Source organism: Limnothrix sp. FACHB-881 (genome assembly GCF_014698135.1).
GTDB lineage: Bacteria > Cyanobacteriota > Cyanobacteriia > CACIAM-69d > CACIAM-69d > CACIAM-69d.
The window spans coordinates 173,015-216,248 of sequence record NZ_JACJSN010000007.1 but is presented as its reverse complement, the minus strand read 5'-3'; the positions used below and the strand labels follow the sequence as shown (position 1 = coordinate 216,248).

The following is a 43,234-nucleotide window of genomic DNA, read 5'->3' as shown; positions in this document are numbered from 1 at the left end:
ACGAGCCAAGCTCCAAGGCTTGAGGGTGCGTCCAGAGTCTCTACCGGATGGGAGATGGTCGATTATGCCTGAGCTTAACCTTCCTTCTCCACCGCCTTCCACATACAAGGGTGTGTGGGAGCGCGCCATCCTCGTCACGACCATTGCCCGGTCATCTCCCACGCACCGCAACCGCCACGCCATTCACGACGATTCCCGATCGGTTGGGTTGCCCCATTGCGGCGGTGCGTAGGGCACAAACCCAATCTCCGTAAACCGCCAACCGTTGCCCTACGCACCCTACAGCTACTTTTATATGCGTGGAAAAGCGCTCAGGATTCGTAGATGTCGCGGCGGTGACCGATGCGATCGATTGTGATCACTCGAATGATGCGATCGACTTCATAAATAATCCGATAATCGCCGACTCGGAGTTTATAGAAACCCGCTAGGTTTGCGGAGAGGGGCAGGGGTTGAATTTGGGCAAAGTTATCAGCTAGCCATTGAATTTTGCTGACCACTCGTTTCTGAATTGTTTTGGGCAACTGTTCAAGGTCGATGACGGCTTGTGGGTCGTATTCAACCGAATAACTCATGGTTAGTCGAGTCCTAAGCGGGCCATGACTTGTTCGGCGCTGAGGGGTGTTGTTTGACTCGTTTGCCGCCGATCGCGCTGTTGCAAGAGTGCTTCGGCCAGGCCGGGCTTGAGCGGTAAATCGGCTTCGGAGTCCGTGAGCATTTCTGCGAGAACTTCTTGGATGGTTTCCCGCAGCAAGCTTTTAAATAAGTTTGTGAATTCTTCGATTGTTAAGTCTTTAATTTGCATGATTTTGCCTCCTCTATGGTGATTGTAGCGGTTACACCATGCACCGAGGATTGTGGCCACCCAATCGATCGGGGATTGTTGTTTTTTCGCGATCGGTTGCGGTGCATGGGAGGGATGGGGAAATGGTCGTTAATGGCCAAGCGTTCTCCCATGCACCCTACTGCTGGGATGGTTCCTCAGGGGCGATCGCGCCAGGGTTGGGCGGTGGTGAGGTGGTGGTGATAGAGCGGAACCCAGAGCCGGTAGCCGCTGGGATCAGGATGGATAAAATTTCGCTATCGAGGTCACAAGGTAAATAACAGTTGCAAGGACTAGCTTTTGCCCATCCGCTAGTGGCTCTACAGCGGTAACATAGGTCAAGACTGTAAGAAGGTTACCCATGAAAATTGAAGAATATATCGAAATAGCTGAAACAAATACAGAAATTGGTGGAGTGTCTCTAGTCAACACCGAAATACTAGAGCACAAGCAGACAAGCCAACCAGGAGGGTATAAAGAAGTTATTCGATGGTCATTTTCCGATGGAACAGTTATCCGCTTCGAGAATCAGACTGATACTGAGGTTGGATGGAAAGGCCATGATAGATGTTGGCGATTTGAGCTAACTGGAGAAAAAGTGTCTGAGGACTCTTCTAGTGAAGTTATTAGTAAACGTGGATGGGCAGGAACTTAAAGGCACGGCGAGCGAGTAGGGTGGGCAATGCCCACCACATATTTTGCCAAAACGGTATCCATCCTCAAAACAATAATCGCCGCTTCTTGCAGTGCGCTCCAATTACTTTAGCAATGGGCTATAAGCGGAGGTGGGCATTGCCCACCCTACAGGCTACTTTTATTAGAAGAATCGGGGTTTCATTTGGTTGTTTTTGATGCAAAAACGGAGAAAGTTGCAGAATGGAAGCCTTAGAAGTCAAGACAGCTCCTAACCTCGATCAATGGCGATCGCTCCTAGAAAAAATCCTTAGCGATTATGCCAAGTTGCCCTATCGCTATGGAGATGTGGCAACCTATTTGGTGGTTGACCAAGATCGCAATCATTTCCTGCTCATGCAAGAAGGCTGGGAAGAGAATCGACGAGTGCATGGCTGCCTAGTTCATGCCGAAATTCGGAACCAAAAAATCTGGATTCACTACGATGGCATTGAAGGCGGGATTGCTAATGAGCTAACAGATTTGGGAGTTCCGAAAGATCACATCGTCTTAGCGTTCCATGCTCCCACCGTTCGGCAATATACAGGCTACGCGATCGATTAACTCCAGCAAGAATTAGCGGTGGCCGCGTTGGGTTTCGTACTGCTCAACCTAACCTACTCGACTTAATCAGGTGGATGACGATTGATAGACTTGAGTAGTTTTCGTAAGTTCACAACACCTGATCGATTTAGCTTCAATGCTTCGACAGTTGCTCGCCCGATCGGTGTTAAGCCAATTGCCAAGCTACAGTCTTCATTCCAAGCAAAGTGCTCGTTCCACACCTGCTGCCGAGGATTGAATAAACCGGTCATCTGTCCAGTCAAAGGATCGATCGCAGAGATTTTATTATATTTATGATTGTTGTAACCCTGACAAGCCAAGGCTAGGTTCTCTAGAGCTGTTTCACCTCCTTGACTGACAGGAATAATGTGCTCAATGGAAAATGCCTGTAGTGCAAACTGAACTTGGCTACGACAGTACTCACAGCAGTTAGCAGCGCGTATTTCAACGGCTGTACGAATTGCAGATGAAATTCGACGACTCATTCAATAACTGTCGGTAATTGAAGTAGACCTAGATCAATCATGAGTTGATCTAAGGAAATTTTTCGGGGTTGCGCGAGTTGCAGCAATTTCCCTAAACGCTCGGCTTCTAGATTTTCGATGCGATCGCCTAGCGTAATTAACTCTGAATATTCTTCTGATGTCAGAGCATTTGCATCGCGCTGCATCAAGAGATAGTGATAATGTTCTTGCAGCTCTACAGGAATCGCCTGATTAATCGCCAATAGCAATCGAGATTCATCAGCGTTCAGGATGACTGGGCGTTGCTTTGTTGCATTGTGTCTAGGCGACCATGATAGGAACAGCGATCGAATTAATTCGCCGATTAAGATCAATCGATCGCGCACTGGCCAAGTGGCAGCCTGTGATCGTAAATCCTGAAGGTTCATAGTGCTTGGTCAATCTCCTGACTTGAAAAATTTGTCTTCCTGGAATCAATAATTACTTATGAAATCTGGATATCAGTTGTAGTGGGCTGAGTGCCGATCAATCTAACTTGCTCAACTCATTGATGGCAGCGATATCACCTCTTGTTGGATGCGATCGCGCCATTCTTCGCGAATATTTTTGAGGGTGACAACATCAACCGGGCAATTCAATAAGTCTGATAGATCCTGAATGCAGCCAATTCGATCGAGCAAACTGCGATCGGGTTCCATCTCCACCAAGAAATCGATATCACTTTCGGCAGTTGCTTCGCCTCGGGCCACGGAACCAAAAATGCGAATGTGGCTGATGCCATGTTCCGCCGCGATCGCCTGGATTTGCTCACGGTAATGAATCAGGCGCGATCGCAACAGCAGAGTTGCTGGGGTAACTGAGGGAGCGATCGCTGGCATGAATCGGGTGGGATGTCGGGGCAATGGGTCGATCGTAGCAAAGGTCGTGGGGGCGATCGTGGCGGGCCGTGGAATCATAGACAGTAGTGTTTAGCCCCTGCCCGATCGCATGAGTCTGCTGTCTCTGAAGAATGCCCACAAGGATTTTGGAATCAAAGAAATTCTGCGGGATGGAACCTTTAGCATCGAGCCAACGGACAAAATTGGCTTGATTGGCACCAATGGTTCGGGCAAGTCCACGCTGCTGAAGATGCTGGCGGGGCTGGAGCCGATCGACCGGGGCGATCGGCTGGTGAACCCCAACTATCGGCTGGTCTATTTGCCTCAAGATCCGCCCCTCGATCCCGATCGCACGGTGCTGGAGCAGGTATTTGCCGACAGTGGCGAGCAAATGGCGCTGGTGCGGGAATACGAGGACTTATCCCACCGGCTGGGCCACACCACGGGGCCGGAGTTGGATTTGGTGATGGCGCAGTTGGCCAGCCTGGGCGACAAGATGGCGGCGGCGGGCGCTTGGGAATTAGAAACCCAGGCGAAAATTGTGCTGTCTAAGTTGGGAATCGAGGATTTTGAAGCGAAGGTGGGGACGCTTTCTGGGGGCTATCGCAAGCGAATTGCGCTGGCGGCGGCGCTGTTGGCCCAGCCGGATTTGTTGTTAATGGATGAGCCAACGAACCATCTGGATGCGGATTCGGTGAACTGGTTGCAAGATTATTTGCGCCAACAGTTTCGTGGGGCGTTGTTGTTGGTGACACACGATCGCTATTTTCTCGATCGGGTGACGAATCGGATCTTGGAACTCGATCGCGGCGATCTGTTCAGCTATGCCGGGAATTATGGCTATTACCTGGAGAAAAAGGCAGAAGTGGAAACGGCAGAAAACAGCCGCCAGCGCAAATTTCAAGGGGTATTGCGGCGGGAATTGGAGTGGCTGAAGAAGGGGCCAAAGGCTCGCAGCACCAAGCAAAAAGCCCGGATCGATCGCATCCAAGATATGCGCGAAACGGAATTTAAAGCCAGTTCGGGCAAGGTGGAAATTGCTACGGCGGGTCGGCGGATCGGCAAGAAGGTGATCGAGCTGGAGAATTTGACCTATGAAGTGGGCGATCGGGTCTTGATTCGTGATTTCACCTATCAATTTTTGCCGGACGATCGGGTGGGAATTATCGGCGGTAATGGGGTGGGTAAATCAACGCTGATGAACCTGATTATGGGTAAGTTGGAACCCACGGCAGGCGAGGTTGATCGGGGCAGCACGATCCAAATTGGCTATTTTGATCAGCACTCGGATGATTTGTCTGATAAGGGCGATATGCGAGTGCTGAATTACCTGAAGGAAACGGCGGAACTGGTGAAAACCGCCGACGGGCAAATCATCACCGCCTCGCAAATGTTGGAGCGGTTTCTGTTTCCGCCCGATCAACAATATGCGCCGATCAGCAAACTTTCGGGCGGCGAACGGCGGCGATTATTCCTGTTGAAGGTGTTGCTGGAAGCGCCGAATGTGCTGATTTTGGACGAACCGACCAACGATGTGGATGTGCAGACCTTGGCGGTGTTGGAAGAATATTTGGAGGAGTTTAATGGCTGCGTGATTGTGGTGTCGCATGATCGCTATTTTCTTGATCGCACCGTTGAGAAAATCTTCGCCTTTGAGCAAGCCGGCCAGATTCGCCAATATCCCGGTAACTATTCGGTGTATTTGGATTTGCGATCGCCCGATGTGTCTAGCGATGCCCCCGAGAAAAACGGGCGATCGGCTGAGAAGAAGGCTAGTGCTGCAAACACGCCAGAGCTGGATCAAAGTAGTGCGCCTAAGGGGCGATCGCGCAAATTGTCCTACAAAGAAAAGCGCGAACTGGAACATCTGGAAACCCATTTACCCCAGTGGGAAGAGGAAAAAGCGACTATTGAAAAGCGCCTCTATGAAAATCCTCCCAGTGGCTACAGCGAGGTCGAGAAGTTATCGCAAAAGCTGGCGGATCTCAGTCACCAAATTGATCAAGGAACGGAACGCTGGCTTGAATTGTCTGAGCTAGCGGAATCCTAGGATTCAGAATTCGATCACAACTGCCCAAGACAAGATGCTCAAGCCCCTTGCCCCCGACGATTCGGCTAATAGCTCTATCGAGATCTTCTATAGTAGTGATTGAAGGTTTGTCGCCGTTTTCCCTCGCTGTTTTCTGTGTCACTCACCATGGTTTTTGCACCGTCGCTATCGGCTACTCGCCCCGATTGGGAAGCGATCGCCCGGGAATTTGTGAACGCCTTGGGCGATCGGGCTGTGATTCGCCGCAAAGATGAACTGCTGACCTACGAATGCGACGGGTTAACCAGCTATCGCCATCGGCCGGCACTGGTGGTGTTGCCGCGTACCACGGAGCAGGTGGCGGCAGCGGTCAAGCTCTGCAATCGGTTTCGCGTGCCCTTTGTGGCGCGGGGGGCGGGCACGGGCCTCTCCGGCGGCGCACTCCCGATCGAGGATTCGGTGCTGATTGTCACGGCGCTGATGAAACAAATCCTGAAGGTGGATTTGGACAATCAACGGGTGGTGGTGCAACCGGGGGTGATTAACAATTGGGTGACGCAGGCGGTGAGCGGTGTGGGGTTTTATTATGCGCCCGATCCATCGAGTCAAATTATTTGCTCGATCGGGGGGAATGTGGCAGAAAATTCCGGCGGGGTTCATTGCCTCAAATATGGCGTAACCACCAACCATGTTTTGGGTTTGAAATTGGTGTTACCCGATGGGGAAATTGTGGAGGTTGGCAGCGCTGTGCCGGAAATGCCCGGTTACGATTTGACAGGAATTTTTGTGGGTTCTGAAGGCACATTGGGCATTGCCACGGAAGTCACCTTGCGAATTCTGAAAACTGCTGATGAAATTGCTGTTTTGCTAGCGGATTTCACCAGCATGGATGCGGCGGCTAAGAGTGTGGCTGACATCATTGCCGCCAAGATTATTCCTGGTGGCATGGAAATCATGGATAACCTCAGCATCAATGCGGTGGAGGACGTGGCCAAAACCAATTGCTATCCCCGAGATGCGGAGGCGATTCTATTGGTTGAATTGGATGGCTTGGCAGTCGAAGTGGAAGCCAATGCCGATCGGGTGGCGCAAATTTGTCGAGAGAATGGGGCGCGGAATATTGCGATCGCCACGGATCCCCAAGAACGCTTAAAACTTTGGAAAGGTCGTAAGTCTGCCTTTGCTGCTGCTGGCCATGTCAGCCCCGATTACTATGTGCAGGATGGCGTAGTACCGCGCGGCAAATTGGTTTGGATTTTGCAAGAAATTGCCAAGCTGAGTGAGGAATATGGCTATAAAGTCGCCAACGTGTTCCATGCAGGCGATGGCAATTTGCACCCGTTGGTTTTGTACGATAAGTCCGTGCCGGGCCAACTGGAGGCCGTGGAGGAAATGGGCGGCGAAATCCTCAAGCGCTGTGTGCAAGCGGGCGGCACAATCTCCGGCGAGCATGGCATTGGTGCTGAGAAGCGCTGTTATATGCCCGATATGTTTTCGGCGGCGGATCTGGAGACCATGCAATGGTTGCGATCGGCCTTTGATCCCTTGCGCTTAGCCAATCCCGACAAGGTATTTCCCACACCAAAAACCTGTGGGGAAGCGGCGAATGCTCAGGCTCCAGCGCAGCGATTGGTTGAGGGAGTCGATCGCTTCTAAATACCCATCTCTAAAGACCCATCCGGCCGGGAATCAATGAGCAGGGCAGAGATGGGGCGATCGAGCAATCTTGAATCAAGAACTCGATCGCCCGTTATCCCACCGCTTGCTCATCACTCATTGGCGCGATCGGGACTCATGACCTGGGGTTTCACCTGCAATGACAGGTTTTGACCGTTGCGATTGATGGCAAAGGTGAGAGGACGGGTTATGCCCGTGGCTTCCACCATTTGCTGCACTTCGCTGGGATCTTCCACCACCTTGCCATCAATCTGAAACACCGTGTCTCCGGGGCGCAAACCCGCTTCCGCAGCGGGCGATCGGGGCATCACTTGCACAATCAGCACCCCCGCATCCAGCTCGATTTTGGCGTTGCTGTTCGGGTCTTCGTTGATCTGCTGCTTCAGTTCGGGCGTGAGCTTCACCATCCGCACCCCCACGAAGGCGTGATCTGCCCGGCCCTTGGCCACCAGTTGCTCGGCAATTTGGCGGGCCCGATTGATCGGAATCGCAAAGCCAATCCCCTGGGCCCCTCGGATGATAGCCGTGTTCATGCCAATCACGGCTCCTCGCTCATCGATCAGCGGGCCGCCGGAGTTACCGGGGTTAATGGCTGCGTCGGTTTGGATGAAGTTCACCCGCTTGTCCGGTACGCCGACCTGATTGCTCGATCGCCCGGTGGCGCTAATAATTCCGGTGGTGACTGTGTTGTCCAGCCCCAGGGGGTTCCCGATCGCGATCGCCCATTGTCCCGGTTGCAACTGGTCAGAGTTGCCCAAGTTGACCGTCGGTAAATCCTTCGCGTTGATTTGCACCACCGCCACATCCGTCAGGGAATCCGCCCCAACCACCTTGCCATCAAACTTGCGCCCATCCTTCAGGGTCACGGTCACTGAAGTGGCTCCCTCCACCACGTGGGCATTGGTGAAAATTTTGCCGTCATTGGTCACCAGAAAGCCCGAACCGGAGCCACGGGTTTCTCGTTCCTGGGGGGCGGGCCCTTCTTCTCCAAAGAAGCGACGGAAAAAGGGATTGCTAAATTCACCGGGAATTTCGTTCCGAACGGTGCGGGCGGAGTCAATGCGCACCACGGCTGGCCCCACGCGATTGACCACGGTGGTGACGAAGTTGCCAGGGTTGTTGGCATTGGCGGCAGATCCCAACGGCAGCGACACCGGCACGGAACTGGTGTTGGGTAGGGAGGCCAGCTCGCCCCCATTGGCTAAAATTCCCCAGGCATTGGGTGACACCATCCGCACCCCTGCCAAAGCTGCCCCCGCCCCAAACAGGATCAGGGAAACGTAGAGCAGGGCCTTCGATCCGCCGCCGGAACGATTGGGGGGATTTTGAAATTGCACCCGATCGGGGCGATCGTTGGGAGATGTCATGGCAGCTTTCGGCAGTCGAAACGTCATCGGGCTGTGTCCTTATCCATTCTGGCCTGTTTGACCCCAATCTAGTCAGCTTGTTTGACGGGGTTATGGTACAGACATGACGCGGTGATGACGCTTGCGCGGCAAACGGTTCATGCTGGGCCAGCGGAGAGCCACGTTTAGGCCATGATAACGAGGGGATTGCTGGATCTTGATTGCTGGATCTTGCTGTCCAGATCTCCTACTTTGGGTTCTTATCCGCTGACGCTATGGCTCCTTTGGTATCTCCCCCGCAACCTGAACCATCCGCCCATTCCCGATCGCCCCGCTTGAGTCCACCCCAGGCTCCCGCTTCCCCCAAGCTGCCTGCTAGTGGGCCCGATTGGTGGCTGTTGGCCCGCCAGCGCTCCGTGGTGCAGCGGGCCCTGCGTACCTCGCTGTTGGTGGGCACGATCTTGGTGGGCATTAATCACGGTGATGCTCTGCTGCGGCGCGACTGTCCGCCCGATCGCCTCGCCAAAATTGGGCTAACTTACATGGTTCCCTATTTGGTGGCCACCTTTGCTTCCGTTTCCACCCTGCGGGAATTGGGGCGATCGCCCATGGCCGATCGCGAGGAAAACGGTAACTAGGATCCCGCCTGATCCCGCAGCCGTCGCAATTCCGCCTGGAGCCGTTCCACTTCTTGGCGCATGGCATCCAGATTGGCCCCACCATTGGCCGGATCTGCGCTCACTTCCGCGTCCAAAATTTCAATGCGGCGCGGCTCTTGGCCTGCGGATGGTTCGCGGCTGGGGGCGCTGTCTTGGGATTGTTGAATCAGGGCTTCCACGGCGCGGCGAGCTTCTTCGGTGGACATCTCGCCTCTTGCCACCATCTCATCGGCCAGTTGTTGCAGTTTGCTGGGCAAGTCGGTGAAGGTTTCACTGGCCTTTTCACCGGCATAGCTGGCAAGGCCAACACCCAAATACAGGGCTTTTTGCACCAAGTTACCGAAGTCAGGCATGTTGCTTGCTCCTGAGAAAACGGGTCGATCGAACGGATGGGCAAAATCGAGCGGCGGCCGGAGCCAAAGCCCAAGGGCCCAGCACCGGGGCAAACCCGCCAAGGATTCGCATCCAGCCTAGCGCGGGAGTTCCCCGATCGCGCCGTTCTTTCCAGCGAATTTCGGGTAAATTCAGGGCCAATCAACGGCTATGGTGTTGTCGAGATTGGGCAAGCGGCAACGGTTGGCTGGCTTGCTGTCTGGCTTGTTGTCTGGATCATTACTGGATCATCGATAGATCACGATCAATCACCTATAGGATCATCTTCATCCATAAATCATCCATCGATACTGGTATCGATACGGGTAGAGAGATACTTGTAGAGCGTTGTTGAACACGATCGATTCCTGGTCAAAATTGCCAGGGATGGCCAAAACGCTTGTTCGCCCGGCGGTTTTGCGGCTGAATGGGTGATCGTCTGCCCTGTTTGCTCTGGTCACTGGCTCCGCTTGCTGGCCCGGTCTGCTTGAGCAGTTTGCTGGCGAAATGGCTTGTTTTTGCTGCTTGTTTTCGCTGTTTTCTTCTGTTGCTCTTTCTTGTTGTTTTTTGAGGAAATTCCTGTGGTTGCCGTTGCGATCCTTGCGGCCGGTAAAGGCACGCGCATGAAATCTGATTTACCCAAGGTGTTACATGAATTGGGGAGCAAAAGCGCGATCGCCCGAGTCTTGGATAGCCTGTCTCAATTATCGGTCGATCGATGCCTGACCATTGTTGGCCATCGAGCAGACTTAGTGCGATCGCACTTGGCCGCCTGGCCGCAAATGGAATTTGTGGAACAACGAGAGCAACGAGGAACCGGCCACGCCGTTCAACAATTACTCGCTCCTTTAGCGGACTATGAAGGTGATTTGCTGGTGCTGAATGGGGATGTGCCGCTCTTGCGCCCAGAAACCCTAGCCAACCTTCTGAAAGTTCATCAAACTCACCAAAATGCTGCCACCATCCTGACAGCGCAACTGGCGAATCCCCAGGGCTACGGTCGCGTTTTTTGTGATCAAAATTTGATTGTCCAAGAAATTATCGAAGACCGAGATTGCAGCCCCGAGCAACGCCAAAATTGCCGAATTAATGCTGGAATTTATTGTTTTCGTTGGTCGGCATTGGCGGCTTTTTTGCCCCAGCTCAAAAATGACAATAGTCAAGGGGAATATTATTTAACCGACGCGATCGGGGCCTTGGATCCGGTCATGGCTTTGGATGTGGCCGATCCGGAGGAAATTTGGGGATTTAACGATCGGGTGCAACTGGCGGCGGCGGCCCAGGTGTTGCAACGACGCACCAAGGAGCAATGGATGCGATCGGGTGTGACCCTGATTGATCCCAGCAGCATCACGATCGACGATACGGTCACCATCGGCCCCGACGCAATCATTGAACCCCAAACCCATCTGCGCGGCCACAGCTCGATCGGAGCCGGAGCCAGAATCGGCCCCGGCTCACTGATTGAAAACGCCACGATCGGGGCCGGCTGCCAAGTGCTCTATTCCGTGGTCACCGACAGCGAAATTGGCCCTAATAACCAAGTGGGGCCCTTTGCCCATGTGCGCGGCCATGCCAGCACGGGCCCCGATTGTCGCCTGGGGAACTTTGTGGAACTGAAAAATGCGCAATTGGGCAGCAACACCAAAGCCTCCCATCTGTCCTATTTGGGTGATGCCACCTTGGGCGATCGGGTCAACATCGGCGCAGGAACGATCACGGCGAACTACGACGGCGTGAACAAACACCGCACCGCGATCGGCGATCGCAGCAAAACCGGTGCCAACACAGTGCTGGTGGCTCCCGTCACCATTGGTCAAGACGTGACGATCGCCGCCGGTTCCACGGTCACCGAAGATGTGAGCGACGATGCCTTGGTGATTGCCCGATCGCGCCAAGTCGTCAAACCCGGTTGGCGCTTGCCCAGTGCCGACTAGGCTCGTACTCCAAATAACTGCTGATGAACCTCTTCCCATCGGGCGCTATTGGACTGTTGCAGTTCCTAGCGCCCGATATTTTTTCAGAGTGATTTTCAGAGTGATTTAAGGAAAATTTTAGAAAAATCTGCCAAATTACCGACTCAGAATGGCTTTTTCTCTAAAAAATACCTGGAGCATCGCCATTTCGAGAGCAGCTTGGCGCAAGCCCCGTCGCTGACGGACTTGAAGAAGCTCAGTGACACAATGCACGCCTGATGACGATCTCGATCGCAGCGAGTAAAGATTTGTATCACAGAATACGGTCTATTGCGATCGCCTTGATCTTCCGCAATGATCACGCTTTCTTACTGGGGTGAATCACCTGGCCAGCGCACCCAAAGCGTCATATTAGAAACGTAGATTCGACTGCGAATGTCGATGCAGGGGTGAATTATGCAACCGCCCGTTCGACTATTGCCCTTTGCATTGTCCGAGTTATTTGCCCAAGTGACGGCGACCGGTCGCCTCACCCTCGCCGATCGCTACGGCTTGCTCGCAGCGCTCCTGGACGACTCGATCACGGAAGAGGAACGAGCCTCTATTGATCGTCTTTTGCGATCGATTCGTCGTGGGCGGGTGGAGATAGTGAACGATTTGTCCACGCTGGTGTAGTGGGGTCAGTGGATCCCAGGATTCAATCCTGAAGGCTGCCTTGATCTCCTCAAACTCAGTCACAGCAATCGTTTCGGGTCGGCGGTCAACCCCTTTGGCCGCCATCCACCCAAGGGCAACAACTCCAACAATCGGGCTGAAGCATCACAATTCCCTCGCGATCGCGCCAGTCAAATCCACACCGCTTTTGCATCTCAGTGCGGTTTCTAGGCAACCCCTGAGATGCCTAAAGCCCTTAAAGCACACTCAGCACAGCTAAAGCGCCGTCCGACAGAGCCGGCGCTTTTTTCGTGTTTTTTCCGGTTTTTCCTGGCTCAGAACCAGATCTCGATCGGCCAGCGGTCAATTGTGGTGGACAGGCGGCGATCGTTGCAGCCCCAAAAGGGCGGGGCTGGAACCCCTGTTTTCTGATAAAATTTTCGGCAGCTTTTAATAAAATTCGTGTTGGAGAGGATACCCACAATGGAAGCCGCCTTGCTGTTGGCCAAGTTGCCCGAAGCTTACTCCGCCTTCTCGCCGTTGGTTGACGTTCTGCCGATTATCCCTTTGCTGTTCCTGGCGCTGGCCTTTGTGTGGCAAGCTGCTGTTGGTTTCCGCTAAAGCACGACACCTTTCGGCTAGGCCTAGGCTGAAAACCAGCCTGTTGAACCCCGTCCTCATCCAAAATTGTCCAAAAGCGTCCAATTCTGTCCCAGCCTCGCTGAGTTTCTCTAAGTTGCTCTGAGCTTAATGACCTGAGATTTCCTGTCTAGGTTTTGGCTCAACGACTGGACATTTGAGCGCGCGATCGGGAGCGATCGCCCACTGATTCAGCTCAGTTCAACGCAGCTTTCCTGAATTAGATCAACTCAGATTTTCATTATCTTCTGACCAAAAAGGCGTACGATCGTGCGCTTTTTTTGTGTCTGCCAAGATCCAAGTTAATTGCTCTGGAATTGCTCTGGAATCACTTTGGAATTGCGCTGGCAGGCTGAAGCTCTCACCACGAAAGTATCAAGCGGTGGTTTCTGATCCCTAGAGTCCGGTAGCCACAGGATTAAGCTAGGGCAAATTTCCAGGAAATCTTGCTAGGGAAAATAACTAGGAGAAACTTGCCCCCAAATCTTATCCTTCTCGGCTCTTATCCTTCTCGGCGCAGGTTGCGATATTGATAAAACACAAACGCATCAAATAAAACGCAAACAAAGCTACAGGCCAACCCAATGACCAACGTGCCTTGAATGGGGGAGCCATTACCAAAAACAGTTAAAAATAAAATGATGTGCTGCAATGTTGTGGCCGCAATCATATTCAAAACTGGCACGTAAACCCAAACCCCGATCGCCAGCAGCAAGATGCCCAAACCCGCCACGGGAATCAGAAAGCCCAAGCTGGCGGCCAAAATTAAGGACTGCAATAGATCAATCAGCATTGTGTTTACGGAACTCAGGCGATCGCGCACCATTTGGCTATCAATGACCAATCCGGGACAACGCCCCGATCGCCCCCCGATCGCCCCCAAAACCTGTGCAATTTGTTGATACATTTCCACCCATCCTTGCATCGCCCCAATCCTCCCCGCTAAAACTTTCCCTGAGGCGATCGCTCCATAGTCTCAGCATTCACCCTGAAGCCGCATCACTGGTCTTGGCACACTTTCCAATCCAACACCAACTCCACTCAGCGATTGAAATCGGGGTTATTTGGCTGTTTGTTCCCTGATGATTGAGCTATGGCCGTGGGGCCGATCGCGTTTGTTGATTTTGTTGATGTTGATCCAGTTGATGTTGATCCATCGGAGCGCTGGCTAAGGGTCTCCTGGGGTTGGAGCAGAATTTTCAGTCCGGTTTAAAAATGCACCCGATCGGGCAGTGAGTGATGAGGATGATTGCCTCGCTAGCTATGCCCCGTTGCTCTGCCCATCAATATACTTCCAGAATACGAATTGATTTTAGGGCTTTCCGTTGAAACACCGGTTTTGTCAAAAATCTTCAATATCAGACCTAATTAGACTCAAAAGGATGACGAATTATCAAATAACGATGTGAAAATACGATAAAAAATCATTACGCTTTTCCTGCTTTTGCATCATAGTTGACAATTGCCTTGTTTCCGTTTGCCTTGATTTGTTTCTAATCATGTTTCTAATCGTGTTTTGAGTCACGACTGTTGAGTCGCAACCATTGATCAGTGACGATTAATGAATGACTTTGTATGAATCATGCAGGGATTTTCTGTAGATTCTTTATGGATTTTTAAATTTTTATGAACAACTAATTTGGCAAACATCAGAAATCGCCCAGACCTGCAACGAGGTCATGGGCGATCCGAGGAACTAGAACGAGTTAATGGACGCGAGCAAGAACTCCAGCACCAAGTAACAACTGTTTAGAAACTGGTTGAATCAAAGAATGCAAACCAGCTCAAAACGGACATGAGATTGGCGCAAGATTAGCTTGCCCTTAAGACAGCCACTCTAACTTGGCTTCTTCCTTGCTGTTGGTGTTGCGGGCGGGCGTTTGGCGCTCGAACTTCATGTGAATCGATCGCGTCTGTTCGCCATCGGCCGCCACTGCCATGATCGGATAATCGATCATGCCGTCTTGGAAGGACATCTGGAAGCGGAATGTCCCATCGGGATTCAGTTTGATCGGTTGTCCGCCGATCGTCACCGTGGCATCGGGTTCCGTGGCTCCGTAAACAATCAGTTCCGCATCGGCCACCAGCCAGAATTGACGCGGGCGGATGGGCGGCATCGAAGCCCCAAACCCAATCCCGGACATCATCATGCCCACACCGGACATGCCCATCCCCGAGGCTGACAGCGCCCCCGGCAGACCCGGCGCACCCACTGCACCAGCCCACATGCCCACGCCCGAGGGGAAGACATAGGAGCTGATGGCTTGCTCGCCCAGGTGCTGGATCGAGCCTGCGGGAACGGAACCGGGCACATGCTGCATGGAACCAAAGAGGGAACCGGCCACACGCATGGCTTCGACTCCGGCGGCCATTCCAAACACCTGTTGGTAAATGGCGTTTTCGGCGGCTTGGGCGGCTTTTTGGGCGGGAGGAATCAGGGTGGCCACGGTGGTGCCGCGCAGATCCTGTTCCCAATCAACGGTTACAAATACGTCTTCGATCCAGTCGGAGGGATACACGGGCGGAATCCGAACCGGGGCTGATCGTGCCAGCACGAGCCACCGGCCGTCACCGCAGCGGTAACCAATTTCGATCGCGTAGTCCCGATCGCTGATCGGAATGGGCAAGTACCATTCCCGAGCCAATTCATCGCAGGGGAACTCTTGAACCGTGTGGGCCCGTTGGACACTCAAGTCCAAATCGGTCACGTCATAAACCCGTAACGCAAGCTGAAGACCCCCTTGGGCCCGCAACTCAGCTTTGTGCTCGTTGGGAATGTCCCAATAGGTGTAGGCCCATTGGGGATCGCGAGGCAACAGAAGAATCCGACTTTCGCCATAGCCACCGGGCAGGTCGGGCAATCCTTCATCAACACCGGAGAGAGTTTCCGGATCCAAAATCAGCTCTTCGGAGAGGTCGGCGAGGTTGTTCGGTTGTCCGAGGTCGAATTTTGCAGCTTCCACAGCTTCTTGGGCCTCAATGGTACGAACGGGAATAACTTGGGCGATGGCTGGCGGGGCGGTGGGTGGCGTAGGGCTAGATGCCGGCAGACCAGCCGATTTGGTCTGAATGGAGGCCAAAAGCTGATCTTTCCGCATTCGGCTATAGCGCGAGATACCTAACTCGCTGGCAACACGACGCAGTTGGCGCAGTGTCATTTCCTCTAGGGGTGGACGTTCTTTGGGCGCGCTCATCAACTCGAAAGCTCCTCAGCGTATAGGGCAGGCCATCAAAGGGCGATCGCACGTCAATAGCAGCAATGATGCCTTGGGCACGGTTTGGGATGGGCGATCCCAATCTCAGCTCTTGATGGCCGTTATCCTACTGAACTCGATCCCCACCCGTCGAGGGCGATCAAGCTTAATATCAAGATTTCATGACATATTGATCCGGATGTGCAAAACCCGCTTCAGAAAATGTCAGGTTTTCCTGACTTATCCGAATTGAGAAGGGGACCTACGCGATCGGGTCAGCGGCTGGCTGCCCCACCGGCAACCGCAGCCGAAACGTGGTTCCCTGCCCCAGGGTCGATTCACAGTTGATTTGGCCCCCGTGGCGATCGACCACGATTTGATAGGCGATCGCTAGCCCTAGGCCGGTTCCCTTGCCCACCGGCTTGGTGGTGAAGAAGGGATCAAACAACCGATGGCGAATGGTTTCGGAAATGCCGATGCCATTGTCTTGGATGACCAATTCCGCTTGGGGGCCCTGGTCGGTTTTCAGGGCTACCGTTTGCAGGGTGATGGTGGGTGTCCACCGGGCAGTTTCTCCTGAGCTTTGTTGAGCCATCTGCTGCTGCCAGGCCTGATCGAGGGCCTCGATCGCGTTGCTGAGGAGATTGATGAATACCTGGTTGAGCTGCCCGGGATAGCACCAAACGGGCTGTAGGTCGCCATATTGCTTAACGATGCGAATTTCTGGGCGATCGCTATACCGCTTTAGGCGATGGGACAACATTAGCAACGTGCTGTCGAGGCCATCGTGCAAACTCACGGGTTTGAGATCTACCTGATCTAAACGTGAGAAATTACGCAAGCCCTGCACGATTTCCTGAATCCGTCGAGTGCCTTCCTCCATGGATTGGATCAGGTTCGGCAAGTCATCCAGCACAAAGGTTAATTCCTCGGTGTCGATGGTGGCATTGGCTGCCGGGTCGATCGCCCCTGATCCCGCCCCAGATTGCGTGAGTCCCAACAGGGTTAAACAATCCGTGAGTTCCTCAATGTATTGCCGCAATACCCCCAAGTTGCCATGGATAAATGCAACGGGATTATTGATTTCGTGGGCAATGCCCGCCACCATTTGCCCCAAGCTGGACATCTTTTCAGTTTGAATCAGTTGGGCTTGGGCACTTTTGAGATCCTCAAGGGCCTGGGCTAAATCGGCCGTTCTTGTGGTCACCCGACTTTCTAGGGTTTGATTGGCGGATTCCAGAGCAATCAGGGAATTGCGGAGGTGGTCGGCCATGCGGTTAAAGGCCTGGGCCAGCTCATCCAATTCGCGAATATCAAAGGTTTCCGCTCGGTGGTTAAGCTGACCGGCCGCCAACTGGCCAGCCGCTCCGGCCAGAGACTGCACGGGCCGCCCCAAACGACGCGCCATCACCAGGCCCAGAAACACAGCCAGGACGATCACCAAACCGCAGAGCAGGGTTGTGACGCGGCGATTTGCCTCAATTTGCCCCATGAAGGCCGATCGAGGCACAGTGGCCACAATCACCCAATCGAGGCCATCGGAATCCCGCCAAGGGGAAGTCCAGAGGAGATAGGTTTGGTGATCGACCTGGAAGGTTTCTGATAGGGGACTAACCACGGCCCCCAAACCGCCTTTTTGATTCAAATGATCGAAAGCGGCGACCAATCGCAGATCATTGCTGGTGCGGGCAGTGATCCGCTCCAGGGTTGATCCCTGTTCGGACGTTTTGAGCACAAACAGGGGTTGCTCGTTGCTGCTGGCCACCAAGTTTCCGTTCCGCTCCAGAATGGTGATGGTTAATTCTGGGTGAACGTTCAACTCCTTGAGCATGGCGCTGATGCGGGCCAACAACAGGTCAACCCCGATCGCCCCGATCGGTTGGCCACGGCGATCGCGAAAGGGAACGGCGTAGTTAATTGACACAAACTCTGGGGTGCTATCCCAAGCGTAAATGGCACTCCAGCCAGGACGGTTGCGCCGAATGGCCGCCTGATACCAGGGTTCTTTGCGGTGGTCATAGGAATACACCCCCAGCCGTTGCTGGCGACGACCCAGCCGATCGGCCCGATATTCCTCATAGCGCCAACCCAAGGCGGCCGATCGCTCCCCCACAATCAGCCCATCCCGCCCCACACCGGAGCCTGCAAACTCCCCCGTGGCTAAGCCGAAGTTGATGTAGCTGGCATCGAAGGCCTGGCGTAATTGCCAGCTATATTGCCCCACCTGTTGCAAATTCTGGGGAGAGACCAACTCCGAGTTGAGGGCCATCAGAAACAGCCGGGTGGCCCGCTTGGGTTGCTCAAAGTATTGGGCTAGGCCACCGCGAATCCGTTCCCGGAGTTGCAGGTGAAGGCGATCGGACAGCTCTTGGACTGATTGCTCTCCTGCCCACAGGGACAGGGCCCCGGCCACCACCACCGCCGCACAGGAAAGGCTCACAAACGGAAACGTTAACACCCAAGCCAGCGATCGCCGCTTGGCCCGGGCAGAAATATCGGGAGGGCGAAAATAAGGCTCCATGGAATTGGGGGTTGTGGGGACTTTCGCAATCATTGGCTCAAAGTTGGGTCTAGACGGCGATGCTTCCCCGGCGACAGCGGTTAAATCAAGGGGCAATTTTGCAATTGCTTGAAACGCCTAACGCCAAGCGATCAACAAGCAATCAACAAGCGATCAGCAAGTGATCAACAAGCGATCAGAGGCGTGGCGCTAGACCCCGCTGCCCCGTGGGCCATGCGGGGAGTTGAACTCACGCGCCCATCGATGGAGGTCAGACGGGTGGGTGAATTCTCTTCGTTATGATTGCCAGAATTACCGATCTATTCAGCGATCGCCCTCCCCTTCGGTCGTGATTCCTTGGTTTTGCGGGGGCGATCGGCTCAAGGTCTTTGGGTGACTGCTTTCTAGCCCCCGCGTGACTGATCTAGATCCCCAAGGCGATCCAGATCACAGTGAGCGAATCGCGGTGGGCAAATCACGGTAGGCAAATTACGGGGGGCGATCGGGTCAACGGTCACGAACCGATCGCCAACCCGAGGCCATCAACAGGCAGCGCCATCAACAGGCAGACACCAAAACCTAGCCCGGCCAACGTTGGGGCGGTAAAACTGCATCGCGAAATTTCACCGCGAAATTTGATCGCAAAATTTGATCGCGAAATTTCATGATTTGGCAGCAAAATCGGCCGAATACCTGGCTCCTTGGCTGCCGATTGTACTCAGCCGCCCATCCACACCGCTACAACCAGCGAGCTTGGTTCACGCGCCACTGTGCCAAAAGCTGCTGCTCTCGTTCCGGCGAAAGACCCGCCTTTAAATCCGCTTGGCGCGATCGATCCCAAGACCACAGATCGCGCACCGTGCCCGCCAGGGGGCGACATTTCAGACCAGCGGCCGCCGCCCGGCGAGTATCCATGCTGGTGAATCCGCGCATGGGAGCTTCCTTGCTGGGGATCCAAAGGGGCAGCTCTGTCCAGGGCGCAACCCCCGCCTCTAGTAAAAAGTCCTCATGCACCCAATCGATTAGCGCATCGCTGCGGGTGACTCGGGCGCATTCATCCAACACTTTGTCTAGGGTGAGGGATTTTTCGGCAGTGCCAACGTTGTAAACCCCCGATCGCTGGGTTTCGCAGGTTTTGATTAGCCAAGCAGCCAAATCACGGGCATCGATCAGTTGTACCCACTGTTCCGGTGGCGATGGGGCTAACACGTCACCCCCTTGGGCCAGGCGACGCACCCAGTAAGTGAAGCGATCGGTGGGATCATAGGGCCCCACGATCAAGCTGGGGCGAGCAATCAACAATCGATCGCCAAAGGTCTCGGCCAACAGTTGCTCGCAACCCGCTTTCAGGGATCCGTAATCATCGCCGGTTTCGATCGAGGCTTGGTCATCCAAGAGAGGCGATCTCAGGGGATCGTTTTCCGTGATCCCCGGCAACCCAAAATCTTCGTAAACGGAAATGCTGGATAGGTAGACGTAGTGACCCACCGCATTCTGGAGCCGGGCGGCCGTGTAGCGAGCGGCTCGGGGGACGATCGCGCTGGTGTCGATCGCGCTGTCCCAGGTGCGATCGCTCAGGGCGGCCAGGTCATCCGTGAGTCGATCGCCCACCAGCCGCTCCACTGCGGGGAAGGGTTCCGGGTTGCGCCGCCCCCGAGTCAGGATGGTGACCTCATGGCCGCGAGCCACGGCCGCATCCACCAGATGCCGCCCCAGAAAGGTTGTTCCGCCCAAGATCAAAATTCGCATAGCCGTTGATTGTACTAGACCAACGGCCTGCGTCGCCTGTGGAGGGTCATCAACAGCTCTCGGGTCGATCGAGCCGGTTGCTCCCGGGCGATCGCTGGGCCGTAGCCCTCAACGGTGTTTTAGATCTCAACAGCCTTTTAGGCCGCCATTTCCTGGGGTTCCGGCTCGGCCTGCGGCTCAATGGCTAAGGTTTGGGGGGGTGGGTTGATGCCGTAGCAGTCTTGGCGAATCGTCCCCGTCAGTTGGCGCACATCGTCGCTGTCTTCCCCCAAGGTGAGCAGCAGATGAGAAGTCAGTTCCAGAGCCGCTTCAAACTCCGGTTGCACCACCTCTTTGGCTCCCAAATTGGTCAGCCGCTCAATTTCCGCGCCATCGCGGGCCCGGGCGATCGCATCCAAATCCGGGGCAATCTTCAGGGCATGTTGCAACACCAAGCGGGTACTGGCGGGATCGGGTAACGCAATCGCCAGGGCCTTGGCACGATCGATCCTGGCTTTTTCTAACACCAACTCCGAATCCGCATCCCCAAATAGGTAAGGAATTTTCGCTTCCCGCAGTTTGTTAATGACTGCTTCGCTATTGTCAATCACCAAAACTGGATAGCCTTGATCGCGCAAAACTTTGACGATGGTTTGACCAATTCGCCCATAGCCCGCCACCACCACTTGCCCAGCCAGTTCGTCCGGCATGGAGGTTAATTTTGGCTCCCCCAGACCCGAAAAATACTTGTTAACCCAAGACCAACGCCCCGCCACTTCCACGATCCAAGGCGCGGTGGCCAAAGACAGCGGAGTGAGCATTAGGGCGATCGCGGTGGTTCCTAGTAGCAGCAAATACAGCTTTTTATCAATTAAGCCCATGGCCAAACCTTGGGCCGCCAAAATGAAGGAAAATTCTCCAATTTGGTTAATGCCAAATCCGGCAAAAACTGCCGTTTTAAAGGAATAGCCAAATCGCAAAACCACTGGAGTGACGATCGCCGCTTTGCCGATCATTACTAACACCACCAGTCCCAAAATGGGAAAAATTTCTTCGATCAAAAGGTGGGGATCAATTAACATCCCGATCGAGGCAAAAAAGAGGCTAGCGAAGGTGTCCCGCAACGGCAAAATTTTCGAGAGGGCTTGATCGGCCTGGTCGAGTTCGGCAATCGTCACACCCGCCACAAAGGCTCCCATTTCGATCGACAGCCCCAGTTCCGCCGTCACGAAAGCTACGCCCAAACACCAGGCGATCGTGGTCAGCAAGAAAATTTCATTACTTTCCGTGGCCGCCACTGCGCTCATTAAGCGCGGCACAACCCACTTACCCGCCAGGATGGCCGCCCCCAAAAAAGCCGAGGCCTTCAGCAAGGCGATCGCCAACGCCTGCCCCAAGTCTTCCGGTTGGGTCAAGGCGGGCAGCACCGCCAACATGAGTCCCAAGGCGATGTCCTGGGCAATCAGAATCGCCAGCATCACTTGACCATGGGGGGTGTTGGTTTCGCCCCGATCGCTCAAGGTTTTTAGCACCACCGCCGTTGACGACAGGGCCAACACCACCCCCAAAAACACCCCCTCTGGCAAATCCTTCGCCCAGCCGGTGAGCGTGGTGGCCGCCGCCACGATCGCGGTGGTTAAGCCCAGTTGCAGCAGGCTGCCCTCGATCGCAATTTTGCGAACGCGCCCCAATTCTGAGAGAGAAAATTCCATCCCCAACGCAAACAGCAGAAACGCCACCCCAATTTCCGCGAGGGCTTCAGTTTGGGCTGCATCGCTGAGTAATTGCAAGCCGAAGGGACCAATAATGAGACCCGTCACCAAATAGCCCAAAATAACCGGCTGTCGGAGCTTATTGGCGATATATCCGCCAATAGCGGAGGTTCCAAGGACGGTTGCAAAGTCAAGAACAATGCCGTGTTCAATAGCCATCCTGAGCGCGATCCCGGGCTAATTGCGTAAGGTACTGCTCTTACATTAACGGAATTTACGAAAAATGTAAGATTCCTTAACGAAACGGTGAAGTGCTTCAGTGATCGCCCATTCAGCACAGAGAGCGATCAGGAATTTCCTCCCGATCGCCCTCATTTGGGTCGCTAGTTTGGGATGGGTTTGGGGGCAAAGGTTAACTAATGTTTTAACCAATGTTCACCCGATCGCCCCTACGTTCTTGCGGTCAGTACAGCTACAGCAAACACAGCTACAGCAAATACAACAGCGCAAACAACACAATCCACACCACATCCACAAAGTGCCAGTAGAGTTCGGCTGCTTCGATCCCAAACTTACTTTGGTTGCTGTAATGACCTTCACGGCGCGATCGCCACAACACCGCCAAAATCAAAAACAGCCCAAAGCAAACGTGCAGTCCATGGAAACCCGTTAGCACATAAAAAGTGCTCGCAAACAGATTGGTGGTCAGGCTAAATTCCAAGTGGAAATATTCATAGAGCTGCCCTACCAAAAAGATGGCCCCCATGGCGGCTGTGATCCCAAACCATAGGCGCATTCCCTTCACATCATTGGCCCGAATGGCATCATCACCCTTGTGGATCACGAAGCTACTGGAAATCAGAATTAGGGTGTTAATGCCTGGCAATAATAGTTCCAGCTTTGGCGTGCCTTCCGGGGGCCAACTGGGCGCAACCGATCGAAAGGTTAAATAGGCCGCAAACAGGCCCAAAAAGATCATCGCCTCCGCCACCAAAAACAGAGCAATGCCAAACAGCCGCAAATCGGGATGATGTTCCTCGCTGCCATGGCTAGTGCTTTCGAGGGCGATCGACTGTTGAGAATCAACTGCGGAACCTTGCATAGAAACCCAAAAGAAAGAAGGACAATGGAACGGCTATCTTGAAATCCAGATGAAAATCCAAATTCCTAGCGTGTTGAGCCACTCAAAATATCAGAAGCCTTCAGTTGCGAAATTGGCTTGCGGCTCTCACCCCGTTTTGTCACCCCGTAATCATAGGGGCCCGTTTTCAAAACCGGTTGACCCACAAAATTGTGCTCAGGCGGCGGCGAAGAAACCGTCCACTCCAATGTCAAAGCATTCCAAGGATTAGCCGAAGCCTTTTCGCCAGCCACCCAGGAATAAACCGCATTCACCAGGAACGGAATGGTAGATACAGCCAAAATATAGGAACCGATGCTGCAAATTGCATTCACCGTTGAAAATTGCGGATCATATTCCGCCACCCGTCGGGGCATTCCCATCAAGCCCAAGTAATGCATGGGCAAAAAGCAAAGATTGAAACCCACCAGGGTCAAAACAAAATGTACTTTTCCCCAGGGTTCATTTAACATTCGCCCGGTCATTTTGGGGAACCAGTGGTAAAGGGCCGCGTAGAGACCAAACACACTGCCGCCAAACAACACGTAGTGCAGGTGGGCAACGATGAAATAGGTGTCGTGAACGTGGATGTCAAAGGGCACGGAGGCAATCATCACACCGCTGAGACCACCCACCACAAACATCGACACAAACCCGATCGCAAACAGCATGGCGGAATTCAGCCGCAATTTGCCACCCCAAATGGTGGCCACCCAACCAAACACTTTGATTCCGGTGGGCACGGCGATGATCATGGTGGCAATCATGAAAAACATCCGCAACCATGCCGGTGTGCCACTGGTGAACATGTGGTGTGCCCAAACAATCAAGCCCAACAAACTGATGGCAATGCTGGAGTAGGCGATCGCCTTGTAACCAAAAATCGGTTTGCGAGCATGGACGGGCAAAATTTCGGAAATGGCTCCAAACAGCGGCAGGATCATGATGTAAACCGCTGGGTGGGAATAGAACCAAAACATGTGCTGATAGACGATCGGGTCGCCGCCCCCAGTGGGGTTAAAAAAGGCCGTTCCCGCCATCAAATCAAAGGACAACAGCACCAATGCGCCAGCCAGCACCGGGGTGGACATCAAAATCAAAATGGAAGCGGCCAACATGGCCCAACAAAACAGCGGCATGTCATTTAACGTCATGCCGGGGATGCGCATTTTGAGGATGGTGGCTGCAAAGTTGATCCCACCCAAAATGGAGGAGGTTCCCAACAGCAAAATGCTGAGGATCCAAATTAGTTCACCCCATTGGCCACTGACCAGGCTGAGGGGAGGATAGGAAGTCCAGCCGGCGGCGGCGGCTCCGGTGGGCACAAAAAAGCTAGCAATCAGCAGCAGCCCGGCTGGCGGAATCATCCAAAAGGCGATCGCGTTGAGCCGAGGAAAGGCCATATCCTTGGCCCCAATCATCAGGGGAATGAGATAGTTGCCAAAGCCTGCTCCGGCCGGCACAATCCACAAAAAAATCATCACCGTTGCATGGATGGTGAAGAGTTGGTTGTAGAGTTCGCGGCTCACGAAATCCACTTCCGGAGTGGCCAACTCCACGCGCACGGCGGTGGCCAAGGCTCCACCAATTAGGAAGAAGAAAAAGCTGGTGACAAGGTATTGAATGCCGATGACTTTGTGATCGACGCTGAAGCTAAAAAACCGTTGCCAGGGTTCGGGATCGGGTTCGATCGCGCCGGGCGTTCTGAGTTCTGCTGGAGCCATAGCAACGACAAGAGACAACAAGAAACAACAAAAACCGAAAAGTTGGATGTCAATTCAGCCCAGCCCGGATGCTGAGGCCAAGGGTGACCGCTGGTTACAGCGCAGCGGGGGCTAATTGGGCGATCGAACGGGTCTCGATCCCCAGCCGATCGCTGTAAACCTGTAAATATTCCGAATCCGTCAAATTTTGAGGATTTTGCGCCAGGGTCACCGCTGATCCTTGGCCCGTTTCCGTGGTTTCCGCCTCGGGCATTACGCTTGCCACCCAGGCTTCATACTCTTCCGGTGTTTGCACCAGTACTTCGGTGCGCATTGCCCCATGGAAGGAACCGCAAAGCTCGGCGCAAACGATCGGGTAGCGGCCTGGCTGGGTTGCCCGGAAGCGTAATTGTGTGGGGCGACCGGGGATCGCATCCTGCTTAATCCGAAACTGCGGAATCCAGAAGGCGTGCAACACATCCATGGCGGAAATGTTGAGCTGCACATCCTGACCCACGGGCACATGCAGTTCCCCCGCCATCACGTTCAAGTCAGGGTAGTTAAAGATCCAGGCGTATTGCAGCCCCTGCACATTGACTTGCAAGTCGGGGGCTTGGCCTTGGGAGCCGGGAGCTGCCCCCAGCCCTAGAGCCACTTCCGTACCATTCATGGCCGGGGCCTCATCCAACGTGGCGGCGATCGCGGTGTGGTGGCCGTGGTGGTGGGCCATGCCCATCCCGGCTCCACTGGCCATCGGATCCAAGCCTCCCATGGAGTTATACACATCAAAGCTAAAGACCGAGATGCCCAAACAGATCACGGCGGGGATCGCAGTCCAAAGGATCTCTAGGGGAATGTTGCCCCGGATGGGCGGGCCGTCGGTGTCATCGCCGGGCTTGCGCCGAAAGCGCAGGATCGCATAAATCAAGCATCCTTGCACCAGCAGAAAAAGGCCCGTGGCAATGGTCAACATGGCCCCAAACAGGCGATCGACCTCGGGCGACACGTCCGTAGCCGACACCGGCAGCAGGAAATGATAGTTTTGCCCAACCCAAAGGCTGATTAGCGTCAAGCCAATGCCCATCAGCAGGGTCAGGATCGTACTAGGAACATTCATGGTGGTGCGTCACGCAAGACTGCAAAGGCAAAGGGCAACAGGCGATCGGGACAGGTCTGCTCCTCCGTTGGGGGCCAACGGCCAAGCGAGGGCGGCGGCCAACGAAGGGGAAAGGAGCGGGGGCAGCGGCCCATTGCGCTTGCCACTGCGTTACTGCCTTCAAAGGTAGACGTTTTTTTCAGGGAGCTGATTTGGTTTGTCAATATTTTTAAATATCTTTAGGATTCTCTTTGCCGTTAACAACCTTTAGGAAATCTTTGGGTTTCCTGGAGTCTGGCGATGGTGATTTTCAGCGATTCTGGCCGTGATTTGTCATCAACAATTAACATGCTCTAGATTGTGCGAACTCATCGGTTGCCAAAAATCTTGAAATCTTGGGGCGATCGCCCATTGATACATCAATATCTAGGGATTATTTGAGGATTGGGCTGAAAATCACCCTAGGGGGACGAAGGGTGACAGTCCTGGAAAAGCTGTTATTTACAATACAAACTAAATCAAAAATCGTTTGATATGTAACGCTTTCTTGGGGACAAATTTTGATCAAATGGTCAGTTCTTGATGAGCTTACCGTTAGTTGGCAGCGAATTTTAGGTCGAATCGGCTAATTGTTGTACATTGCAACGTGTTGCAATCTTTGACATGACATTTCCGCAATTTTCGGAACTGAGTTATGGTGGCGATGCACCTCATTGCTGCTTTTTAGACTCAAGATTTTCTTAAGAATTCCTATGGCGGAAACCGTGTTTCATCAGGCGGGGCATTCTCCCGAATCGGTGAAGACCTCGATCGCGATCGCCGAGGTCAATTCATCTTTGGGAAGCGATCGAGTGCGGTGGTTGGCCAAGCGGCTGGCGGTGGCGGCCTGGTTGCTGATGGCGATCGGCTCGGCCACCCGCGTGGCTAATGCGGGTCTCGCCTGTCCCGATTGGCCCCTCTGCTACGGCCAGGCGGTTCCCTGGGCCCAGATGAATTGGCAGGTGTTTTTGGAATGGTTCCACCGACTGGATGCAGCAGTGGTGGCCTTTGGAGCCCTGGGCTTGGCGGGCACGGCAGTTCGGTTTCGGCGAGAACTGCCCGGTTGGGTGGTTCCGGCAACGGTGGCGGCCCTGGCCCTGGTGGTGTTGCAAGCGGGGCTGGGGGCCCTGACGGTGACGGAGTTGCTGCGGTTTGACGTGGTGACGGCGCACTTGGGGACGGCGTTGGCATTTTTGGCCCTGTTGGTCGCGATCGCGGCGGGCCTGACTCCCCAACAGGCTTCGGGCACGGCGGCCGGCTTGGCGGGTTGGGCCCTGCTGGCGGCGATCGCGATCGATGTCCAAAGCCTGATCGGTGGCATTGTCGGATCGCGCTGGGCGGTACACCAATGCCTGGAGGGCGATCAGCTCTGCGGCGTTCTCCACACCCACTTTTGGGGCATTGTGCCCGCCGTCTTGACCATTGGCATTTTGCTGATCATGGCTTGGCGCACCCCGGCTTTGAATCCGCGCCTCCGTTCCCTCCGGAGCCTGATCGCCCTGTTGTTGGTGGCGCAATTGGCCATTGGTTACAGCACCTATCACTTTCAATTGCGGGTGGCAGGGCTAACGGTGCTGCATGAGGCGATCGCGGCGGCCCTGTTGGCTTCGCTGGTGGCCTTCACGGTTTGGGCCGGGCGCGATCGGTTGCGGGAGTCGCCCGATGGTCTGACAGCCTAAACAGCTCAGGCCTCGCCCAGAATTCCCCAAGAATTCCCCAAGAATTCCCCAAGAATTTCCAAGAACTCCCAAGAACTCGCTGGTTGTTGATGTTGCCGGAATAGCTGCTATGCAAGAAATTGTGCAAAACCTGTCGAACATGACCGAGGAAGCGGCTGCGTCGCCCTGGCAGCGAGCCGGGTCGATCGTTCGGAGCTATATTCAGCTCACCAAGCCCCGGATCATTGTGTTGCTGCTGATTTCCACCGCAGCGGCCATGGCCCTGGCTGGCGGGGGTGATGTGGATCCGGTGCTGTTTTTGGCAACCCTGGCTGGTGGGGCCTTGGCTGCCGGTTCCGCTAATGCGATCAACTGTTTTTATGATCGCGACATTGATTCGATCATGGTGCGCACCCAAAAGCGCCCAATTCCCTCCGGGCAAATTCGCCCCCGCGATGCTCTGATATTCGCGATCGTCCTGGGCGTTGCGTCCTTTGGGCTGCTGACCTGGATGGCCAATCTGCTGGCGGCTTTGTTGGCGATGGCGGGAATTGGCTGCTATGTGGTGGTCTATACCCACTGGCTGAAACGCCACAGTCCCCACAACATCGTGATTGGCGGCGCGGCGGGGGCCATTCCGCCCCTGGTGGGTTGGGCCGCCGTGACGGGCACGCTGGATTGGCCCGCCTGGGCGCTGTTTTGGATTATTTTCCTCTGGACTCCGCCGCACTTCTGGGCGCTGGCTTTGATGATTCGGGATGACTACGCCAGCGTGGGTGTGCCCATGCTGCCGGTGGTGAGTGGCGACGAGGCCACGGCTAAGCAAATTCTGGGTTACTCGATCGCCCTGGTTCCTTTGACCTTGGCGTTGGCTTGGCCCTTGGGCGAAACCGGTTGGCTCTACGGGGTGATCGCCCTGATTTTAGGGAGCATTTTGGTGCAAAAGTCCTGGCAACTGCTGGCCCTACCGAGCGATCGCGCCGTGGCACGGGATCTGTTCAAATACTCGATCGGCTACCTGATGCTGCTCTGTGCCGGAGCCGTTTTGGCTGGGTTACCGGTCACCCACAGCCTGCAACTGGCTTTGTTTGACCAAGTGCAATCTCTCTGGCTGGCGATCGCGGCCTAGTGACCCAAGGCCCCAAGGGTCTCGCAAGGGCTAGCGAGGCCCAACGAGACCTAGAAGTTAGTCCCAGAAGTTAGGCCTAGAAGTCAAAGTAAATAAACGGTACGCCCTCGGGCCCCAGAATCCAGACCAGATAAAGGCAGATGGGGACGAGGGCGATTTTTACCGGCTGTGTGAGCTGCAACCGCAGGCCCCGTTGACCAAACCAAGCCACCACCATCAGCAGCGCGATCGCCCCCAAGGCCGCGCCCAACCGCCAAGGATCCAACCCCAACGCTTCGTCATAAACCTTTTCTAGAAAAGCCCCATCGCTCGATCGGCCCCAAAGGTGTTGAAACACCAAGCTTGACTGGCTCCAGTCCGGCAACCGAATCAGCACCCAGCTCAAAAACACCATCAGTTGCGTCAGGCCCCAAGCCAGAGCCACCCCCGCTGGATGGGCCCACAGGGCCGCCAGGGGACTGAAACGGTGGGAAGCCGCATCCACCAACCGATGCACCGCCAAAGCCAGCCCATGGGCCCCACCCCACAGCACATAGCCCCAGTTGTCCCCATGCCACAGGCCACCCAATAACATCACGATCATTAGGTTGATGCAGGTGCGAACCAGGCCTTGGCGAGACCCCCCCAAAGGAATGTAGAGATAATTTCGGAGCCAGTCGCCAAGGGTGATGTGCCAGCGTCGCCAAAAGTCCGCAATGCTGGTGCTGAGGTAGGGAAAATCAAAATTTTGGGGCAGTTGAATCCCGAGCAACATCGCGCTTCCTCGGGCGATGTCCACATAGCCGCTGAAGTCCAGATAGAGCTGGAAACCATAGGCCCCGATCGCCAACCACAAGTCCCCGCTGCCCGCCCGCTCCAGGGTTCCGGGGCTGAAGATTGTGCGAACCCACAGGCCCAAGGAATCGGCAATCAGTCCCTTTTTGATGGCACCACAGGCAATCAGCCACAGACCTTCGGTGATTTGTTCAGCCCGGGGATTGCGCGGCTGGTCTAACTCTTCCAGTTGGCTCGCCAAGCCGTGATAGCGGACAATCGGCCCGGAAATGAGCTTTGGGAAAAAGAGCTTATAGGTACAAAATTTCAGCCAATTGCGGGCCGGAGGCGCACCGCGATAGACATCCACAAGATAAGCAATACATTCAAAGCAAAAAAAGCTAATGCCGAGGGGCGCTTCGATTCGATCGACCCAATTAGCCGCATCCAACAGGGGCGGATTCTGGAACGCCCAGCCCAGGGAGTTGAGGGCAAAGGGCACATATTTAAACCCAAACAACAACAGCAAATTGAGGCCAATGCCCACCCATAGCAGGCGTTTTCGCTGTCGCTGTCGGGCTTCCGGGTTGGGCCCGCCCACGTAATGTCGAATCGATCGCCGATCGGTCCGCAACATCCAGCCCAAGCTGTAGTTCAGGGCCACGCCCACCAACAACAGAGGAACGTAGAGGGGTTGCCGCAGCCCATAAAAAATCAGACTGGCAACCAACAGCAGGCCCCATCGCCCCGATCGCCAGGGCAGCAGCCAAAACAGGCCCACCGTTGAAATCAGCAGCCAACCATAGACTTGCGACAGAAATGTCATGGAATGCCCCCCGTTGCTTCCCCCGAATGATAGGGCTGGCCGTTGCCCAGAAATCCAAATCGACGACTCAGGGCTGATCGCCCCTAACGGATGGATTGCACCGTCAGCACTTGGGGCGGTGTGGCATCGGGCGGATAGAGAAAATTCACCTGCACCACCCGCTTGGAACCGGGTCGTAGGTTCAAGGTGGCGAGGGGTTGCCCCTGTTCACCCCGATGTTGCACCACATGGATGAAACGATCGATCGGATTGCCCAAATCATCTTGGTACTGCAACCGAATGGGCCCCCGGAAAAAGACCCGCTCTTCGGGCGGCTCCAAAAATCGTAGTTGATCGCTCGGCCCGTCTTCCTTCAAAGGAGTTTGAAACAAAATTGCCACCTGTTGCGGGCTGCCGGTGCGATTGGTTAAGGGCAAGGTCAAGCTATATTGCACCCCGTAATTACCGTGGGCCAGATAGGCCGTGTCGGGATAGCGGGCCACCATGGGCGCACTTTGAACCTGGCGCGTGCCCAACGTTCCTCGGGGCAAGGTGGCGATCGGGTAGGAAATGGCTCCGCCATCAGTAGGCACTCGCAGTTCATTCACCCCCGGATCCGTGAGGGTGGCCTCCCAGCGCGACCCTTTGGCCACGCCGGCCACTCGGCCATAGAAGAATCGAGCACTGGTTTCCGCTAAGCTCAAGGAAGTGGGAGCCACATCACGCGGGCCCGAAAGACCGCTGCGCACCAGCAGGTATTGCCACTCCCGCAGGCTGGGAATTTGTTCGCGGCCGTCGGGGGTCTTGGGCGAGAACATGGCCAAACTGGCCAGATAGACCGGCCCATTGGACTCGGCCCGAATCAGGGTCGATCGGGTATTGGAGGAGGGGGTGATTTTGCCCACTGGAATCGGGGAATTCACCACCATTTCTGCTTCCCGAGGCCCTAGCCGCAGATTCGATCGCAGCAGGCCCCGCCGCCGACCGCGCAACACATCCCCCACCACGCGGCTGCCAGAGCCAGAATAGATTGCCCCGATCGGGTCTTCCAGATAGGCCGGCAAGGGTTTAAAGGGCGCTTCAAACCGGCTGATATAGCTCGCGGATTCGCGAATGTTCACCTCAACGGTGCGCGGCCCCGGGTTATAGACCATCACGCCCTGAAACAGCGTGCGCCCTTCCTGATAGGCCGCCGCCCGGGAAATGTGATGCGAAAAAATATCAAACCGCCCCTGAAAGGCATAGTTTAGGTGCGCAGAAGGCACGGCCATGCCGTTGGCCGGAAAAGTGGACAGCAAAATCCCTTCCGTCAGCACCACTTCAGGGCTGTTGCTGTTAAAAACCGGCACGTTGTCCAGCCGCCCGGGGAGCGATCGCACCTGATGGCGCTGGGTAATCTCTCGCCGCCGCACGGGCTGCGGAGCCAAAATTTCATCTTCTGCGGCCTCCCGGTTCCCTGGGGAATCGGGTTCGGCCTGTTCGATCGGGGGCAGTTGAGCGACGGGCCCCACCTGGAGCGGAAACAAGCCAAGGAGCAGAGAGAGCATGGACTCGAAGGCAAATACTAGGAATGGAGTGGTGCGGGCATGGCCTGAGGCACAGACGGCCATTAGCCGCTGTTTCGGCCCAGAAAAACAGAGCAAAACGCTGATGGATCCAATTCCATGCACCGGCCGGCCGACGGAGGCTGAACTGGAAAAGGGCTATTTTTAAGCCGTTGACCAGTATGCCTGGATCGGGGGTGTTTGAGGGGGTCAGCGATCGAAAAACCCGGGGTGAAAGGGGCTGAAACCTCAGTGAACCACAGAAGACGGCGGAGACCGTTGGAGAATTGTGGACTACCGGCGTTTTCTGTTGATCGAAATCCTGAGAGAAACGCCCCAAACTTTAACATTTTCTATTGGGGGGTGAATGCCCCCGGACGGATCTCCAGAAACCTGATCCCGCGCCCGGGATGCCAACAACCGCCTGTTTGCAAGTTTTGAGCCTGTTGGCCACCGCCAGCCAACGGCGTGATTGGGCCCCTTGAACCGCTTGTTTCCCAGAGACCTTCCGTAATCCATCTGTTAGCCTTACGGTATCGCAACGGCCAAGGCGGCTCAACCCGTTACTAGCTGTGCTTTGAAGCCTGATGGAATGGTGCTGGTGGCCCCAATTGGCCCCCAGTGGGTTTCGCCCATGGGGGCCCAGCGATCGCCGCGATCGGCCAACTGTCCCCCAATCCCCAAACTTGGGGCGGGGCCAAGGGTAACAGCCCGATCGTGGTGGCCCTTCCATCCCTTCAGGTGCATTCCACTGGAGCATCACAATCCATGACAATCGCAATTTGGCAAATCGTTTCTATGCCCCCAGCCCTTGCTTTGCCCGGGGCTGCGGCCCTGTATTCGGCCCAAGTGCCCCCAATTCCGGGCACGAGTCCGGATGTGGCCCCCTTCTTGAATGGCCTGGTGCGGGGGCTGGTGGCCCTGTTGGTGGGCTGGCTGTTGGCTATTTTGGTGGCCAGCGTGGTGCGCCACCTCCTCAGCCGACTGGATGTGGGGCGGCGGCTGTCGGGTTGGCTGTCGGGTCAGTCGGCTAACGATGCCACCCTTGTCCCGATCGAAAACTGGGCCGGGGCGATCGCCTTTTGGACGATCATGCTCTTTGCCATTTTGGTTTTCCTGGATGCGGTCGGTCTGCAGGCGGCTTCAACCCCCCTTCAGCGCTTTTTAGGGGAGATTCTGGGCTATGCCCCGCGCATCTTTAGCGCCCTGATTCTCACGGCGTTGGCTTGGCTTGTGGCCACGGTGGTGAAACTGCTGCTCACCCGAGGGCTACAGCGCTTTTCCCTAGACGATCGCTTGGCGAGTCAAATGGGCGGCAGCAGTCCGATTCTGCTGAACGAAACCCTCGGCAATATCCTCTACTGGCTGATTCTGCTGCTGTTCCTGCCTTTTGTGCTGGATGCCTTGGCCTTGCAAGGGCCGCTGGAGCCAATTCAAGGGGCCGTGGCGCAGGTGCTAGAAGCGCTGCCACGAATCTTTAAGGCGGTGCTGGTGGGGGCGATCGGTTGGTTCATTGCTCGACTGGTGCGGGTGGTGTTGACCAACTTCCTTGGATCGGCAGGGGTCGATCGCCTCGGTTACCGCATTGGCCTCAGCGGATTGGCAGGAACCCAAAGTCTGTCTTGGATTGCGGGAACCATTGCCTACACGGTGATTTTGATCGTTACGGCCATTTCGGTTTTGCAAGAGCTGCAAATCCAGGCCATTTCGGAACCCGCCGTGGCCATGCTGAATGAAATTCTGCTGGCAATTCCGTATATTCTGCGGGCCGTGATTATTCTGGCGATCGCCTATGCGATCGGGCGGTTTGTGGCCAATTTGGTCAGCAATTTCCTGAGTGGTGTGGGCTTCAATAACATGCCCCTCGCCTTAGGGCTGCCCATGACCGTGGGGGCCAAGTCTCCTTCGGATATTGCCGGGATCATCACCCTGGTGGGCATCATGCTGTTTGCCGCGATCGCCGCGATCGACAGCCTGAAAGTGCCGGAACTGACAGCCCTCGTTGCGGGGCTAACCACCATCCTCGGTCAAGTGCTCGTTGGGGCCTTGATTTTTGCCGTGGGCCTGTACCTGGCTAACTTGGCTTACCGAGTGATTGCCATGCCCGGTTCTCGCCAAGCCACCCTGCTGGCTCAAGTGGCCCGCTTGGCGATCATTGTGTTGGTGGGGGCCATGGCGCTGCAACAGATGGGAATTGCCCCGGATATTGTGAACCTGGCCTTTGGTTTGATCTTGGGCGCAGTGGCCGTGGCCAGCGCGATCGCCTTCGGTTTGGGCGGCCGTGATGTGGCCAGCGAGCAACTCCGCGAATGGATCAATAACCTCAAGCGCTAACCTCAAGCGCTAACCTTTGGTGTGATTAGTGCGATTTCCAGCGCGATCGTCAGCGCCAAAGGTTGTTAGCCAATTCCCAATGTGCTGATCCTGGCGTTGGGAAATGACCAAAAACAAAGACAAGGGGTTTAAACCCCTTGTCCCACCCGGCAAAACTAGGACAGAAATGCTTGGTGCATTCTTGCGGTTAGTCTTCAGAAACCCGAAACCCTAGCCTAAAAACCTAAAGATAAAAACCCTAAAGATAAAAACCCTAAAGATAAAAGTCAGGCTTCGGTAAGCGCTCATTCAAAACCCAATCGCCAAGGGCTTTGATCTTGTAATCAATCGGATCATGAAGCGTGAAGGTTCGGAGGTTACGCCAGAACTGATCAAACCCGTAGCATCGACTGCTCGATCGCGCACCCATCGCCTCAAAAATTCCACTCGTCACATCCAATCCAACCTGGTGGGTAACCACCTTAGCCGAGGCAATTGCCAGGGCGCACTCAGCTCGCTCCTCCGATGACAGGGCCCAACTGCGATCCCAAGCGTTTTGCAAGCGCTCAGCCGCCCGGTCACAAAGCGCCGTAGCCGCCTCCAACCCAGCCCACCATTGACCATATCGTTGAAGGATATAGGGATCGTCGCCAGCGGTGGGCACTCCGGCAGTGGGCCAAGGACGAGTGCAATGGCGAGTGTAAAGCTTGGCGCTATCTAACGCCCCCAGTGCAATTCCTAAGTAAATATTGGCTAAGTTGAGTTGTGTCAAACAGGCCCGAATGGTTCGGAATGGCTGATTGACTTGAGTTTGGTCTTCCAAAATTTCTTCCGGCTTCACCAAAACATTGTTAAAAACAACGCTGCCGCTATCGGTCTGGCGTTGCCCAATATTGTCCCAATTATTTTGCAGCTCAATTCCAGCACGTCTCGTAGGCAAAATGGCAATGACCTGCTTGCCGGATGCTTCTTCAGTGGCCATGGTCGGCAAAATATCCGAGTCTTTGGCTCCTGAGCAAAATGTTTTAAATCCATTCAGGCGATAGATCCCACCCTCTCGACTTAACTTGAGATTGTGGTCTAGGGGATTGAGCGCATTACACCAAAACCAATTTTGTTGAATAGTTTCTTGATAGTAATAATCTCGTTGCTGAACAGTTCCAAATAGGTAAGGAATGATCACTCCCAAGTTGTGGTAGGAGTAGATATGGGCGATCGAGCTATCTACCTTGGCAAATTCGCGACTAATTCGCATTGCCAGAATCCAACTTTCTCCCCAGCCACCGGCAGAGCTGGGAATGATTAGCTTCAAGAGTCCGCTGTGACGTAGGCAATTGCGCTCAAGCAGGGGAGTCACGCCGGCTGCGTCTCGCTCAATCACCGTTGTCGAAAAATCTTCTGCTAAAGATCGAGCAACTGCCAACGGGTCAAGCCGGTTTTGCTCAGTCCAATCGCTAACCAAAACACTAGATCTTTCAGGTCTTAAGTTCGTCATAATGTCCTTGGCGATCGGGAAATCGGTCATCAACTGCAATTTACTCAGCAAGCCAACTCAAGTAGCTCTGAGATTTGGGTTTAACGATTTGCCAACTGTAGCTCCCTAGAAAAGTTGAGTGCATCTAGAATTTCGATCTTCCAACGCTGAAATTCCAGACTTGTGCGCGATCGAGGACGTGGTAAATCGATGGTGAACTCTCGATAAACCCGTCCAGGACATTGCAAAACAATCACTCGATCGCTGAGTAGCACCGCCTCTTCAACATCGTGGGTTACGAGTAACAAAGTTGGGCGATTCTCTTGCCACAGATCCAGCAAATGATCTTGTTGCTTGAGGCGAGTAAACGCATCCAAGGCGCTAAATGGTTCATCCAGCAAAAGAATCGATGGACGAGTCACTAAAGCACGGGCGATCGCCACACGCTGCGCCATCCCACCTGATAACTGTCGAGGAAGTGCATCCGCAAACTGGCATAAACCAACCCGTGCAATGGCATCAGTGGTCAGCTCATCACGAACCGGAGGCGGTAATTTTGACAAGCCAAAGGCAATATTTTGACGAACTGTCAGCCAAGGCATTAAGCGCGGTTCCTGAAAGATCGTGCTCACCTTGGGATGTGGTTTTCGGATCACCTCATCGTCAATCAGAACTTGCCCCAGGCTCGGATGCTCCAGACCGGCAATAATTCGCAGCAGAGTACTTTTGCCACAGCCGCTAGCACCGACTAATCCAACAATTTCACCCGGTTCTAGCGTCAAATCAATTCTGTCAATGGCAATGTAACCATTTCTGAACTGTTTTCCAACTCCATCAATTTTTAGCATGTTCAATAGCCCTCACTCACAGCGAGTCATATTCAGGTTCATCAATCCAACTGAGGCTCAAATTCATTCAAACTCTGGGAATCCCAAATTTCAAAAATTCCGCATCATAGTTTGACAATGCTTCATGCTTTCGTTCTTGGACAATGCTCTAAACAGATTGCTCACTCGATCCATAAACATCCTGCCAATACAAGAGACGCTTACCAAAAATCAGAAGAATCAAATCCGTGGTCTTCCCAATGATTGCGAATAGCAAAATGCTGCCCAAAATAATTGAAGGCCTTCCGGTGGCCTGTCCATCAACCAACAAAAACCCTAAACCTTGGCTGGCACCCATAATTTCAGCAGCAACCACAAACATCCATCCCAATCCCAGTCCACTTCGTAACCCAACTAAATAAGCTGGTAGCGTGGCTGGGATAAAAACTCGCACAATAGATTCCCAATCGCTTAATCGATATACCTTGCCAACCTCAACCAGCTTGCGATCGACCTCTCGAACTCCCGTCATCAGATTTAGATAAACTGGAAAAAAAACTCCCACTGCAATCAGGGCTATTTTTGAAGGCTCCTGAATACCTAGCCAAAGAATAAATAAAGGAACCCAAGCCAGGGATGGAATACTCCGCAGTGCCTGCAACAGGGGATCGCACAATTGATGAAAAACTCGAAAGTACCCTGTCAGAGCACCAATAATGGTTGCGAGACCACCACCAATCAAAAATCCCAAAAGCACCCTGTAAAGCGTGATGCCAATATGCCCAAAAAGTTGACCATCAACTGTCAGTTGCCAGAGTGTTAGCAAAACAGCTGATGGCGCAGGCATCAAGTTTTCTGGAAAGATGCTGAGTCGCGAAAGAATTTCCCAAGTCAGCAGTAGAGCTACTGGCAAAATTCCTCCTTGGAAGATGGATGAATCCCGCCAGCGAATTTTCTGATTGGGCCGCAGTCGTCTAATCTCAGATTGCCTTTTGATGGTGGTGGTCACTGTTCTGACAAGCCTCAACTAGGTTCATATTTTCGGATTTGCCTGACCAGTCTGATTTTAGAGTTGACTTGCTTTCAGCCGCCAATTGATTACTCATGACTACTCAATAGCTTAGTCAAGCCAACTCTCGGAATCAGTCAATTATTTTTTGACAATCTGATCAATGTACTGGGGATCGATGAGACTATCTACAACCTGATTGACGTTGATCGACTCTGAAATAATGCCACTTTTCTTGAGGACGCTCCCCGCTGCCACAATGGCATTCTTCTGTTGCCCGCCAATGGCTGAATTTGAAAGATCAGTTCGCTCCAGTTGCTTGGCCGCCACGGCAGGACTCAGCTTGGATTCCTTGACAAGAACTGCTTTCAATTCTTCCGGATTTTCCTGTGCCCATTGCCGTCCTTGTTCGTAGATTCGAAGCACACGTTCAACCAATTGTGGATAGCGTTGTGCAAATTCCTCCCGAACATTCAGTACGCCATAGCTATTGAATTCAGGGTTGCGGGAAAACAAACGAGCGCCACTTTCCAATTCAGCTTTTGCCATATGCGGGTCTAGGCCGGCCCAAGCATCAACGTCACCCTTTTCGAGGGCAGCACGACCATCTGCGTGTTGCAGCGGGATAATTGTCACGTCTTTATCACTCAGTCCCACTTGATCCAGGGAGCGCAGCAGGAAAATGAAGGCATCAGTGCCTCGGGTTGCAGCAACTTTCTTGCCTTTGAGATCCGAAACACTTTTAATTGATGACTCGCCCTTGGTGACCAAGGCCACCCATTCGGGTTTGGAATAGGTATAGATTGACTTGATGGGATTACCATTCGCTTTCCCAATCAGGGCGGAAGCTCCAGCCGTTGAGCCAAAGTCTAAGCTACGAGCATTCAAGAACTCCAAGGCTTTGTTACTACCCTGACTTAAAACCCATTCAACTTGGATTTTATCTTTTGCAAATTCCGACTCAACCCAGCCCTTTTCTTTCAGAACAAGGCTCACAGGATTGTAATAGGCGTAATCTAATCGAATGGATTTGGGCAGGTCTGCTTTGGTTGCATTGCTGCATCCCACGGAAACGATGAAAACCAAGGCAAGACTTAGCAACCATTTAGGAAGCTTGAAGGTTTTGGCAATGAAACGAACAACTGTACTTTGACTGCTCATGCTTAGCTCCTGGTCAGATGGAGGACTTGACGGATTGACAGTGTTGGTTAAACGGCGATGACGATTTCTTGCTGGAATTCCTAGTGCTTGCCAGCGGATGAACTAAACCGGTACTGATTGGGGAGAGGGCAAACGATCGCGCAAGCTCTGGGCTGAGGCATCGCCAAAGGGGCCAAACATCAGGGGATTGACTAGATGTTGGGTGGATTGTTGTTCAACGGGAGCCAGGGGGAGTCGAGGCAGTAACAACTCCGCTGTGCGATAGGCTTCTTCCAAGTGGGGGTAGCCCGAGAGAATGAAGGAATCAATGCCCAAGTCCGCGTATTCCCGTAGGCGTTCGGCAACTGTTTCGGGATCGCCAACCAACGCTGTTCCGGCTCCTCCGCGCACCAGGCCAACACCCGCCCAAAGGTTAGGAGAGATTTCCAGGGACTCTCGACTGCCGCGATTGAAATGGGTCATGCGACGTTGGCCTTCAGAATCCATGCGAGCAAAATCCGCCTGTGCGCGAGCAACTGCTGACTCGTCCACATAACGCAGTAGGTCTTCTGCGGCTGCCCAGGCTTCGGATGTTGTTTCTCGCACCACCACATGCAGCCGAATTCCAAATCGTACCGATCGCCCTTGGGATTCGGCCTGTTGTCGAACATCAGCAATTTTTTGAGCGACGGCGGCTGGCGGTTCGCCCCAAGTCAGATAGGTATCGGCGTGTTTGGCTGCGACCCGGTGCGCGGCAGTTGATGAGCCGCCAAACCATAGGGGCGGATAAGGTTTTTGCAGTGGTGGGAAAACTTGTTGTCCACCGCGCACATCGATGTGGCTACCGGTAAAGTTCACGGTTTCCTGAAGCAGCAGCTTGCGCCAAACTGTCAAAAACTCGTCAGTGAGGGCGTAGCGATCGTCGTGGGCTAAGTGCAGGCCATCGCCTGCTAATTCCACAGGGTCGCCACCGGTAACAACATTGATCAGCAGTCGTCCCCCAGAGAGGCGATCGAACGTGGCGGCCATGCGTGCTGCCACACCCGGCAGCGTGAGTCCGGGTCGCACGGCTACCAAAAATTTCATCCTCTGCGTTACGGCAATGAGCGCCGAGGCAACAACCCATGCGTCTTCGCAGGCCCGCCCTGTGGGCAATAGTGCTCCCGAAAACGGTAGGGCATCGATCGCCTGAGCAAGCTGTTTGAGATAGGCGAAATCTGAAGGACGACCGCCAATATTCGTCCCCAAGTAGCGTCCATCACCATAGGTTGGAATAAACCAAAGGACATTCACAGTTGGCTACTCACGTTCAATCAAAAGGTGGGGATGAGGCCGGAGCGCAAACGCTTTTGAACTTTAAAAGCGTGCATCTCGTGGCTGGTTTAATTGGCGGCTCCAGGTGAATGGGGCTGACCGATATGGCTGGCTCATATGCTTGGTCTATGCCTATGAATTGAAGCCATGTTTTACAAAATACGATATTCAGATCGGAATACCGTATTTTTCTCGAAAGAATATTACACAGATCTCAAGAATTATGCAAGTTCAGTTTTGAATATTTCCTTCAGTCGATCGAACAAGCGTCGAGTGAAGGCCTGAAAAATCAGAACTTTATTCTCGATGTCAAATTGCTGTGTGTCTTGCTCCGTAAGGCTTTTGCGAATGTATTTAAACTAAAAATCTCTCGTGCTTTGTATTTTTTTGAAGTGGGCTAGGCGCTTTCACGTTTCGATCGGCACAGTAGCTAATGCATCACTCGCCTTAGATTAATTGCCTGTTTTTGTCTAGTATTTCAAGCTACAAAAATAATCTTTCTGCCGATACAGCCTTGATCTAAAATAATTGGCACGCCATATGGCAGATGTCATGAAGCAACGATTCGGTGGGCATTGCTCACCCACGGGCTAACCCGCTAACCTTTAGTGCGATTAGTGTGATTTCCAGCGCGATCGTCAGCGCCAAAGGTTGTTAGCCAATTTCCAATGTGCTGATCCTGGCGTTGGGAAATGACCAAAAACAAAGACAAGGGGTTTAAACCCCTTGTCCGGATCCCTGGCCTAAGCTTCTGGTCTGCTGCCTGGGTCTCTTCTCAATGCTTGAGAAAATCAATGCTTGAGAAACCCCTTGAAGAAAAGCTGCTAAAAAAAGTTGCTAAAAGAAGCTGCGGTTGCGTTGCAATTGCTGGGGAAACGGCAAATTTTGGGACTCATGAAAATCCGTTTGTACCTTAGCCGTTAACCGGCGAGACACTTGGCGGACAATTTGCCCCAGCAGTCGATCGCCCGTTCTTTGAATCAATCCTTGGGGCAAAACCCGAATAAAGCGCGGAAACCACACATCCACATTCAAATCCAGCGTCCAAGTGACGTGGGTACTCACGGGTTGCTCGGCCGCTTCGTCGGGATTGTCCACCGCCACCAGTTTCATGGCGGCCTGGAAGTCTACGGCGTAGCCCGGTGGGTCATAGTCGGGCACGGGTACGGTGCGGATCCCATAAACGCCCTGTTCCGGCGGCAGGAGTTCGAGGCCCACTTTCGGTTCCACGTAATAGTCAAATGCGCCAAAGTGCCCGATCGTGATGGCATAGCTGTTTTGGTCGATCGGGTTGACCTGCATTGGATGAGCACAGCGGTGAAACCACTCCTGATGCCCATCGAGGTAGTTGGCAAAGGTTTCCGGGGCGGCGGCGATTTCCATGTAGTCCTCAAAGCGGTTATAGAACCGCATGGGCCCATCGCTGTCATCCTCGGCATCGGAGTCCGGTTGGGCGTTTTGAGCACCCTTCTGCGCGTCATTCTGGAAACCGTCTGGATTGCTACTCTGAACGGTCTGCTGTGGGTTGTGAATATTGATTGACGGGTCTTGCGCCTCAAGGGCCGCATCGTCCGATCGCCCCTCGTTGGGATCGGATTCCGGTGACCAGTCAGGGGTAGAACGCATAGCCATGCAACATCAACACCTTGGAGACTATAGCCTGCTCGATCGCCCAACGTCCTGGCCTAGGGAACCAATTTGCCCCAGGTGGCTGGGCCCACCACCCCATCGGCTGTCAACCCTTGGGCTTTTTGATAGGCCAGCACTGCGCTAACCGTTGCGTCGCTATATAACCCCGTGGGCGGAATATTCAATCGGAATTGTAAATAGCGCACCGCCGGGCCATAGCCGTGATTGGGTCGCAACACAACGCGATCGACCGTGATCGACGTGATCGCTTCCCACATGGCGCGATTGCTGGCTTCCGTTTCCGCAGGCGAAATGGCAAAGATGGTTTTGAGGCGTTGTTTCGCCTGGTTGGTTTGGGGCCCCAGCTTGCCATCGGCGGCCAAGGGCTGGCCCGTGGGTGTGGCGTAAACCTGCAACCGGTTAAGGGCCTGCTGCAATTTCACAATTTCTGGGTCGCTGGTGGTCGGGGGCGGTGTGGTGGCCGTTTGGCCGCCGGTCATGCCCGCCACGATCGCCCGCGCCATTTGGTCTGGGTCAAACCGCTTCATATCATCGGCGGAATCCACAAAGCAGCATTCCACCAAAATGCTGGGCATATCCGTATGGGCTAGCACGTAGAAGTTGCCCTCTTTGATGCCACGGTTGACATAGCCCAGTTTCAGAATTTCCGTGAGCACGGGTTGGGCAAATCTCTTCCCAGAATTGCTGGCATACCAAACTTCAGAACCGCTGGTGCGGCCGTTGTAGCTGTTGAAGTGGATGGAGACAAATAAATCCACATTGTTGGCATTGGCGGTGGAACAACGCTTGGAAAGCGAGTCCATGACGCTAGAGGCACTTTTGGGGGTGCAGTTCACCACCTGATGACCCAAGGCTTGCAGTTGACTGATCACCCTTGTGCCGACGGCGATCGTGAGGTCATCTTCTCTTTTGATGCCCACTGCGCCAGTGTCGGGGGCCGCGTTGTGGCCCATGTCAATCCCATATTTCATTGAATCCAGTCTCCTCGGGTCTCTCAGGCTGCTAATCAGTCTAGCCGTTGCATTGAGGGAGCGGCGACTGGGCGATCGCCCCTAGGCAGTTGTCTGGCGGGGGGGCGATCGCCACCCAATTTGAACATCACTCGCCGCTGGGAGGGTGCTGCTCCAGGGCGAGCTTGAGATAGCGTCCCGTGTGGGAAACCGGATTCACGGCCACCTGTTCCGGTGTGCCGGTGGCGATGATTTGCCCACCCCGATCGCCCCCTTCGGGCCCCAGATCAATCACCCAATCGGCGCACCGGATGAAGTCCAAGTTGTGCTCGATCGCCAGCACCGTGTTGCCCTTATCCACCAGCCGTTGCACCACGTCCAGCAGCTTATGCACGTCATAGAACGAAAGTCCCGTGGTCGGCTCGTCGATCAGATACAGGGTTTTGCCCGTGGCTCGGCGGGATAGTTCCGTGGCCAACTTCACCCGCTGGGCCTCGCCGCCGGAGAGGGTGGGGGCCGGTTGGCCGAGCTTGATGTAACCCAGACCCACATCGGAGAGGGTTTGCAGGCGACTGACGGCTTTCGGCACGTTTTGGAACACCTCCAGGGCCTCATCGATCGTCATTTCCAGCACGTCGGCGATCGAGTAGCCCTTGTATTTCACCTGGAGCGTTTCTCGGTTGTAGCGCTTGCCTTTGCAGACTTCGCACTGCACATAGACATCGGGCAAGAAATTCATTTCGATCGTGTTCACGCCCTGGCCACCACAGGCCTCGCAGCGGCCGCCCTTGACGTTGAAGGAAAACTGACCGGCTTTGTAGCCCCGCGCTTTGGCCTCGATCGTCTGGGTGAACACGTCACGGATGATGTCAAACGCGCCCGT

General features: G+C 54.2%; 38 protein-coding genes and 1 pseudogene (1 of these 39 only partly in view). 11 read left to right on the top strand and 28 right to left on the bottom strand.

Going from position 1 to position 43,234, the window contains the following annotated elements:
* Positions 1–311 precede the first annotated feature (311 nt).
* Both H6G52_RS09260 and H6G52_RS09255 read right to left on the bottom strand, forming a co-directional pair.
* Positions 312–575 carry a type II toxin-antitoxin system RelE/ParE family toxin gene (locus H6G52_RS09260; RefSeq protein WP_099532021.1) on the bottom strand — a complete coding sequence of 88 codons (264 nt, stop codon included), beginning with the start codon at positions 573–575 and terminating at the stop codon, positions 312–314.
* Between the two features lie 2 nt (positions 576–577).
* A complete protein-coding gene (locus tag H6G52_RS09255; protein ID WP_099532020.1) occupies positions 578–805 on the bottom strand; it encodes a hypothetical protein in 228 nt (75 codons plus the stop codon).
* A 379-nt stretch (positions 806–1,184) separates the two neighbouring features.
* Here H6G52_RS09255 and H6G52_RS09250 point away from each other — a divergent pair, with 379 nt between their 5' ends.
* Together H6G52_RS09250 and H6G52_RS09245 are read left to right on the top strand one after the other, a co-directional pair.
* Positions 1,185–1,478, top strand: coding sequence for a hypothetical protein (locus tag H6G52_RS09250; RefSeq protein ID WP_190527884.1), 294 nt, complete (start codon positions 1,185–1,187; stop codon positions 1,476–1,478).
* A gap of 221 nt (positions 1,479–1,699) precedes the next feature.
* On the top strand, positions 1,700–2,059 hold the full coding sequence (locus H6G52_RS09245; RefSeq protein ID WP_190527883.1) for a XisI protein: 360 nt from the start codon (positions 1,700–1,702) through the stop codon (positions 2,057–2,059).
* Positions 2,060–2,121: 62 nt separating this feature from the next.
* On the opposite strand, the gene H6G52_RS09240 is transcribed toward H6G52_RS09245, so the two are convergent.
* The 3 genes from H6G52_RS09240 to H6G52_RS09230 all read right to left on the bottom strand — a co-directional run bounded on the left by H6G52_RS09240 (position 2,122) and on the right by H6G52_RS09230 (position 3,365).
* Positions 2,122–2,544: an HNH endonuclease gene (locus tag H6G52_RS09240; protein ID WP_190527881.1), complete on the bottom strand. Its 423-nt coding sequence runs from the start codon at positions 2,542–2,544 to the stop codon at positions 2,122–2,124.
* A complete protein-coding gene (locus H6G52_RS09235) occupies positions 2,541–2,951 on the bottom strand; it encodes a hypothetical protein (RefSeq protein ID WP_190527878.1) in 411 nt (136 codons plus the stop codon). Before H6G52_RS09235 ends, H6G52_RS09240 begins: the two co-directional genes overlap by 4 nt.
* A gap of 111 nt (positions 2,952–3,062) precedes the next feature.
* The gene (locus H6G52_RS09230; protein ID WP_370567689.1) at positions 3,063–3,365 is read right to left on the bottom strand and encodes a nucleotidyltransferase family protein; all 303 of its coding nucleotides are present in this window, start codon (positions 3,363–3,365) and stop codon (positions 3,063–3,065) included.
* Positions 3,366–3,510: 145 nt separating this feature from the next.
* On the opposite strand from H6G52_RS09230, the gene H6G52_RS09225 reads away from it, so the two are divergent.
* Both H6G52_RS09225 and glcD read left to right on the top strand, forming a co-directional pair.
* On the top strand, positions 3,511–5,451 hold the full coding sequence (locus tag H6G52_RS09225) for an ABC-F family ATP-binding cassette domain-containing protein (protein WP_190527876.1): 1,941 nt from the start codon (positions 3,511–3,513) through the stop codon (positions 5,449–5,451).
* Between the two features lie 147 nt (positions 5,452–5,598).
* Positions 5,599–7,086, top strand: a complete 1,488-nt coding sequence (gene glcD / locus H6G52_RS09220) for a glycolate oxidase subunit GlcD (protein ID WP_190527874.1) — start codon at positions 5,599–5,601, stop codon at positions 7,084–7,086.
* 113 nt (positions 7,087–7,199) lie between these two features.
* On the opposite strand, the gene H6G52_RS09215 is transcribed toward glcD, so the two are convergent.
* Entirely contained in the window at positions 7,200–8,501 is a 1,302-nt protein-coding gene (locus H6G52_RS09215) for an HhoA/HhoB/HtrA family serine endopeptidase (RefSeq protein WP_199291397.1), read from the bottom strand.
* Between the two features lie 227 nt (positions 8,502–8,728).
* Between H6G52_RS09215 and nrtS the strand changes: the two genes are divergently transcribed.
* The gene (gene nrtS / locus H6G52_RS09210) at positions 8,729–9,091 is read left to right on the top strand and encodes a nitrate/nitrite transporter NrtS (RefSeq protein ID WP_143472977.1); all 363 of its coding nucleotides are present in this window, start codon (positions 8,729–8,731) and stop codon (positions 9,089–9,091) included.
* Here the strand turns inward: nrtS and H6G52_RS09205 are convergent.
* Complete coding sequence (locus H6G52_RS09205) at positions 9,088–9,465, bottom strand: phasin family protein (protein WP_099532858.1); 378 nt, start codon at positions 9,463–9,465, stop codon at positions 9,088–9,090. The genes nrtS and H6G52_RS09205 overlap by 4 nt on opposite strands.
* A gap of 600 nt (positions 9,466–10,065) precedes the next feature.
* Between H6G52_RS09205 and glmU the strand changes: the two genes are divergently transcribed.
* The 3 genes from glmU to H6G52_RS09190 all read left to right on the top strand — a co-directional run bounded on the left by glmU (position 10,066) and on the right by H6G52_RS09190 (position 12,675).
* Positions 10,066–11,421: a bifunctional UDP-N-acetylglucosamine diphosphorylase/glucosamine-1-phosphate N-acetyltransferase GlmU gene (gene glmU, locus H6G52_RS09200; protein WP_190527873.1), complete on the top strand. Its 1,356-nt coding sequence runs from the start codon at positions 10,066–10,068 to the stop codon at positions 11,419–11,421.
* Positions 11,422–11,856: 435 nt separating this feature from the next.
* Positions 11,857–12,075, top strand: a complete 219-nt coding sequence (locus H6G52_RS09195; RefSeq protein WP_099532855.1) for a hypothetical protein — start codon at positions 11,857–11,859, stop codon at positions 12,073–12,075.
* A 462-nt stretch (positions 12,076–12,537) separates the two neighbouring features.
* Positions 12,538–12,675: a photosystem II reaction center protein K gene (locus H6G52_RS09190; RefSeq protein WP_099532854.1), complete on the top strand. Its 138-nt coding sequence runs from the start codon at positions 12,538–12,540 to the stop codon at positions 12,673–12,675.
* Positions 12,676–13,195: 520 nt separating this feature from the next.
* Here H6G52_RS09190 and H6G52_RS09185 read toward each other — a convergent pair.
* The 10 genes and pseudogenes from H6G52_RS09185 to H6G52_RS09145 form a co-directional block, all read right to left on the bottom strand.
* Entirely contained in the window at positions 13,196–13,618 is a 423-nt protein-coding gene (locus tag H6G52_RS09185) for a hypothetical protein (RefSeq protein WP_099532853.1), read from the bottom strand.
* Positions 13,619–14,516: 898 nt separating this feature from the next.
* Entirely contained in the window at positions 14,517–15,887 is a 1,371-nt protein-coding gene (locus H6G52_RS09180; RefSeq protein WP_099532852.1) for a DUF4912 domain-containing protein, read from the bottom strand.
* A gap of 262 nt (positions 15,888–16,149) precedes the next feature.
* Positions 16,150–16,995, bottom strand: coding sequence for a sensor histidine kinase (locus H6G52_RS19090; protein ID WP_370567688.1), 846 nt, complete (start codon positions 16,993–16,995; stop codon positions 16,150–16,152).
* A 159-nt stretch (positions 16,996–17,154) separates the two neighbouring features.
* Positions 17,155–18,156, bottom strand: a pseudogene (locus tag H6G52_RS19085) (cache domain-containing protein); the annotation flags it as partial.
* 969 nt (positions 18,157–19,125) lie between these two features.
* Positions 19,126–20,136 (bottom strand): NAD-dependent epimerase/dehydratase family protein, encoded by a 1,011-nt coding sequence (locus H6G52_RS09170; protein ID WP_190527870.1) that lies wholly within the window; start codon positions 20,134–20,136, stop codon positions 19,126–19,128.
* 137 nt (positions 20,137–20,273) lie between these two features.
* Positions 20,274–22,046, bottom strand: a complete 1,773-nt coding sequence (locus tag H6G52_RS09165) for a cation:proton antiporter (protein WP_190527868.1) — start codon at positions 22,044–22,046, stop codon at positions 20,274–20,276.
* Between the two features lie 268 nt (positions 22,047–22,314).
* On the bottom strand, positions 22,315–22,929 hold the full coding sequence (locus tag H6G52_RS09160; protein WP_099532848.1) for a heme-copper oxidase subunit III: 615 nt from the start codon (positions 22,927–22,929) through the stop codon (positions 22,315–22,317).
* Between the two features lie 65 nt (positions 22,930–22,994).
* Positions 22,995–24,671 carry a cytochrome c oxidase subunit I gene (gene ctaD, locus H6G52_RS09155; RefSeq protein ID WP_190527866.1) on the bottom strand — a complete coding sequence of 559 codons (1,677 nt, stop codon included), beginning with the start codon at positions 24,669–24,671 and terminating at the stop codon, positions 22,995–22,997.
* Between the two features lie 94 nt (positions 24,672–24,765).
* The gene (locus tag H6G52_RS09150) at positions 24,766–25,767 is read right to left on the bottom strand and encodes a cytochrome c oxidase subunit II (protein ID WP_190527864.1); all 1,002 of its coding nucleotides are present in this window, start codon (positions 25,765–25,767) and stop codon (positions 24,766–24,768) included.
* Positions 25,764–25,901 (bottom strand): hypothetical protein, encoded by a 138-nt coding sequence (locus H6G52_RS09145; RefSeq protein ID WP_190527862.1) that lies wholly within the window; start codon positions 25,899–25,901, stop codon positions 25,764–25,766. The genes H6G52_RS09150 and H6G52_RS09145 overlap by 4 nt, the downstream gene beginning before the upstream one ends.
* A gap of 597 nt (positions 25,902–26,498) precedes the next feature.
* Between H6G52_RS09145 and H6G52_RS09140 the strand changes: the two genes are divergently transcribed.
* Together H6G52_RS09140 and H6G52_RS09135 are read left to right on the top strand one after the other, a co-directional pair.
* On the top strand, positions 26,499–27,464 hold the full coding sequence (locus H6G52_RS09140) for a heme A synthase (protein WP_190527860.1): 966 nt from the start codon (positions 26,499–26,501) through the stop codon (positions 27,462–27,464).
* A 109-nt stretch (positions 27,465–27,573) separates the two neighbouring features.
* Positions 27,574–28,572, top strand: a complete 999-nt coding sequence (locus H6G52_RS09135) for a heme o synthase (RefSeq protein ID WP_190527858.1) — start codon at positions 27,574–27,576, stop codon at positions 28,570–28,572.
* 76 nt (positions 28,573–28,648) lie between these two features.
* Here H6G52_RS09135 and H6G52_RS09130 read toward each other — a convergent pair whose 3' ends face one another.
* The 3 genes from H6G52_RS09130 to H6G52_RS09120 all read right to left on the bottom strand — a co-directional run bounded on the left by H6G52_RS09130 (position 28,649) and on the right by H6G52_RS09120 (position 32,421).
* Positions 28,649–30,151: an MBOAT family protein gene (locus H6G52_RS09130; protein ID WP_190527856.1), complete on the bottom strand. Its 1,503-nt coding sequence runs from the start codon at positions 30,149–30,151 to the stop codon at positions 28,649–28,651.
* 83 nt (positions 30,152–30,234) lie between these two features.
* The gene (locus H6G52_RS09125) at positions 30,235–31,677 is read right to left on the bottom strand and encodes a DUF3370 domain-containing protein (protein ID WP_099532843.1); all 1,443 of its coding nucleotides are present in this window, start codon (positions 31,675–31,677) and stop codon (positions 30,235–30,237) included.
* A 552-nt stretch (positions 31,678–32,229) separates the two neighbouring features.
* The gene (locus H6G52_RS09120) at positions 32,230–32,421 is read right to left on the bottom strand and encodes a hypothetical protein (protein ID WP_190353793.1); all 192 of its coding nucleotides are present in this window, start codon (positions 32,419–32,421) and stop codon (positions 32,230–32,232) included.
* A gap of 21 nt (positions 32,422–32,442) precedes the next feature.
* On the opposite strand from H6G52_RS09120, the gene H6G52_RS09115 reads away from it, so the two are divergent.
* Positions 32,443–34,008, top strand: a complete 1,566-nt coding sequence (locus H6G52_RS09115; protein ID WP_099532841.1) for a mechanosensitive ion channel — start codon at positions 32,443–32,445, stop codon at positions 34,006–34,008.
* Positions 34,009–34,261: 253 nt separating this feature from the next.
* Here the strand turns inward: H6G52_RS09115 and H6G52_RS09110 are convergent, their stop codons facing one another.
* The 8 genes from H6G52_RS09110 to uvrA form a co-directional block, all read right to left on the bottom strand.
* Positions 34,262–35,482: an acyl-CoA dehydrogenase family protein gene (locus tag H6G52_RS09110; RefSeq protein ID WP_190527855.1), complete on the bottom strand. Its 1,221-nt coding sequence runs from the start codon at positions 35,480–35,482 to the stop codon at positions 34,262–34,264.
* Between the two features lie 80 nt (positions 35,483–35,562).
* Positions 35,563–36,309, bottom strand: a complete 747-nt coding sequence (locus H6G52_RS09105; protein ID WP_190353790.1) for an ABC transporter ATP-binding protein — start codon at positions 36,307–36,309, stop codon at positions 35,563–35,565.
* 148 nt (positions 36,310–36,457) lie between these two features.
* Positions 36,458–37,297 carry an ABC transporter permease gene (locus tag H6G52_RS09100; RefSeq protein WP_370567687.1) on the bottom strand — a complete coding sequence of 280 codons (840 nt, stop codon included), beginning with the start codon at positions 37,295–37,297 and terminating at the stop codon, positions 36,458–36,460.
* Positions 37,298–37,438: 141 nt separating this feature from the next.
* Complete coding sequence (locus H6G52_RS09095; protein ID WP_190527853.1) at positions 37,439–38,458, bottom strand: aliphatic sulfonate ABC transporter substrate-binding protein; 1,020 nt, start codon at positions 38,456–38,458, stop codon at positions 37,439–37,441.
* Positions 38,459–38,560: 102 nt separating this feature from the next.
* Positions 38,561–39,730, bottom strand: coding sequence for an FMNH2-dependent alkanesulfonate monooxygenase (ssuD, locus tag H6G52_RS09090; RefSeq protein WP_190527851.1), 1,170 nt, complete (start codon positions 39,728–39,730; stop codon positions 38,561–38,563).
* An 858-nt stretch (positions 39,731–40,588) separates the two neighbouring features.
* Complete coding sequence (locus H6G52_RS09085) at positions 40,589–41,383, bottom strand: DUF1997 domain-containing protein (RefSeq protein ID WP_242026287.1); 795 nt, start codon at positions 41,381–41,383, stop codon at positions 40,589–40,591.
* 53 nt (positions 41,384–41,436) lie between these two features.
* Positions 41,437–42,372 carry an N-acetylmuramoyl-L-alanine amidase gene (locus tag H6G52_RS09080; protein ID WP_190527849.1) on the bottom strand — a complete coding sequence of 312 codons (936 nt, stop codon included), beginning with the start codon at positions 42,370–42,372 and terminating at the stop codon, positions 41,437–41,439.
* 127 nt (positions 42,373–42,499) lie between these two features.
* Positions 42,500–43,234, bottom strand: the 3' portion of a protein-coding gene (gene uvrA / locus H6G52_RS09075; RefSeq protein ID WP_190527847.1) for an excinuclease ABC subunit UvrA. The gene runs 2,268 nt beyond the window's last position; only the last 735 of its 3,003 coding nucleotides appear in the window; its start codon lies off the right edge, out of view — the gene reads right to left on this strand; the stop codon is at positions 42,500–42,502.

Bases quoted from the DNA above. Each gene is read 5' to 3' on its own strand.
- H6G52_RS09260 (WP_099532021.1), bottom strand. From the start codon at position 575: ATGAGTTATTCGGTTGAATACGACCCACAAGCCGTCATCGACCTTGAA.
- H6G52_RS09255 (WP_099532020.1), bottom strand. From the start codon at position 805: ATGCAAATTAAAGACTTAACAATCGAAGAATTCACAAACTTATTTAAA.
- H6G52_RS09250 (WP_190527884.1), top strand. From the start codon at position 1,185: ATGAAAATTGAAGAATATATCGAAATAGCTGAAACAAATACAGAAATT.
- H6G52_RS09245 (WP_190527883.1), top strand. From the start codon at position 1,700: ATGGAAGCCTTAGAAGTCAAGACAGCTCCTAACCTCGATCAATGGCGA.
- H6G52_RS09240 (WP_190527881.1), bottom strand. From the start codon at position 2,544: ATGAGTCGTCGAATTTCATCTGCAATTCGTACAGCCGTTGAAATACGC.
- H6G52_RS09235 (WP_190527878.1), bottom strand. From the start codon at position 2,951: ATGAACCTTCAGGATTTACGATCACAGGCTGCCACTTGGCCAGTGCGC.
- H6G52_RS09225 (WP_190527876.1), top strand. From the start codon at position 3,511: ATGAGTCTGCTGTCTCTGAAGAATGCCCACAAGGATTTTGGAATCAAA.
- glcD (WP_190527874.1), top strand. From the start codon at position 5,599: ATGGTTTTTGCACCGTCGCTATCGGCTACTCGCCCCGATTGGGAAGCG.
- H6G52_RS09215 (WP_199291397.1), bottom strand. From the start codon at position 8,501: ATGACGTTTCGACTGCCGAAAGCTGCCATGACATCTCCCAACGATCGC.
- nrtS (WP_143472977.1), top strand. From the start codon at position 8,729: ATGGCTCCTTTGGTATCTCCCCCGCAACCTGAACCATCCGCCCATTCC.
- H6G52_RS09205 (WP_099532858.1), bottom strand. From the start codon at position 9,465: ATGCCTGACTTCGGTAACTTGGTGCAAAAAGCCCTGTATTTGGGTGTT.
- H6G52_RS09195 (WP_099532855.1), top strand. From the start codon at position 11,857: ATGCAACCGCCCGTTCGACTATTGCCCTTTGCATTGTCCGAGTTATTT.
- H6G52_RS09190 (WP_099532854.1), top strand. From the start codon at position 12,538: ATGGAAGCCGCCTTGCTGTTGGCCAAGTTGCCCGAAGCTTACTCCGCC.
- H6G52_RS09185 (WP_099532853.1), bottom strand. From the start codon at position 13,618: ATGCAAGGATGGGTGGAAATGTATCAACAAATTGCACAGGTTTTGGGG.
- H6G52_RS09180 (WP_099532852.1), bottom strand. From the start codon at position 15,887: ATGAGCGCGCCCAAAGAACGTCCACCCCTAGAGGAAATGACACTGCGC.
- H6G52_RS19090 (WP_370567688.1), bottom strand. From the start codon at position 16,995: ATGGTGGCGGGCATTGCCCACGAAATCAATAATCCCGTTGCATTTATC.
- H6G52_RS09170 (WP_190527870.1), bottom strand. From the start codon at position 20,136: ATGCGAATTTTGATCTTGGGCGGAACAACCTTTCTGGGGCGGCATCTG.
- H6G52_RS09165 (WP_190527868.1), bottom strand. From the start codon at position 22,046: ATGGCTATTGAACACGGCATTGTTCTTGACTTTGCAACCGTCCTTGGA.
- H6G52_RS09160 (WP_099532848.1), bottom strand. From the start codon at position 22,929: ATGCAAGGTTCCGCAGTTGATTCTCAACAGTCGATCGCCCTCGAAAGC.
- ctaD (WP_190527866.1), bottom strand. From the start codon at position 24,671: ATGGCTCCAGCAGAACTCAGAACGCCCGGCGCGATCGAACCCGATCCC.
- H6G52_RS09150 (WP_190527864.1), bottom strand. From the start codon at position 25,767: ATGAATGTTCCTAGTACGATCCTGACCCTGCTGATGGGCATTGGCTTG.
- H6G52_RS09145 (WP_190527862.1), bottom strand. From the start codon at position 25,901: ATGGGCCGCTGCCCCCGCTCCTTTCCCCTTCGTTGGCCGCCGCCCTCG.
- H6G52_RS09140 (WP_190527860.1), top strand. From the start codon at position 26,499: ATGGCGGAAACCGTGTTTCATCAGGCGGGGCATTCTCCCGAATCGGTG.
- H6G52_RS09135 (WP_190527858.1), top strand. From the start codon at position 27,574: ATGCAAGAAATTGTGCAAAACCTGTCGAACATGACCGAGGAAGCGGCT.
- H6G52_RS09130 (WP_190527856.1), bottom strand. From the start codon at position 30,151: ATGACATTTCTGTCGCAAGTCTATGGTTGGCTGCTGATTTCAACGGTG.
- H6G52_RS09125 (WP_099532843.1), bottom strand. From the start codon at position 31,677: ATGCTCTCTCTGCTCCTTGGCTTGTTTCCGCTCCAGGTGGGGCCCGTC.
- H6G52_RS09120 (WP_190353793.1), bottom strand. From the start codon at position 32,421: ATGCACCTGAAGGGATGGAAGGGCCACCACGATCGGGCTGTTACCCTT.
- H6G52_RS09115 (WP_099532841.1), top strand. From the start codon at position 32,443: ATGACAATCGCAATTTGGCAAATCGTTTCTATGCCCCCAGCCCTTGCT.
- H6G52_RS09110 (WP_190527855.1), bottom strand. From the start codon at position 35,482: ATGACGAACTTAAGACCTGAAAGATCTAGTGTTTTGGTTAGCGATTGG.
- H6G52_RS09105 (WP_190353790.1), bottom strand. From the start codon at position 36,309: ATGCTAAAAATTGATGGAGTTGGAAAACAGTTCAGAAATGGTTACATT.
- H6G52_RS09095 (WP_190527853.1), bottom strand. From the start codon at position 38,458: ATGAGCAGTCAAAGTACAGTTGTTCGTTTCATTGCCAAAACCTTCAAG.
- H6G52_RS09085 (WP_242026287.1), bottom strand. From the start codon at position 41,383: ATGGCTATGCGTTCTACCCCTGACTGGTCACCGGAATCCGATCCCAAC.
- H6G52_RS09080 (WP_190527849.1), bottom strand. From the start codon at position 42,372: ATGAAATATGGGATTGACATGGGCCACAACGCGGCCCCCGACACTGGC.